Genomic DNA, 57671 nt, shown 5'->3' with positions numbered 1-57671 from the left:
TCTTCTTCACAGTACCGGAGATAAGAATACGCTTGATGAGATTTATAAAAATTTATTTAAAAATTTGTCTTTTAAAATAACCTCTGTTACTGAAAATAAAACCGGAGCAGTCGTTAAAGTTGATATTACAAATGTAAATTTTAAAAAGGTTTTTGATAATTATGAGGATAAATCTTACGATTACATGATATTAAATCTTTATTCAGGTAAGCTCAATAAGAAGAAATTAAATAAAAAATGTTTGGATATATTGGCAAAGGAAATTTCTTCTGCAAGTAAAAGTAAGAAAAAAGTCACTAAGAGCGTAAAAATAAATTTGACTAAAAATGAAAATTACAGCTACGATTTAAATATAGATACTAAGTTAATGGATGCTTTAATGGGTGGACTTATCAGTGGTTATCAATAGACATCTGAACTTTTTAGAGATAAAAAGTTCCAAAAATCTCCGCTCATTCGCCGCGGTGGCTTTTCTCGACTGGATTTCATAAAAAATGCTGCCCGCATTTTTTTGAACAGTCTCGCCCACCCCTGATACTTTATAAAACATAAAAAAGAGTAACATTTGTTACTCTTTTTTTGTGTAAACGTATTTGTTTAAAAGGGATAGGGTAGTGGTCATTTCAAAAATCTCGGGTAGAGCTTTTTAGAAAATGTGACCACGTTAAAGCTCCACGCAGTGGAAGCATTTAACTCAAAGTTTTTTTGCTTTGGAAAAAACTTTGTGGGGTTTTAGGGGGCGATGCCCCTAGGTATCTATTCCTCAATCCCCATTTGTTCAGACTGGTCTTGAACGATTAATGTATCGATAAATTCATCGATATCACCGTCAAGAACGTCATTTAATTTATATAAGGTAAGCCCCACTCTATGGTCTGTGACTCTACCTTGAGGGAAATTATAAGTTCTTATTCTTTCTGATCTGTCACCGCTTCCTATTTGGCTTTTTCTGTTGCTGGCGATAGCTTCCTGTTGTTTTCTTTGCTCGATTTCAAAAAGTCTGGCTTTTAAAATTTTCAATGCTTTATCTTTATTTTTAAGCTGTGATTTTTCGTCCTGACATGCAACTACCAATCCTGAAGGTATATGTGTAATTCTAACAGCAGAGTCTGTAGTGTTTACACTTTGACCTCCGTTACCGCTTGAACGATAAACATCTATCCTTAAATCATTAGGATCTATATTTACTTCAACATCTTCAGCTTCCGGCAGTACCGCTACCGTAATAGCCGAAGTATGAATTCTTCCGCTTGATTCTGTATCCGGAATTCTTTGAACTCTATGTGTTCCGCTTTCGTATTTAAGTCTGGAATATGCCCCTTTACCTTGAATTGAAAATACTGCTTCTTTATATCCTCCGATACCGATTTCGTTTGTAGAAAGCATTTCCACTTTCCATCTGTTTCTTTCCGCATATCGGGTATACATCCTAAGTAAGTCTCCTGCAAATAAAGCAGCTTCATCTCCGCCTACTCCCGCACGTATTTCAACTATAACGTTCTTGTCATCATTAGGATCTTTGGGTATGAGAAGTATTTTGATCTCCTGTTCCAACCCTTCTTTTTGTTCGTTTAAAGATGAAATATCTTCAAGTATCATTTCCTTAAAGTCATCATCATCGCTGTCGTTTAGCATTTCTTTATTTGACTCAAGCTGTTCCATTACATCCGCATATTTTTTATATGCAATTACGATTGGTTCAAGATGAGAATGTTCTTTTATAAGTTCGGTATATAATTCATGATTATTTATAATATCCGGATTAGAGATATCTTCACTAACTTCATTAAATCTTTTTTCAATAGATTTTAATTTATCTAACATTATTGCCCCTCCGTTTTTCTCTTATGGAATTATACACCAAAAATAAAGGATTTAAAAGTATTTTTTTGTTTTTAGAGGTAATTTGAACCATATTTATGTTATTTATTATTAAAGAATTTTATTTATTGGAAAATCTCTATTTTAAGCAGTATAAAAGGTAATATGCTACAAAGCTATAATCATATATTTAATAGGAAAGAAGTAAGTTTAGTTTTAATCGGAGATAAAGAGTATGGATAATTTAGATGTTACTATAAAAAAAGTTAAAATCGTATTAAAGGTTGGAGATAAGATAAGTATATTAGATAAGTTAAAAATCAAATGTAATGAAAAAGTTAAATATAACATAATAGATCCTAAAATAATTTCGGTGGATAACAATTATATAGTTACCGCTTTGAAAAAAGGAAGAACATATATAGAAATGTTTTTTATTGAATAATAAAACGCCAAATTATATTATTAAAATAAATGTATTAAATAATGCTATTGAAACAGATATAGATGATAAAAATCTTAGCGTAGTAAATATATTTAGTAATAAATATACATATGACATACTTAAAAATGATATAAATGAGCTTTGTTGTATATATAATGATATTTTGAACTATGAAATTTTAGGTAAAAGTTATGATAATAGAAATATTTATTTATTTACCCTTGGAAACAAAAATGCGAAGCATACTCTATTTATTCAAGCTTCAATGCATGGAAGGGAACATATGGCTTCAATACTTGTTATGAGACACATTGAATTGTTATGTAAAAATTATTATATATCTGAATATAAGGGTTTAAATATTTCAGATATACTGCAAAATATAAAGATTTGTATAGTGCCAATGTCTAATCCCGACGGTGTGGATATTTCAATTAATGGTGCAGAGGTGATTAGAGAAAAAACCCTTTTTAATAACATCTCAAAAGTCATTGAAGAAAATAAAATACATCATGAAATCTGGAAGTCTAATGCGAGATGTGTTGATTTAAATAGGAATTTTGGTTGTAAATGGGAAGATAGCTATAATTTTAATGTAAAATCATTTATGGAATATAGAGGAGAATACCCTGAAAGCGAAATAGAATCAAGACTTATTGCTAATTGGACAAGAGAAAACAGACCTGATATTTGTATAAGTTATCATGCAACAGGGAGTGAACTTTACTGGGATTACGGACAAAAGGGTTTATTGTTAAATAAAAGTATGGTTATAAGGGACTATTTAAAAGATTTGACATTTTATAAATTAATGGATAGAAGCAGTGCATATAAAACGGGTGTGCTCGGATATTCCGATTGGGTCAGTATGTATTTAGGTATACCCGCATTTACTATAGAAATCGGAAGTCCTTTTGTAACAGCTCCTTTAAGTATGGAAGAATTTAATGATATATGGGAAGAAAATAAGTTTATTCCTATAGAATTATGCAGATATGTTGTAAATAAGAAAAATTAAAATTTAAGATTATTTTCACTATGATTAATAATTTTACTAAGTAAGTTATTATTCCTTTTTGTTATATGATTTCTTATACATTATATGAAATTTAAAAATATTAGAAATACAGAAATATCATAGTTATATTTTTATATATTAAAATATTAAAAAAAGAAACATATTAAGTCCAGATATGACTAATTATAACCATTATAGCTACAAAGAAAAATGAGATGTAGAGGTTATATTTTATTGTTGGTCCATTTAAAAGTATATTTGTTCTTTAAAATACAAATATTAAAATAATGGTTATTAAGGTACATAGATATTGTACTGAAATTATTAAATTTCCGCATTAGATAATAAATCAGTTTTCATATGATATGGAGCAATATAATAGAGAACTTTTAAAATATATAAAAGGCAGTGTTTGGAATTAATAAATTAAACCTTAATTCTTTAAAATATAAAAAAGCAGGTGATTATTAAGTAGCTTGCTTTTTTTATTATCCAAGGTAGATATTAATCATATTTGTTTTATTTTTATTTTCTTTATATCAATTATTTAAAAATTTATTTATACATGTTTAAAACATATTACAGCGGTAATAATAGAAAATACTAAGAAAAGATAAAGATCAAGAACTTAAATTCAGGGGGTAATAAAGTGGATAATAATAAAAAGATTAAAAGGAAGATAGAAATGGGTAAGAAAGAACAAATTATTTCTAAAATTTGTATTGCATGTAGTACACTGTTGATTGTTGGCGTATTATTTGCAAGTGTACTTAATAAAAGCAATGTAAATGTAGCCGACGTAAGTAAGGATAGAATAAGCGATAAATCGGTAATGAGCGAGGAAGTTAAACCTAAGGTTGCGGAAAATAATAAGGATACGAAGACAGAAACCGATACGAAAAATAATGAAGACAAGGATGATATAACGAAAAGTAATAATAAAAATAAAACTAAATCATCATCTTCATCTAAAGCGGTATCAAATGTTACTTCTAAGCCTGATATATCAAACCCGGCAAAACCTGTAAAAAGCGGTGAGATAATAATGGATTATAGTTATAATACTACTCCTGTTTATTCAAAGACATTGAATGAATATTCATCCACTCATACCGGAATTGACTTAAAAGCGGATAGAAATGAAAATGTAAAATGTATTTTAGATGGTGAAGTAAAGAGAGTTTACTTGGATGACAAACTTGGATATAGCATTGTGATTGATCATGGCGGTGATTTTTATAGCATCTACTCTAATCTAAATAAAAAGTTAAATGTTAAAAAAGGGGATAGAGTAAATAAAGGCGATGTAATCGGAAGTGTTGGAAAAAGTGCAGCATTTGAAATAGCCGATGATTATCATTTACACTTTGAAATAAAAAATGGTAAATCCTATGTAAATCCAAATACTTTATATAAATAAAGAAGATAGTCATTGATCATTAAAAAGCGGTTTATTCTAAAGGATAGCCGCTTTTATTATAATTTTATTAAAAGGTTTGACTTATATATGGCATATATTGTAATATAAAAAAGTAATTAATTTGAACATGAGGGATAAATGATTTGAACAGTTTTTTATATACATTACTTATATCGATGGTACCTATAATCGAACTTAGGGGAGGGCTTCCTGTAGGGATAGCAAGTGGACTTAGTTTCCCTGTTGCATATATTGCCGCTGTTATCGGGAATTTAATACCCGTTCCTTTTATAATACTATTTATAAGAAGAATATTTATACTTATTAGAAAATATATGCCTAAATTAAGCAGTATGATAGATAAATTGGAGAATAAGGCTCATTTAAAAGGACAGAAAGTTAGAAAATATCAGAAGTTTGGTCTGTTTATATTTGTAGCAATTCCTCTTCCTGGAACTGGGGCATGGACAGGTGCTTTGGTTGCCGCATTTTTAGATATAAGACTTAAAGATGCAATACTTCCCATAGTTTTGGGCGTACTTACTGCCGGTATACTTATAATGATGCTTACTTATGGCGTAACGACCATTATATAAATAAAAAAGACTCTTTTGAGTCTTTTTTATTTATATTTAAATTGTTTTGTTTTTACGGTCTTGCTTCCGTTTTCATTTTTTATTGTTACTTTAAAATAATACTTTGTTTTTGAAACTTTTTTATTTTTACCGCTTTTACCGTTCCATTTAAATTTATATGTTCCTGTTTTATAAGTTTTATTTTTAGTTATTGTTTTAATTAATTTATTTTTTCGATTATATACTCTTACGGTTACTTTTGCGATGATATTTGTCTTAACTTTTATCGTAGGGTTATTTTTACTTCCTCTTATTTTATAGCTTGATTTGACTTTGCTTACTTTTATACTTGGTTTCTTTTTTACTAAAGTTACATAAGAAGATTTTTGATAAGTATTTCTGCTGTTTGTTGCATATACTACGATTTTATATTTACCTGCTTTATAAACATTTCCTTTGGTGCTTTTTAAATTCCATTTAACGGTATTAGTGCCTTTTTTCATTACAACATTTTTCAATGTTTTTAATTTTTTATTCTTTGTTGTTGTAAGTAATACTTTTACTCTGGCATCTTCATTTAAATAAAATTTTGTGGATGTATAATATCCGCTTGCTCTTATAACCTTTGATTTGTTTTTAAATTTAGAAATACTTACTTTACTTGGGTTAGTAATTTTGATATATTTTGTTGTTTCAAATTTCCCCGCAATATTGTAACCTGATATGATTATTTTATAAGTTCCAGCTACTACCAAATTGCCTTTACTGTCTTTTAAATTCCAGTATTCAGTATTACTTCCTTTTCTGTTTCTCGAAATACTCTTAATAAGCGTATTTGATGAATTGTATATTTTTATTGATGTTACACATTGATTATTGAGAGTATACTTGATACTTGCTTTATTAAAATCATTCCTCTTTATTGATGATGTAACAGACATTTTGGATATGGAAGCTTTTTCTGGTATAGTGATCTTTATATTTTTACTATATTCTTTTGTAATATCTCCCGAAGTTGCTGATACTTTAAATTCATATGTTCCTGATGGTATCAACTTGTTATTATCATCAAGATAGTTCCAACTGAAAGATTTATTTTCTTTTGTTAAACTTGTATTTTTATTATATATAGTCTTAACTAATTTGTTGTCTTTGTCATAAAATCCCGCACTTACAGTACAGTCGGTATTTAAATTTAAATTACCGGTAATACTTGTATTTGCAAGAGGTGTATAAGAGGAGGATAGTCCTGTAATATCAAGTAAATCACATAAATTAAAAGTTTTGCTTTGAATCACTTTATCCTTACTGTTTTTATAAGGCATAGTTGCCTGTATTGAATATTTATCACCTTTGTAATTGCTGTAATCCCAAGATAATTTAGTTTCTCCTGCTGTAAAAGTTTTATCTGCAAGTGTATTTATAAGATTATTATTACTATCATATACTTCGACTTTCATCGGAACTTCGGTATACATGTTTAATGTTATATCTAATTTTTTATTTTCGCCTATAATATCTGAAGTTTTAGATATTGTCATAGAAGATTTTTTCCATATAGCTGTTTTAATCGCTTTTAATGGATTTATTTCTCCGTAACCATAATAATTATTTCTTCCCTTTGAATATGAATATGAGCCTATTTTGTTGGCTGTTGAGTTTATGATATCTACTACTTCTTTTGCTGTTAAATCAGGAACTTTTGACATTATAAGTCCTGCAACACCAGAAACGAAAGGCGCTGCCATACTTGTTCCGGATTCAGTTATTAATTTTGATGTGGATGTATTACTTAATGAGTTAATATTACTGCCCGGTGCTGCTATATCTTTATATTCATTGTAATCAGAATATTTTGCTCTGGTCGGATTGCCGTTACTGTCATATTGCAGTGCAACTACTGAGTATGAATTTGGGAAATCCGAAGGGTAAGAATAATATGGATATCCATTTATATCATCCCCGTTTCCAGCAGCACAAACGGTCAATATGCTATTATTAGATTTATTATATGCATCATCAATTCGACTTTTTAAAAGCAAATCTAAATTTACTTTTCCATCACTATCATACTCATACCCATATCCTCCGAGACTCATATTAATTATTCGACATCCTTGTTCTTCAGCCCAATCAAATGCTCTGATAAGATATGCCGATGAGATATCTCCATTAGAATCGGCTACTTTTGCTATATATAAATCAGAATTATAAGCTACGCCTGCTCCCAGACTCTTATTATTTCCACATGCAGCAGCAATGCCCGCTACATGTGTTCCGTGACCTTCATAATCTACAACTGAAGATTTTGCAGATGAACCTGTAGATGCGTTGTATGTTCCTTTGATATTCGATAAATCAGGATTAGATGTATATGCCCCGGTATCAAATATAGCTATTTTAGTATTTTCACCTGTAGAATAATTCCATGCTGTAGTTCCGCTTCCTGAAATATTTGTCCATGTAAGATGTTTTTGAGCGGATAAAAGAGGGTCATTTGTTGTCGCTAAAGCTTTATATTTAAAATTAGGCTGTGCGTATAGGACTTCATTTTTTTCATTAAGAGTTCTTATTGTTTCTTCAACTGTTGAATCTTTAGGGACTTCAACTAATTCTATATTTTCTTTTTTATCAACGGTTTCTTCTATATTTAAATTTTCATTGGATAATATCTTCGATTTTTTTGAGTTTGAAATATTATCTTTAAAAACCACCAATACACTATTAGGATCGTATCTTTCATCTGCTTTGTTTTGTGCATAAACTGTGTTTGTAAATAATAGTATTAATAAAATTGATAATAATGTATATATGATTTTTTTGTTTTTCATTTGTAATACCTCTATAAATTTCTGTTATTTATATTTTAGCATATATTTACTTGATTTAATTAAATAAAATTATAAATATCAATAAATTAGATTGATTTTTATTTGTATTTTTACGGAAAAAAATATATAATTAGTTAAAATAAATTAGAATGATTATAAATTATTTATAAAATATTAAAACCTATTGACAAATCGGGAAAAATTTATATAATTAAATTATAACCATTCTAATTTAAAAGATGTAGAAAGGAGAAAGTCATGGAAAAGTTAGATGTAAAAGAAATTATAAGATCTCATGGTTTAAAAGCTACACCTAATAGAATTGCTGTTTATGAGTATATGTTAAACAGTAAAGAACATCCCAGTGCAGAGATGATAAAGGATCATCTAAATAGCCTCGGAAATAAATTTTCTCTTGCTACAGTATATAATATAATAGAGGCTTTTCTTGAAAAAGGCGTTATTATAAAAGTCAGGGATGATGAAAATAATATGATGAGATTTGATGCCAATACTGATTTTCATGTTCATATATATAATAGTGAAACAAATGAAATAATTGATTATGAAGATGGTGAACACACAAAATTCCTTGAAAAGAAGTTGAAAGAAATCAAAAAAGAAAATAATTTTGGAGACGAACATAAAATCGTAGCCGAAATGTAACAAAAGTCAATAATAGCAAAATGCTATTAAAATATAAAAAGATAAAATAAATTTTAAATTGAAAAGGAGATAATTATTATGAAAAAATGGGTATGCACAGTATGCGGTTATGTACACGAAGGAGAAAATCCACCGGCAGAATGTCCACAATGTCACGTTCCTGCTGAAAAATTCCAAGAAATGGGCGGAGACAGAACTTGGGCAGCTGAACATGTTGTAGGAGTTGCAAAAGGTGTTAGTGAAGATATTATTGCAGATTTAAGAGCTAACTTTGAAGGAGAATGCTCAGAAGTTGGTATGTATCTTGCAATGTCAAGAGTAGCTCACAGAGAAGGATATCCTGAAATCGGTCTTTACTGGGAAAAAGCTGCTTATGAAGAAGCTGAACATGCTGCAAAATTTGCTGAATTGCTTGGTGAAGTTGTAACAGACAGCACAAAGAAAAACCTTGAAATGAGAGTAGAAGCTGAAAATGGTGCTACTGCAGGTAAATTCGATCTTGCTAAGAGAGCTAAAGAAGCTAACTTAGATGCAATTCATGATACAGTTCATGAAATGGCTAGAGACGAAGCAAGACACGGTAAAGCTTTCGAAGGTTTACTTCAAAGATATTTTGGCTAAAATACATAAAAAACGAAATATAGTAAAAACTAAAAAAGCCTTTATTTAAAGGCTTTTTTAATTGCTTAGATTATGTAGTAATTTGACTTTTTAATCTACTTATAGTATTATGTTTAGATAAATTATTAGAAAATAAGATAATCGTGAGGAAAATGTAAATTATGATTATTGAATCATTTAAAAGTTTTATTAGTATTTTTAAATTCAAATATTAAAAATAGAAAAAAATCCATTTCTATGGCAAAGATGACTTTGAAAAAAAGGTACTCAGGTTCAGCATTAGGTGTTGGTTGGTCGTTAGTAAAACCCATATTGTTTATTTTTGTATATTGGTTTGGTATAGAGATCGGTATTAGAGGTGGTAAACCCATTCAAGGAGAAATACCTTATATTTTTTGGTTAATGACAGGGATAATTGCTTGGTTTTTTATAAATGATGTATTGAATATTGGTATTTCTTCAATAAGGAAAGATAGTCATTTAGTAACCAAAGTTGTATTTCCAGTTGAAACAATTCCTGTTTATAATGTTATGGCATTATTTTTTACCCATTTATTATTACTGGGATTAGTTGTTATAGTTCTTGCAATATTTGGATTTTTACCTAATATATATTATTTGCAATTAATTTACTATATCAGTTTTTTGTTTTTCTTTTGCTGTGTTTTGTGTACGTTTTTATCAACTCTTGCTGTAGTAAGCAGAGATTTTGAACAGTTAGTAAAATCAACAACTATGATATTCTTTTGGTTATCACCTGTTATATGGACAGCAGATAAAATTGGAGAAGGTTCGATACTTATGAGGTTATTAAAGTTAAATCCATTCTATTATTTTATTCAAGGATATAGGGATACGTTTTTATTTAAAATTTGGTTTTTTGAGCGACCGTATTATACCATATATATGATAATATTTATGATTATATTAACATTAGTTACATCATATTTATACAGAAAACTTCATAATGATTTTTCGGATGTATTATAGGAGGTATTGATATGACAAAAAAGTTTACAAGGAATTCAGTAGATGTAAAGGTTGAAATAACTGAAGATATAAAGAAGGCATTAAATGAAGATTGGCCGGATAAGATACCCGAAGAAAATATCGCCGTTAGCGTAAATAATGTAACTAAAATGTATAAGATTTATAAAAAAGCTTGGCATAGAATTATTAATGCTTTTTCATCAAAAATTAATTATGGTGAATTTTATGCACTTAAAGATATTAATATTAAATTTCCCAAAGGTGAAACTATTGGGATTTTAGGTGTGAATGGTTCCGGGAAATCAACCCTTTTAAAAATGATAACGGGGGTTGTAAAGCCTACAAGCGGTACAATAGACGTTAAAGGTAGAATTTCTGCTATGCTTGAACTTACTTCAGGATTTGATAAAGAGTTAACTGGATATGAAAATATACTATTAAAAGCAACAACATTAGGTATACCCTTAGATGAAATGGAACAGCGTGTACCTGCTATAATTGAATTTGCAGATATAGGAGATCATTTATATCAGCCTGTCAGGACTTATTCTTCCGGTATGAAATCAAGATTGGGGTTTGCAATAAGTGCAAACGTAAATCCTGATATTTTAATTGTTGATGAAGTTTTGGCTGTAGGAGATGATACTTTTAAACTAAAGTGTCTTTCTAAGATGGAAGAATTCAGAAAAGAAGGTAAAACGATTCTTTTTGTTAGCCATAGTTTATTTACCATTAAAGGATTTTGTACTAAAGCAATGTGGATAAAAGATGGAGAATTAATTGCAAAAGGCGAAACTGCAATGGTTACAAAACTTTATGAAGATTATCTAAAGGAAATAAGAACAGCTAAACGAATAAAGGCAAGAGAAGAGCAGGGAAATCAAGAAGAGATTTTGGAAAAAAAGGATATATTAGAGTTTATAAAAACACGAATGCTTGATATTAATATAAATAATAGAAATAGAATAAACTTTAATTATGGTTCTACTGTCATTATAGAAATAGAATATGAGGTTAAAAAGCCAATAGAAAATGATTTGATTTGCTGTTTTTCTATTAGAGATATAGAAGAACGTGAAGTATTTGCAACAAATAAGCAAAATAAAGACAACATTGTTGATTCCAGTATTGGTAGACATATATTTAGATTTATTCTTCCGAATTTAAGATTACTCCCCGGAAATTACAAAATAGCCGGAGAATTTTGGAATAATGAAGCTGGATTACATTTTAAATTTGCATCATTAAGAAGGCTAAATATAGTTAGCAATGAATATAAAGGTGGCGGAGTATATGCAATACCTTATAAGACTATGCGAGATGATTATCTCATAGAAGAAAGAGAACAAGAGGGAACTTTAGATTCAATTAAGGATATGTTAGTTTAAATATAATAGGAGTTTGGGTTGGAATTTAGTGAAACATTTAAAACATTGTATTGGTAATATACCAATTGATAAAATTATAATAAAAAATATATTAGCCTTATCATATAAAATATGTTCAATATTTTCTGTAAATAATAAAATTGTATTTGCCTCTAATAGCTTAAGTAAAATTGATAGAAATTTATTATATATATATAATGAAATAAAAAGGCAAAATATTGATATCGATATTATATTAAGGTTTAGTGAGTCTAACAAAAATTTTTTTTCTAATATAAAAAAGATATTTAATCTCATTATAACAGAATATCATTTGGCAACAGCAAGGTTTATAATAATAGATGATTATTATTTCCCTTTATATGTAACGAAGCTTCGTAATGATAGTATAGCTATACAAGTTTGGCATGCAAGCGGTGGATTTAAGAAAATTGGATATAGTGTTATAGATAAATCATTTGGTGTTGATGAAAAAACTACAAAAACCATAAATATTCATTCTAATTATACTTATTGTTTAATGGGAAGTAAGTATAACGCCAAATTCTATTCAGAAGCTTTTAGGACAAGCATAGATAAATTCATTACTGATGTTGGTATTCCAAGAACAGATGTATTTTTTAATGAGGATTTAAAAAATTCTCTGCCTTTAAAAGTAGGCGGATTATATAATTTACCACAAAATAAGAAAATCATATTGTTTGCACCTACATTTAGAGGGAATACAAGATATGAAGCGCATTATCAAGATGATTTAGATTTTAGTATTTTAAAAGAATATATAAGTGATGAATTTATAATTTTACTTAAGTTACATCCATGGGTAACCAAGAAATATGAAATAAAAGAAGATTTAAAAGATTTTTTATTTGATGTAACAGATTATTCCGATATAAATGAGCTTATGATTATAAGTGACGTAATGATTACAGATTATTCCTCTGCGATATTTGAATATTCGCTTCTCGAAAGACCTATGTTATTCTACGCAAGCGATTATTTTGATTATATAGATGAAAGAGGTTTCTATATTGATTTTCACCATGATTTACCTGGGAAAGTGTATACTGACACGATTTCTATGGCTAAGGATATAAAAAATCATAATTTCGATATGGATAAAATAAAAGAATTCAAAAAACAAACTTTTGAAGTGGCAGATGGAAGAGCCAGTGAGAGATTTGTAAATAAGTTGATTAAACCTAATATGAAAAAATAATGATTTTAAGGAGGGGTTTTTTAATGTCAACAGGAATGGTTATTTTGGCAGGAGGTATTGGTAAAAGAATGAATAGACCGGTACCAAAGCAATTTTTATTACTTGGAGGAAAACCTATTATACTTCATGTACTGGAAAAAATTGAGCAGATAGAAGAAATAGAAAAAGTAGTAATATGTTCTCCAAAAGAACACATAGAAGAAATGCAAAAATTAATATTCAATCATAATATACAAAAAAATATATTATGTGTTGAAGGTGGTAAAAGCAGACAAGAATCGACATATATCGGTTGTAAAAATCTGCAAGGTGTTGATAGTATAATCGTACATGAGGCTGTAAGACCTTTTGTTAGTAAAAAAGAGTATCTTGATTTGATAAATGATGAAAGTGAAAATGTTATTTACGGGCTTGATATTCCTTTTACAGTATTAAAACAAGAAGATGGATATATTAAGGAAAATTTAAAAAGAGATGAGTTAATAAATGTACAACTACCTCAAAAGTTCAATGGCGAACTACTTCTAAAAGCTCATGAAGATGCAGCAAAAGAAGGTTTATTTTTTACTGAAGATGCTTCTCTATTCTATCATTATAATCCTGATAAGAAAGTTAGAGTATTAAAAGGTTCTTTATATAATGTTAAGATTACCACTCCGGTAGATTTAGTAACATGTGAAGAAATTTATAAAGAATTTATAGTAGGAAAGGAATAATTGATAAGATGAAAAGTTGTATTATTACCGGAGCGAGTCAAGGAATTGGAAGAGCTACCGCAGTAAAGATGAGCTATGAAGAAGGAATAAAGAATATAGCTTTAATAGCCAGAAACGTTGATAATTTAAATAAGACAAAAGAACTGATGAATCCAGAGTGTAATGTTATTGTTGTACCTCATGATATGATGGATTTAGATGGTATAGAAGGTGTAGTAGATAATATTTATAAAGAGTTCGGCTCAATAGATTTGCTTATAAACGGAGCGGGATTTGTAAATCCAACAGCTCTTTTAGATACCACAAATGATAACTTCGAAAGAACTTTTACAATCAATACTGTATCTATGCTTGTGATGATAAGATCATGTGTAAGATATATGAAGGGAAAAGATGCAAAGATATTAAATATTGCATCTACAGCAGGTTCTACATCAAGACCGGGTTGGGTTGCTTATGCAGCGGCAAAAGCCGGAGTGATATCATTATCGAAGACATTAGCGGATGAACTTAGGGGATATAAAATAAAGGTATATTGCATATCACCGGGAAGATGTGCCACAGAGCTTAGAAGGATATTGGCACCGGAAGAAGATCCTGCTACTATAATGCAGCCTGAGGACGTAGCAGATGTAATCGCGAATTTGCTCAGCAGCGGAGAGAATTGTTTAGATGGGCAGGATATTGTTGTTAGACAGAAATAGGAGATATAACAATGAGTGATTGTTTATTTTGTAAGATCATAAATGGAGAAATTCCTTCTACTAAAGTGTATGAGGATGAAAGAGTATATGCTTTTAAAGATATTGAGCCTATAGCTCCATATCATGTACTTGTAGTTCCTAAAAAACATTATTCCTCTATATTAGACGTTGAAAATAATGATGATATCGTTAGTTATGTTTTCAGTATTTGCGTTAAGCTTGCTAAAGATGAGGGATTTGATGAAAAAGGATTTAGGATAATAAACAACTGCGGAGATGAGGGTGGACAAAGTGTTCATCATTTGCATTTTCATCTGTTGGCAGGTAAGAAATTATCTTGGGAAGCATAAAGTAAAAGAGCATATTATATGCTCTTTTTTATTTATCGCGATTATTACATCTACAATGAGTACAGTTACATCCAGAGAATTGATCACTACAGACCTCATAAGTCCCGCCTTCAATTTTCAAGCTTGTTCCCGTAGTCAAAAATTCAGCTACTTTTCTTCTGGCGCTTGAGTATAGAAGCTGTACCGTAGGTCTTGATACGTTCATTTGAATGGCACATTCTTCTTGTGTTAAATTTTCTTTATCCATTAGTCTTATTACTTCATATTCTTCAACATCCATTATAATCGGCTTTACATTTTCATTTTTATCTTTACCTTCAAAGTATTTAATATCAGGTAATTTACAAACATTTTTACATTTTCTTGGTCTTGGCATTTTAGAACCGTCCTTAACATTTTTATATTATAAATAATAAGCATGAATGACTATTTTGTCAATAAGAGATAAGTAATGATTTATATAGTTATATTATAATAAAATATAAATAAAAATAAAGCCGATTTAGTTAGTAACCGGCTTTATAATTATGATTCCATATAAATATTATATCTTACAACTTTATAGTAATTAATCAACTTTATTGAATAAACTAATTGAATAAAGTCCTGCCAGACCTACAACTGCATAAACAATTCTACTGATAATTGAAGTTTGTCCTCCAAAAATTGCTGCAACCAGGTCAAATTGGAAAAATCCGATTAATCCCCAGTTAATAGCGCCGATTATTACTAATAATAAAACAAATTTATTCAAAATTTTTCACTCCTTTAAATTTATTTATATTATATTTTTACCAAAAAATAAAAAAATAAACATTTTGCATATTTTCTTTAATTTATAAGAATTTAGCTAAATCATTATTCTTATTTATTTAATTAAAAAAAATGGTGATTTTATATTTAAGTTAATTATTATTTGGAAAGCTATATTGATTAAATGAAATATTTTGTTGAAAATATGTTGTTGACATATGATTGTATAGAAGAAATATCGGGATATACATTTTTATATTATCAGCATTAAGATTTGATTTATTTAAATGAATAATTTGATTCCAATAAAAAATAAAAAACTGATATGATTATCAGTTTTTTATTTTGCAACTTCAATTAAATTATCCGGAGTATTATTATATACTCTTGAATTTTTAGGAACACTCGTTGTAAGCCATACGCTGCCGCCTATTATAGAACCTTCTCCTACGGTGGTGGTGCCTCCTAGGATTGTGGCTCCTGAATATATTATAACGTTATCTTCTATGTTCGGATGTCTCTTAACACCTTTTACAGGGTTTCCATCATCATCAAGCTCGAAGCTTTTGGCGCCCAAGGTTACTCCCTGATATAATTTTACATTGTCTCCTATTACACATGTTTCTCCTATAACAACACCTGTAGCATGGTCTATAAAAAAGTATTTTCCGATTTTAGCTCCCGGATGTATATCGATTCCTGTTCTGGCATGTGCATATTCTGTCATTATCCTTGGAATTAAAGGTACTTCCAGTAAGAATAGTTCGTGTGCAAGTCTTTGAATAGTTATTGCTTCCAAGTATGGATAACTAAGAAGAATTTCTTCGATACTCATTGCAGCCGGATCTCCGTTGTATGCTGCAACGATATCTGTAGAAAGAATTTCTCTTACTTTTGGTATACTTTCCATGAACTTTATGGTAGCTTCGTCTGCTTTTTTAGTGCATTTATCACAGTTTTCATCTTTTTTTGATTTATCGCACATATTTATAAATACTTCTCTTATTATGCCGTTGAGTTCCATAGCTGCCATATTGAGTCTTTTTCTTACATAAATATTTATAAACTCTTTATTATCTAAATCTTTTTCATATATAGTTGGAAATAGCCCTGCTTCTAAATTTTTAATTATATCCGTTACTCTTAATTTTGTGCCAAATCCGCTAATTCCTTCGTCTGTCAGCTCTTTTTTATTGATATCCACAACCTGACTTGATATTTCTTTACTTCTTGTTTCAAGCCAGTTTTTCATATTTCCCATATATGTATCTCCCTTTCGTTATTTTAATAAAGGTAAAATAATGGAAAATTCACTGCCTTCATTTTCTTTTGTCCTAACTCTAATCCTGCCTTTATGGTCGAGAACAATAGCTTTTGCAATGCTTAGACCAAGCCCCATACCACCGGTTTCTTTATTTCTTGATTTATCCGTTCGATAAAATCTATCAAATATGTTTCTTAAGTCTTCGTCGGTTATACCCATTCCATTATCTTTAATAGTTAGTATAGCATTATTTTCCTGTTTTTGTAAATTTATTTTTAATGTTATATCATCTTTATTTGAATATTTTATTGCATTGTCCACAAAAATCCTTATAACTTCTATGATCCTGAATTCATCTGCCATTATATATACATTTTCATCTATTTTATGCAGAATGGTTATATCCGGATGAGTAACGCTTAAATCCTTTATTACTATACCTATGGTTTCACTTAGATTTGTTTTTTCAAATTTATAGTTTAAGTTCTTTTTATCATATTTAGCCAGGAACAATAATCTGTTTACGAGGTTTTTCATATTCTCGGCTTCAAATATAATTGAGTCTACGCTTTCGTTAAGTATTTCTTCATCTTCTTTTCCCCATCGCTTAAGCATATTTCCATAACCTGAAATAACAGATATAGGTGTTCTTAATTCATGTGAAACATCGGATACAAATCTTTCCTGCTTTTCATATGCTTCCTGAAAAGAATCTATCATTTCATTTGTAGTTTTTGCAAGTTCCTTCAGTTCGTACTCAGCACCTGTAACATCCAGTCTTAAATCTAAATTTTCGGTAGTTATTTTCCTTGCGGTCCTATTCATTTCATTTATTGGCGCCAGTATTTTTCCCAGCTTCATTCTGCCCAGTATAAGCATCATAAAAGCACCTAAAAATAAAACTATACTTATGGGAGGAAGTACTGCTGCAAGTTTGTTTATAAAAGGCATTGCCGGATAGAAAATTAAAAGTTTATACACTTCGTTATTTGCTTCAATATCTCTGCTGCTGACTAAATAGCCTTTATCAAGAAGCGAAGCCCTCGGTATTAATTCAAACCAAAAGTTTTCTTTTAAACCTTTTATATAATTATCTATTTTTTCATTTTTATCGAGTAAGTAATAATTCCCGTTTGAATTAATTAAAGCTATCACAGAATCGGAGTGTTTTTTTTCTATTTTAGATAGGTTTTGCTTAATATACTCCGTATCGTTAAAATCTCCGCTTTTAAGAGTATTTGTAATACTTTTATCTATCTTGCTGTTTTCTTTGTATACTTCTTTATATGTGCTTCTGAGTAGGGTAATACTCAATATTATAACCGAGATTATTGCAATTAAAAGATAAAGGTAAGTATACCAAAGAGCAGTCTTTTGTTTTATGCTCTTTGCTTTCTTTACCTTTTTATCCGTTTGTATATTATTGTCTTTGGTTTTTTTATTCTTCTTCGTCATCTTTAAACTGATAGCCTATTCCTCTTACGGTTCTAATGTAATGTGTATCGTATTTTTGATCTATTTTGCTTCTTAAATATCTTATATATACATCAGTTACGTTTGTTTCGGATTCATAATCATATCCCCAAACATTACTGACGATTTGTTCTCTTGTAAGTACTATATTTTTATTTATCATCAGATACTCTAAAAGTTCGAATTCTTTTTTGGTAAGTGAGATTTCTTCATCTTCAAAGTGAGCTGTGTAAGTATTTTTATCAAGAGTGATTTTTCCTGCTTTTATAACGGCTTCTCTTTCCTTGGTTTCACTTATTACTACCTGTCTTGATAAAATCTTTCTTATTCTTGCTAAAAGCTCTTCTATGGCGAATGGCTTTGTCATATAATCATCTGCACCTATATCAAGTCCCATAACTTTATCAGAAACATCGGATTTTGCAGTAAGCATAATGATCGGAGTTGTGATTTTATTTGCTCTGAGTCTTCTGCATATCTCGATCCCACTTAGATTAGGAAGCATTAAATCAAGTATTATAAGATCATATTTATCATCCATTGCTTTAAGTAATCCGTCTCTGCCTTCGGTAGCAACAGTTAGATTATATCCTTCATGAGTGAGTTCAAGCTGTAAAAATCTTGCTATTTTGAGTTCGTCTTCTACCAATAGTATTTCTTTCATATCATTCTCCTATACTTATTTAATGTCTATTATACTATAGCCTTCATTATCTTTAATGATTTTGGCATGATTTACAATAGGTGTATTTTTTTTATTATATTTATTTGTTTTTTTCTTAAGTCTTTCTTTCCTTTTGAGAGGTATGGGAACATCTTCACTGTTTATAACATCCAGTGTTATTGAAGAATTTGTTATCATGATCAGTATCATAAGAAGTCCGATAAAAACAGAAGGGACGGGGAGTATTATGCAAATAGCTATAGGGATCAATAATGGTATATCTATGATATTTTCATCCATGCTGTTTATTTTAAAACGATAACTTTTTTCTCCGAAAGTTATTGAAACAACGTGTTTATAAAGCCTGATAAAATATCTGTCATCGTAATTATCAATATATATAAGTGCTTTATCGTAATCATTTCTGCATTTTAAGAGTGCTTTCTGACAAAATCCGTAATCTCTGCCTGTTTCTTCTCTAAGCATTTCAATTTTATCTTGATCTAGTTTCATAGTATTCCTCTTGTTTTCTAAGATACAATTTAATATTAACATAATAATCTAATTATATTAAAGAATTATTTATAAATTATTAAAAACAAATTATATTAACTTGTTTAAAAGCATAAAAAATTGTATAATTAAAATGCTACAATAAAGAAAAAAGAGGTATTTTTTATGGCATTTAATAAAAAGAATGTAACCTTAGAATATATAGCCAATGCAGGCGTTTTACTTGAAAATAAGGGAAGAAAAGTATTGATAGATGCTGTTCACACTAAACACGTTCCTCCTTATTATAATACTGATGAGAAAGTTTTAAAATGTATGATAGAGGGTAGGGAACCTTATGATAAAATCGATGTAATGATATTTACTCATCATCATAGTGAACATTTTGATGCTTCGGCTGTTTGTGAGATACTTAAAAATAATAGGCTCACGCAGCTGATTTGCACATATACAATAAGGGATATGTTAAAAGAAGCACCGAATTTTGATCCTATAATAGTTTCTCAGGTCCATGAGCTTGATATTCCTTATTCAAAATCTATAGTAATAAGATTAAAAGATATTCCTTTCGAAGCTATATCAATGCAGCATGATGGAAAAAATTATGAAGATGTAGATAACTTTGCTTATTATTTTGAGTTTGGCGGAAAGACTTTCATGCATTTAGGTGACAGCGCACCTGATATAGAAAATTTTGAACAAGCGGGTATGTTTGAAAAAGAAATAGATGTTTTATTTGCTCCTTTTCCTTATATAGGTCTTAAAGCCGGGAGAGAGCTTATAAACAGATTAAACCCCAGAAGAGTTATAGTTGTTCATCTTCCGAATAAAGAAATGGATAAGGGGAACTGGCTGTATAATACTTTCAGAGTGTTTAAAAAATATGAAAGAGAACTTCCTCCTACGGACTTCTTCACAAAACCGGGGGAAGAGATGACCATAAAATAAAAAAGAAGCTTAGACTTCTTTTTTTATTTAAAATTACTGATATAAGATATAAATAAGTGTATATATAAAATATAAAATTATATATATAATAAAAAAGACCATATTAAATGGTCTTTTAATTTACTTTACCGAATTTACTGAACGGTAGAAGTCTGTAAACTATTTTAGCTTTAAACTGGTCTCTTGATATTAATCCTATTCTATCAGACCTACTGTCTTCGGAATTAGGTCTGTTGTCTCCCATAACAAAATATTTCCCTTCCGGTACCTTTATTAAAGGGTTATCATCATATACAATGTCATCCGAGATATATGGTTCATCTATCTGTTCTCCGTTTACGTATACCTTTGAGTTTCTGATTTCAACAGTATCTCCCGGCAGTCCTATTACTCTTTTTACATAGTCATTATTTTCATCTATTTTTACAACTGCGATATCCTGAAATTTAGGTTCTCCCGCAAGATATGATATTTTACTCGCCAGTACTTTATCCGAATCGTTTAGGGTAGGGTACATGCTGGTCTGTTTTACCATTACAGGTTCGCATATATATGTTCTTATAAGTAATGCCAATATTATAGCTATGGCAATAGTTATTATCCAACTTAATATTTCTTTTATGTCGCTTTTCATATTTATCTCCTAAAAATAAGTCTTTATATAATATACTGCCATATTTATAAATTGTAAAGTGTTTTTTTGATTATTCTAAAGAAAAATCAATTGGAGTTTGTCCGGTTTGTTCTAAAAAAGTATTTGCTTTTGAGAAAGGTTTACTACCGAAAAATCCTCTGTTTGCAGATAGCGGACTTGGATGAGGGCTTGTTAATATTAGGTGGTTTGGGTTTGTTATAAGTTCTTTTTTCGAAATAGCAAAATTTCCCCATAGTATGAATACCAATGGTTTTTCTCTCTCGTTTAAAAGTTCTATTATCCTGTCCGTAAATTCTTCCCATCCGAGGCTCCTATGGCTTGCAGCACTGTTTGCTCTTACTGAAAGTACTGCATTTAATAGAAGTACACCTTGTTTCGCCCAGGGAATGAGACAACCGGTCTTAGGAGGCTTTATTCCCAAATCATCTTCCATTTCTTTGTATATATTAAGAAGGGAGGGTGGGGGCTGAACGCCTTCTCTGACCGAGAATGAAAGTCCGTGAGCCTGTCCTTCACCATGATATGGATCCTGACCTATGATACATATTTTAGTATCCTCGTAAGAAGTATAATGAAGTGCATTAAATAGATCATACATATCCGGATATATTTTATAATGCTTATATTCGTATACCAGTTTTTTTCTAAGTTCCTTATAATAATCCTTTTGAAATTCGTCTTTTAAAATTTCCTGCCAATCATTTTTAAATTCAACTGCCATAATCTTTCTCCTTAAGTTTCTATTAAATCGTTTATTACTTTATAAGCCATATTAATACCGCATACACCGGGTGCAAATATCATACTGGAAGGCTCTTTATAACGCTTATTTACTTCATTTTGTGAATAGCAGACCGTTAAATGTTTGATATCCCTTTTCCTTAGTTCTTTTCTGATTATTTTTGCCATAGGGCAGTACTTGGTTTTATATATATCATCTATTATTATGTTTTCGGGGGATAATCTGTTTCCCATCCCCATAGAAGATATGATTTTTATATTATTGTTATAGCAATATTCTATCAAGTCGATTTTACTTGTCATTGAATCTATTGCATCAATTACATAGTCAAAATCTTTTGTTACTATATCTTTTACATTTTCGTTATTAATAAATTCTTTTATTTTTATTACGCTGCAACTCGGATTTATATCTTTAATTCTATCGTATAATACATCTACTTTATTTTTACCTATATTTGACGATAAAGAAATTATTTGTCTGTTTAAATTAGTAATATCTATAATATCATTATCTACTATTGTAATATTAAAAATCCCGCTTCTTGCAATCGCTTCTGCAGCAAATCCTCCGACTCCTCCGCAGCCGATTATCAATACTTTTTTATTTTTCAGTCTTTCTACATTGGCTTTTCCTATAAGAAGTTCGTTCTTATAAAATCTCATATTATGCTCCTTATAAAAATAACCACGGACCAGCCGTGGTTATACTTTTTATTGATTATCTTTTTTCCAGAACTTGATTTCCACATCTCCGATTTTCATTTCCACTTTTTCATATGGATTTGGAACTTCTCTTCCGCTTTCATCCAAAACAGGTTCTCTTGTTGTTCTTAAAACTTGTTCTTTAGGATAGTTGTAACTGTCTCTGTTTGTACTTATCGTTCTTCCGGTAGATGAATCATTGACTATGGTCATACTAGGTTCTCTTTGGGACGGAGTATTTATAACTGACTGAGAATACATATCTCTTCTTGATGTTTCTTTTTGAGGCTCTTCTCTTCTTGTGAAAGTCGCCTGAGGTTCCGGTCTGAATTGTTCAAATTCCTGTTTGTCTTCTACTATTTCTTCTTTTGCTTTATCTATAAAGCTTGGTGTAGATGTTAGGTTAGGTATATTTGATTTTCTTACCGGAGTTTTCCTTGGAGTATCTTTCGGTATTTGAGGCTCTACTTTGTCTCCTTTGACTTTTGCAAGCCCTCCACCGCTCATAACATAAATCCCGTTATCATCTATTTGAGGAGATGATAATGCTTCTTCTCTTCTTGATGATGTACCTTTTTTAAATTTGTAATAAGGGTTTTCAACAATTCTTCCATCAGCAATAATGAAAGGACTGTCTACATCTACATCAGGCATAGGATTTACGGGATCAGATGCTTTTACTTTCGGTGTTCCGACTCTTCTAAGCATTTCTTTTGCATCTTTTATGTTTTCGCTTGATGAGATACTAGGCTCGTTATCTAATAAATCTTCATCTTCTTTTGTAATTATATTAGAAGTATCTTCTTCTTTATACGCTTCTATTTTGTCATAGTCTTCGGCTTGTACTGTTTCTACTTCACTTATATTTTCTTCTTCGTCTTTAAAGAAATCATAATCAATACCGCTGTCTTCATTATCATCTTCATCTAATGTCAATTCCTCTGTGTTATCAGTATCCATTATACTCTTAACATCATCATCTTCATTAGATAAGTTTCTAAGTTCATTTAGAAGTTCGTTGATGTCTTCGTCATCTTCATCATCTCCGAGAGCTTCATTCAATAATTCTTCAAGGTCAGGTTCTTTTTCATTATTTTTATTATCTGCCATAGCAAGTCCTGCAGCCGCAAGTCCCGCTGCTCCGGCTATTGGAGCAATATCACCGAATAAATTATCATCGCTGTCAGCAATATCTTCCATAGGTTCTGCTTCTTCAGTCTGTGGTATTTCTTCCGCTTCTTCTCCAAATGCGTCGTCTAATAAAGAATCAAATGACTCGTCTTCATCTTCGCTTTCGAATTCATCTTCTGAGAATGCATCATCCATTAATTCATCCAATGACTCATCTTCATTAAATAGCTCTTCTTCGTTTTCATTAAACTCATCTTCAAGTTCTTTTAATAAGTCTTCATCTTCCAGCTTAGAACCCTCTTCTTCAAGTTCTGAAAGCTCTTCTTCGTTTATAGCTTCTTCCGCTTCTTCGTTCATATCCTGCTCGTTTAAATCATCGAGTTCAAAATCCGCAAAGAAGTCATCACCGAGATCTTCGTTAGTGTTTTGAAGTGCATCATCTTTTAAATCGTCAAATGTATGGTCATCATTGCTAGGTTCGAGCAGCTCTTTTGTCTCGTCACTTATGTTTGCGGTGTAGTCAAGGTCATCATCTGAAATATCATCTTTGCCTTTAGCTTCTTTTTTTGCTTCCAAAGCATCGTCAAGAAGAGGGATATCTTTTTTATCTTCGCTGCTTAACTCACTCATGTATCTTTCATATTCGTCTTCATCCATATATTGAGTGGTCATAATACTTTGTATAAAACCAAATGAAGCAATACCCATAACTATGGTTCCAGGTGTCAATACTTCTCCTAGAATAGAAGGTAAAGGAAGAGGGATTATCGCTCCCAAATATTTCCATAAGAATATAGTTGAGTCTGTCGCAACAGCCATGGTTGAACCGAATTTGGTCATATAAGCTCCGACGGCGTTTCCTAGTCCCGCTGTGGCGAGTGCCGTTTCGCTTACCGGCATTAATCCTCCGTTTAAAACGATTATAACGAAGTTCATTAAAGCTCCGATAAGTAGACCGTAGGCCCATATCCCTTCCAAATTTAAGAATAGTCCTACAAATAGTAGTATGTATGCTGCTATAGTTATCCAGAAAGCATAATCATTTAATGCTGTGACACCTGCCAAAGCCAATACTTTCTGGGACATAAAAAGCACTATGGCTACAAGGAAAATGTACCAGCCTCTCAGTCCTCCGATAAAAAAGTTTTTTATACTTCCTTTTCGTATTAGTCCAACTATTATGGATATAATTGCGATTTCAAGTAAAAACATAATCAATTCCTTTCCTATACCGTAAAAAAGCTAAAGTATTATTAATCTATTCGTTCTAATAAAAATAAATATTTTATACAATTTTCTACCAAATATTGTTGTAGTGCCTATAGCTAAAACCATAGACACTACATTTTAACATTTTTCTGAATAAAAATTCAATACTTTTTAAGAATTTAGTCTAAAATTCTGGCTCAATTAAGCCATATTGACCATCTTTTCTCTTATATATTACATTTACTGCTTCATCATCCGCATTTAAGAATACAAAGAACATATGTCCAAGGAGTTCCATTTGTAATGCAGCTTCTTCCGCAGACATTGGTTTGATTGCAAATTTTTTGCTTTTAACGATTTTTAAATCTTCTTGTTCTACATCTTCTTCGCTTTCATCATATCTGATAGAGTCTGTAAGTTTTCTTTTTAGTTTTTCTTTGTTTTTCTTGATTTGAGCTTCCAATTTTTCTATTGCTTTGTCCGCTGCATTCCTTACATCCCTATCTGATACTTCTACTCTAAGAAATGTAGAGTCAACCGTAACAGTGATTTCAGTTGTAACAAGGCCTCTTATTTCGCTTATCATAATGTTTGCTTTAGGATCTTTTGGAAAATATTTATCTAATTTAGAAAGTTTCTTTTCCAATTCTTTTTCAAGTAAAGCATAGTCACCATTATAATTTTTAAATTTAATGTCAGTTCTCATGTTATTTACCTCGTTTCTTTAATAAATGGTTTTGTACTAAAATATGAATTTAACCTTTTCAATATTCTAGTAATATCTCTTAACAAACTTATCTTTATAAAACAAACATCATCAACTTTTTTATTAATATTATTTCTCTTGACGGTTTGAATAACTTAAAGGTAAATTTGTTTCGGTCATATTTTATTTGTTTTCGAACTAATTATATTTTAATTTATTTTTAAGTGTATTATGTGTTTATATTTATCTTAATCTACTATATATAGATGTATATTCAGTTTATAATATAAATAAATAATTATTAATTTATTTATATTATAACACGTTTTCATAAATTTTCTACTTTTATAGTCTTTTAATTGATATTTTTTTTGGAAGTTATGGTTAAAAAGTATATTTTATTTGCATTATGCTCCAAAAGTACTTTGCTTATCTCGTTTATCGTTGCACTTGTTGTTAAAACATCATCAACAATCAATATTGTTTTGTCTTTTATAACATTACTATTCTTGACGTTGAATGCACCTTTTAAATTCGCTTTTCTTTCCTTTTCGCTAAGACCGATTTGATCTTTTGTCGCTATTTCTTTTAGTACGATATCCTCTCTTAAAGGTAAATCCCTTTTATCACAAAAGCCTTTAGCTATTAAATATGCTTGATTATATCCTCTTTTTATAAATCTTATTTTGTCTGAAGGGGTAGGGATAACGATATCGATTTCGTTTAGAAAATCCAGATTTAAAGTGTTTTTATATAAGACTTCACCTAAATTTATTGCTAGCCTTTCATATCCTCCGTACTTGATTTTCTTTATTATTCTTTTGGAATATTTATCGTAACTCCATAAACTATAACCTTCCGAAAAATAATTTTCGTCCTTTTCACAGTTCTCACAAATGTTTGAATATCCGTTGCTGTTCATGGCTCTTCCGCAAATATCACATCTTCTGCTATGTATCCATTCAAGCTTTTCATCGCATTTACTGCAGTAAATATCATCTTTGTGGATTAAGATTCTGTTGCATACGCTGCATTTCGGATTTCTTGGAAACAATATTCTGTTTATTACTTGTATTACTATATTATTTTCGTTCATGTGTCGTTTCCTTTATAAAAAGTCGTGAAGTCTTTCAGCCAGTGTGGTTTTTCTTTTATTTTTTTGCACACTTTTAATCATTGACTTAAGTCCGTTGACTTCTCCGATCAATATGACCATTTCTTTGGCTCTGGTAACGGCAGTATATAATAAATTTCTGTTTAAAAAACCGGAGTATCCGCTGAATATTGGTATTATAATTGCTTTAAATTCACTTCCCTGACTTTTGTGTACCGTAATGGCATAAGAAAGGTTAAGTTCTTCCATTTGCTCTTTAGGGTATATGACTCTCTTTTCATCATCGAATATTATTTCAAGAGTTTGTTTTTCTTTATCGATCTTTTTTATTATTCCCATATCCCCGTTGAAAACACCTTCTCCTTTTTTAAGAGTGTTGATATCCGTCCATTTTATTTGATAATTATTTTTTATCTGCATTACTTTATCATTTTCTCTAAAGGTAGTTGAACCGTGCTGTATTTCATTTTTAGTATTATGGGCAGGATTTAATATATCCTGAACTGATTTATTAAGCTCGCTTACGCCCGCAAGTCCTTTTTTAAGCGGAGATATGATTTGAAAATCTTTTAATAGGTCATATCTTTTCAAAGGTGTATTCTTGTAATTGTAGACTATATTTAATATATTTCTTTTGATTTTTTCTTGAGTTATGGTGTTTATAAAATAAAAATCATCAGCTTCTTTTTTTAGTATCGGCATTTTGCCTTTGTTGATTCTATGAGCGTTTGTTATTATCAAGCTTTCTTTATCCTGACGATATATGGTATCGAGTTTTGTAACGGGAAATATTTCGCTTGATATTAAATCGGAGAGTACATTTCCTGCACCTACCGAAGGAAGTTGGTCTATATCTCCTACGAATAATAATGAGGTTTTATTTTTTACAGCCTTTAAGAATGCATCAAAAAGAGAGATATCGACCATACTCATTTCATCTATTATTATATAATCACTGTCTATTGTGTTATCTTCATTCTTTCCAAATGATAAAAAATGATCGTCTTCCAAAGTGTATTCATATTCAAGCAGCCTGTGAATAGTCTTTGCTTCACTTTTGGTCGATTCACTCATTCTTTTTGCGGCCCTTCCCGTAGGAGCCGTTAATGTATATTTTTCTCCTATACTTCCGAGTATATAAATAATAGCATTTATAATTGTGGTTTTACCTGTTCCGGGTCCTCCTGTAATTATAGATACTTTTGATTTTATTGCACTTATAACTGCTTCCTTCTGAGTTTTATCAAGGTTTATTTCGTTTATTTCTTCATATTTTTTAATGAGTTTATCAAAGTCGATTTCTTCACTGTCCTTTTCATTATAAGAAATCAGCCCCATAAGGTTTTTGGCGCTTTCAATTTCACACTCGTATAATTCTTTTAAGAAACATCTTTCTTCATCTTCCGTAACCTCGAGTATAACGCTGTCGTCCAGAAATAAATTAGCTAAATTATGAGATATTATATCCTTGTTTACTCCCAGTATCTTAGCGACCTTTTCTTCGAGTTCGTCTTTTAGTATATAAGTATTACCGTCTCTGTAACAGCTGCTAAGAGTATATTTTATGCCGCTGATGATCCTGTAAGGGCTTTCCATTTCTATTCCTACGCTCATGGCAATTTGGTCCGCTCTTTTAAATCCTATTCCATATACGTCGTCAATCAGTGCATAAGGATTTGTTTGGATTATATTTAAAGTATCGCCTTTATATTCATCGTATAATTTTTTTGCGTAGTTAGGTTTGATATTGTATTTCGAAAGTTTTAAGACTATATCTCTCATATTGCCTTGATTTTTGTATTCAAGTCCTACGAGAAGAGCTGTCTTTTTTCCGATCCCCTTTACCTCGGAAAGTCTCATTGGATCTTTCTCTAAAATTTCCAGAGTTTTATCTCCAAAATGATCCACTATTTCTTTTGCTTTTTTAGGTCCGATACCTCCGACCATTCCGCTTTTTAAATAGTTATAAATTGAATCCGTGTCGGTAGGGATGACTATCTCTAGTTTCTCTACTTTAAATTGTTCTCCGTATTTTATATGATTAATATATTCACCATCAGCTTCTATTTCTATTCCCGGTTTTAAATTTTCAAAATAACCGACAATGGTTATGAGTATATCGTTAACATCTACATCTGCAATCGTGTATAAGTTATCTGAATTGTGGTATATTATCCTATCTATCGTTCCTTTTATCGTTTCAACCATTTTTTTACCTCATTAATAAAAAAATTATATCATAATTAGTAAAAAAGTTATATAATCTATAGTTAAAATTTAAAAACTGTGATAGTATAGGTAAAACGAGAGTTTTGAGAGGGAATTATGAAAAGGTTTTTAAGTTGCATGCTTCTTATAATGTTGTCATGTGTGTTTTTCTATTCTTGTTCTTCCGCTAACAAGTCGGAACCGATAGGGGAGTACAGTGATGTCCTGAAATCTTCTCAAAAGATGGAAGTAATAGATAGGACAAATGGTAATGTTATAAAGGTAATAAAAGATAAAAAAAGAATAACTGCATTTGTGGATAATTTACACATAGATAAATGGAAAGCAAGTGATAAGTCGGATTATAATCATAACAAAAAAGAATCATTCGATAAAAAATATTGTTATGAATACATATTGAGCAATAAAAAAGATTCCAGCAGTTTTGCTGTATATAAGGATAAGTCTGTCGTAAGATTTAAATCGATAGGTGCCAGATATGATTTTGCCGTACCTGATGATGTCGCAAGTTATATGAGAAATGCAGATGAAATTTAAAACCTCACATGATATTTTAATGTGAGGTTTATTTTTTATTTTATGATTTATTTATTTTTTAACTCTAAATGCAAAATAGGGAAGTCATTTCCTTGGTCGTCACATTCATCTCTTTTAAAAACTTCAAACCCGAGATATTCATAAAATCCCAGAGCTTTTGGATTTTGTTCGTTTACATCAACGTATTTTATATTTAAGTTATTTATAGCATATTCAATTAATTTTTTTCCGTAACCATTTCCTCTGCTGTCTACTTCTATAAATAACATTTCTATCTTATCATTTTCTATCCCCATAAAACCTTTAATGATGTCATCATCTTTTATAATAAATAGATGTTGTATTTGTTTTAATGCCTCTTTTCCTATAGGCTTTAATTTTAAGATATCATTTTCATTTAAAAAAGTATGTGTGACTCTTACGTTTTCTTCCCATAAATTTAATAAAAAGTTTAATTCCTTTTCTTCTAATTTATTTATTTTAATTATTTCCATTTTTTTCTCCTTAGCTTAAACAAAAATATTCATGACCTAATCTTACTTTATCTTGTTTTTTGTTTTTAAATAATATCAATGTTTCTTTCTTTTCTTTTGTAATAGGGTTTATAGTGAATTTATATAGACTTATTTTTTTATAAACTTCTTTATTTGAAAGTTCGTTGTATTCATTTAAGTATAATTCTCTGAAATCTTCGGTTTTCAGCATTTCAAAAACTTCTTCTTTGTTTAAAACTTCTATTTTTTCTATGAACTCTTTTTTAGGTTTTCTGATTTTAACATAACTTAAATAATCAAAACTTAATAGATTATAAGCAGTTTTTTCATCGTATGCTTTAAAAAAATCATATAAGATTTCATATAAATCATCTTTACTTATGCTTCTTTTAAATAATTCATTTTTTATAAAATAATCCTTTAGCATTTCATAAAATTCAAAAGGTGAATCTGCTATTCTATTTACAAAAAATTCCAGTGTATTGTAAAAATTATTTGAGTTAAAATATCTGTCTATGAGGAATTCTATATTTTTCAAATTAGATATATCTTCATAACTTAACCATTTATTTGATAATATTTCATATGGTGTAAAATCATTATATTTTAAATCATAATCTTTCTTTTTCTTTTCTATCATAGTTCCGTGAAGGATTTTTAAAAATCCCAGCTGAAGCATATGTGGTTTTAAATTATAAGCAAAATTAAAGCTTTCTTTAAATGAATTTAAATCTTCATAGGGAAGACCTGAAATAAGATCCAAGTGTATATGAACATTATCGTTTTTTAACAGTTTTAAAACATTGATACCTATTTTTTCCGTATCAGTAGTTCTGTTTATTTCCTTAATGGTATGTTCATTGATAGACTGCAGTCCTATTTCCAGCTGAAACATATCGTTTGGAGCACTTCCCAGTAGCTCGATTATTTCGTCATCAAGCAGATTTGCACATACTTCAAAATGAAATTTTGTGTGTTTGCTGTTTCTAAGTATAAACCTGATTATTTCCTTTGCTCTTTTATTGTCTGCATTAAAAGTCCTATCGATAAATTTGACCAAAGGGATATTGTTATCAATAAAGAACATTATTTCTTCTTTTACTTTATTTAAATCTCTGAACCTCAGACTTTTATCAAGTTCCGATAAGCAGTAGCTGCAGTTGTATGGACATCCTCTTTGACTTTCATAATATATGATTTTATTTTGAAAGTCTTCCATATTTACATTTTTATAAGGGAATATAACTTTATTGAAGTCAATATGCTTCTTTATATAATTGTAGTCTTTGGAATTTTTGTCAAATACGTTTACTATACTTATTTTTTTATTATTATTGATCCCGTTGAGCAAATCATAAGTTATCTCTTCGCCTTCTCCTGCAAGTATATAATCAATGAAGTCGTATCTATCAAAGTAATTCTTTGCATTGAAACTGACTTCACTTCCTCCCAAAACTATTTTTGCATTTGTCGTCTTTTTTAATGATGAAGCTACTTTAAGCACGTACTCTATATTCCAAATATAAGATGAGAATATGTAAACATCGCTTTTCTCGTAAAATAAGTCCTCGATTACATTTTCTTCCAGCATATTTATGTTGTACTGTTTTACTCCTGCGTCAACTCCTTTTGGTATGGAATTATTTAAAAGATAATATACAGCTAAGTTTGTATGTGAATAGGCTGAGTTTATTCCTACTAAAGTTACTTTCATGTTTTTCTCCCTAAGTAAAAGTTATATTTAGAAGTATATCTTTTTAAATAAATAATTTAAAGGCTTTTATCAATTTTTATTGATTTTGAAAATAAATTAATGAGGTTATATGCTATATGTATTCGATTTTAAGGCTCGTATGGTATAATATCTTATAAAGAAGGATTATAAATTTACATATTTTTAAAGGAGAATTTAATATGAAGAAGAAATTATATTATTTATCGTTGATGATACTGCCGGTTTATCTTATATTTTTTATTCCCTACTTTAAAACAAAACTGGATTATTATTATGGTAGGTTTTTAATGACGATGCAAGTTAGATATTTTATGGATGTAATTGTAGGAATTACAGCTTCTGTTTTTATATTTATACTTATTAAGAATTATAATGAGTTTAAACAGGAAAAGATAAATAAGATTATTTTGATATCAGCTTTTATTTTATTATCTATTCTTTGGTGTTTAAGTATATTTAGAGTCGTTTATTATTTTTTCAATCCGTACACTTTATTTTTTATGATTGGCTTATATTCATTTATGCTAATAAATGAAATATATTAAATATATATAAATACTAAAATACAATTTAAAATTATAAATTTTCTAATTATGGTAAATAATATTATATAATAAATTATATTAATCTGTGTTAAGGAGAGATTTATGAAAGAGATTTTTACGCCTATCGTTGATATAAGAAGAAAAGTATTTAAAGAAGTTGCATTGCTTGCTTATGAAAACAAGGAACCGGAGCTTGAAAAATTAGCAGCTGAAATCGTTGAGGAACAAGATAACAAGATAACTAATAAAAAGAGAGAAAAAGCTTTGATTTTGGAGAGGATAAGGCTTGCTCTCGGTCTGGACGTAAGCAGTAATGAAACTCCATTTGATGAGGATAAGGACAAAGAAAATATTTTAGGAGAGAAAAATGTATTAAATCTGCCTCTTGTCAATGTAGTTTCGAAGGCTTGTATGCAGTGTGAAGAGAATACTGTCTTTGTTACAAACAACTGCAGAGGCTGTTATGCTCATCCTTGCAGTGAAGTTTGTCCCGTTGATGCAGTTTACTTCGAGAACGGAAAAAGCGTAATAAACAAGGATAAATGCGTTAGATGCGGAAGATGTGTAGAGGCTTGTCCGTATAATGCAATAGTTAAATTTGACAGACCTTGTAAAGCAAGCTGCGGGGTTAACGCATATACCGAGGACGAAGAGGGGAATGCAAAGATAGATTATGAAAAATGCGTTTCCTGCGGACAGTGTATAGTTGCTTGTCCTTTCGGTGTGGTAAGTGATAAATCAGAAATTTATCAAACTATAAAGGCTATTCAAAATAATAATGAAGTGATTGCGGAAATCGCACCTGCCTTTGTAGGTCAGTTCGGAAAAGGTGCCAGTCCGGAAAAGATAAAAGAAGCATTATTAAAACTTGGGTTCAGCGATGTTATCGAAGTTGCCCTCGGAGCCGATATGGGTGCTGTTTTCGAAGCAAAGCATTTTATCGAAAAGGTAAAGACAGGTGAAGAACCTTTCCTTGCTACTTCCTGCTGTCCTTCATGGGCTGTTATGGCAAAGAGAGATTATCCCGATATCGCACCATATGTTTCTCCCGCACTTACACCTATGGTCGCTACTGCGAGAGTAATAAAAGAAAACCATCCAAATGCAAAAATAGTATTTATAGGGCCTTGTTCCGCTAAGAAGCTTGAAGCGAACAGGAGAAGCGTAAAAAGCGATGTGGATTACGTCCTTACTTTTGAAGAGGTTGCGGGAATGTTTGAAGCAAAAGGAATAGATGTGGATAGTTTTGAAGGAGAAAAACTTGATGACGCAACTGCTGCAGGAAGAGGCTACGGATATTCGGGAGGGGTTACAAAAGCCATTGTTGGAGCAATAAATAAACTCGATCCCGAACTTGAAGTCATGACAGACAGAGCCGACGGGCTAAAAGGCTGCAAGAAAATACTTACTCTTGCAAAATCAGGTAAAAGAAACGGGTATCTTTTGGAAGGCATGGGCTGTCCCGGAGGCTGTGTAGGAGGAATGGGCACACTTATTTCTCAGGCTAAAGGCGAAAAAGAAATAAAAGGATTTGAAAACAAAGCAGAAAACAAAGAAGCATATGAAAACAAATATATAAAAGAAATCGATGAGGCAGGTATAGATGATGGAAAGATGTAAAATCGTTATGGGCGATATAACAAAGGAAGAGACAGACGCCATAGTCAATGCCGCAAACACCTCTCTGCTTGGAGGTGGAGGCGTTGACGGCGCCATACATAGAGCTGCAGGGAAGAAACTTCTCGAAGAATGCAGGACCCTGCACGGGTGCAGGACGGGGGAGGCAAAGATAACAAAAGGATATGATTTAAAAGCCAAATATGTTATCCATACCGTCGGACCGATATACAGAGGCGGTAAAGATAATGAAGCTGTGCTTCTTAAAAGTGCTTATAAAAATTCACTTAAACTTGCTAAAGAGAACGGTGTTAAGACGATCGCTTTTCCTTCTATAAGTACAGGTGTGTATTCTTATCCTTTGAATGAAGCAAGTGAGATAGCTGTAAATGCAATACTGGATTTTTTAAGTGAAGATGATACGATAAAAGAAGTAAAAATAGTTTGTTTTGATAAAAGGACTTATGATTATTATGTAAAATCATTAGAGAAATTAATTGGGAGATAAATGATGATAAATATATTGTTTGTGGGTTTAGGCGGTTTTATAGGGGCTTCTCTTAGGTATCTGGCAGGGAATATTTTTTCATTTTCTTCCGACTTTCCCTTTGTGACATTGATGATAAACCTGCTCGGTTCATTCTTAATTGGATTTATTTCTTCAGTGGCAGGGAACAGCGGATACATAAGTAAAGATTTGCAGCTGTTTTTACAAACCGGGATTTGCGGAGGATTTACGACTTTTTCTACATTTTCTTTGGAAACTGTAAACCTCATCGAATGCGGAAGAGTTGTATTTGCGGGATTATATGTATTATCCAGTGTAATCCTTTGTATAGTAGGTGTCTTAGCCGGAAAATACGTTGCGGGTTTGATTGTAAATTAAAAGCAGACTATGATAGTCTGCTTTTTTGTTTTTATTCTTCGTCTTTTTGATATTCCAAAATATCTCCGGGCTGACAATCAAGTACTTCGCATATTGAATTAAGTGTTGAAAATCTGATTGCACTTATTTTTCCTCTTTTTATATTTGATAGATTTACGTTTGATATACCTACTTTATCCGCAAGTTCTCCAAGGGATATTTTCCTGTCCGCCATTACTCTGTCCAATCTTAATATAATTGCCATATTTTACTCCTATAATGTTTCGTCAGCGTCTTTTTGGAGTTTTGCTCCGTATGCAAATATTTCGGATAAGCAGTAGAATACTATTACCACCAAAATCATAGAAAAGTTGAAATTTATCGTTGCTGTCGTTTGAAATATTGTTGCTATTGAAATGGATAGTACAGGAGGAACTATTACCAATATCTTCATTATGTTCGCTATTTTCTTTATGATATTGATATTTTTAATGTCAAAAGGTGTATGACTGTTTTCTATGCTTTCAAAAAGATTCAATGTACTGTCGGTTAAAAGGTATAAAATAACTCCTGATATCAATGCATTTGTAAATTCCAAGACTGCATAGAAAACATTCAATGACCCGTTTATAATGTAGTCTTCCGATAAAATATTTGATACGGAAGTCCAAATCCCTTCTGTTTGTCCCAATGACAATAATGTAACACCTATAGCCATCGCTATCAGTATCATTGCTATTATGATACATACTTTTGTGATTTTGCAAAATATACAAATTACCTTGCTTAAACTGTTTATCTTTTCTTTCTGTTCGTTCATTTTATTTCTCCTTAAGTTTTCTTAATTTAAAGATAGCACGTTTAAACTTGTTTGTCAATAAAAATTTAATGATAAACGATAAATAATTTATATTTTACATAAAATATAATAGATGCAGTTAAGTTTATTTTATTGGATTTATGTGTTAATATGACTGAGAGATAATAAAATGAAATGAATTCCCAGTATAATTACCGTATTAAGAATGATTTTTTAAATAAAATGATTTATTTGTCTTTTGGTATATATAACTTTAAAAATTATAATATGATTAAAAAAGTTTTAATTTTACCAAAAAGGTGTTATTATACAATATATTTAAAATTTTTATTTATTTTATAAGGAGTAATATATGAAAAAAGTAATTGGTTTGATTATGTCATTGATGATTTTAACCGTTCCTCTGTCAAATGTTTTAGCAATAAACGCTGGACAGGAAATGGTAGCTATAGGTTCGAACTTGACCGACGAACAAAGAAAAACAGTATATGATTATTTTGAAAAAGAAGAAAACAGTGTCAATGAAGTGGATATTACAATAGACGATGAAAAGAAATATCTTGAAAATGTGGATCCGTCAAGGATAGGAAGTAAAAGCTTATCTTCTATTTATATATTGACCAGAGATAAAGGCGAAGGACTTGATATTACGCTTCATAATATTGACTGGCTTACAAAAGATATCTATGAAAATGCTTTGACCACGGTAGGTATAACCGATGCTAAAATAGTAATAGCTTCTCCTATAAATGTTTCGGGCACGGCGGCTCTTACGGGCGTATATAAAGCTTATGAACAGATGAGCGGCGAAAAAGTCCCTGAAGAAACAAAACAGGCGGCTACGGAAGAACTCGTTACAACAGGAGAATTGTCCGATGATATAGGAAGCGATGACGCGGCAAACCTTGTTAATGAATTAAAATTATCAATGGACGATATAAAGGATGCTGACGACAGCACGGTCAAAGAAAAGATAAAAGAAATAGCGGATGAAAAGAACATCACATTGACGGATGATCAAGTTGAGCAACTATTAAAACTTGCAAGAAATCTTGAAAATGTAGATTTAAGCAGTGTTTCGGAACAATTACAAAATATATCCGATAAGTTCAATGATTCGGGACTATGGGATAAGATAGTTAATTTCGTCAAAGGTTTGTTTTAAGTGAAATATTAATAAAAAATAAACTCTCATACATTTTAATGTATGGGAGTTTTTATATATTTTATTTTTTGATTAGCAAATGTTTTTTGTAGAGATAAATGATTTAGAGTCATTTTAAATTATATTTTGTATAGATATATCCAATGATACTTAAAAATCATTTTTACATAGAGTAAGTCTTATACTCAATTTTCATTATGTTTTATTAAAGTATTAATATAAAAAAGACACCTTTAGGTGTCTTTTTACTTAATGTTCCGTTTTATAACATATTTTATTTTTAATAAGTATCTTTGCTATAGGTACGCCTATAACTATCGCTACCATATCGGAAATGAATTCTCCAGGCATTGAAGCCATCGGTGCTATCCAGTTTCCGTAAATCAATGCTTCCGCCAGATAATATCCTCCCATACCTATTATGGTATATATGACCATAGCAAGGATAACTCCCGAAATTCCTTTTTTAAGAAGAAGCTTTGATACTACGATACCTTGCACAAGTCTGATCACAAATGTAAAAGGTGCCCATACCGCATAAGGGGAGAGCATATCAAACAGTCCCATACCTATTGCTCCGGCTAACCCTGCTTCCACAGGCATAAGTAAGAATGTTGCTATTACTAAAACCGATCCTCCGAGGTGGATAAGTCCTCCGTCCGTAAATGAAATCGGTAATCTTATATTAATGTATGTTGCAATAAATATAAGTGCCGCCATTACTCCCGTCAATACTACATTTAAAGTCTTTTTGTTTGCCATAATTTCCTCCTGTCAAATTGCTTTTTGTTATTATAGACTTAATCTTTTTATATTGCAAGGTCAAATTCAGTATATATGTGTATTTTTATGCAAAAGTTGACATATTTTTTACTTTGTATTTTTTATAGTTATATTGTAATAATTAGGAGGTAAATGAAATGAAACTGATTAAGATGGAACGAATAGGAACTATACTCATTGTGTTATTTACTTTAATACTCTCAAACTTATATTTATCTACGGATATGGGACTGTTCAGAGTGGTGGGAGCAAATAATGCCAGCGTTATGGAACAGATGAAAGTGATTTATTTTTCTTTGATATTCTTTATAATCATAGAAATGTTATTCAAGGTCCAGTATAATGATAATTTCTTTTATGCAAAAGCGATAAGTTCTTACATATTGGTATTCAGCGTACCTATGCTTTTTTATACATTTAAAAATATGTTCGGAGTTATGAATATGTTTATGTATATATTACTTATATTTTTAGCTGCTTTATTATGTCAAAGCTTCAGCTGCAAGATACTTCTCGATGAACAAATCGGTACTCTGAAAGGGAAACTCATAAGTATTTTGAGCATACTTCTGCTTGGTATCATCCTTGTTTATTTTTCTTATAATCCCCTTTCTACGCCTATATTTATGGCAGGTTAAATTTTTATTAATGTATCTAATATAATTGCAATAACTGAAAATAATGTTATAATTGTATTATTAATGATGAGTATAGAATTTTACTATTCGGAGGTAAATTTATGAGTAAGAATATAGAAGAAAATATCGGTATCAAAGAGACTTTGGAAAAAGGCGATGAACTAAATATAAGCGAAAACGTCATTACTTCCATCGTTGGGCTTGTAACTGCCGAAATAGACGGTATAAGCGGATTTTACGGCGGTCTTGATATAGGTGAACTGTTTGGTAAAAAGAACGTGGGAAAAGGTGTGAAGACTATTATAAGTGGAAAGAAACTTATAATCGATGTCTCTCTCATAATCAAGTACGGAGCGATTATCCCCGAGCTTACAAGTGAAGTAAAGAAAAAGGTAAAACAAGCGATAGAATCCATGACGGGATATAGTGTAATACAAGTAAATGTTTATGTTGAAGGGCTTGAATGCTAATAGCATTTAAAGGAGGATACTTTGAAACGAGACGTAGCAAGAGATTTAGTATATAAGATAATTTTTCAAATAAATTTTCACGACGATTTTGCTGAAAGATATGAACAAATGATTTTAGACAGCGGTATAAAAGGTACTCAGGGTGAGTATGCCAAGAAAACGGTAAAAGGTATTTTGGATAACCTTGAAGAAATAGATGATACCATAAAGGATAATTTAAAGGGGTGGAAATTCGAAAGACTATCTACTCATGTCATTGCGGTACTGAGACTTGGGGTGTTTGAAATAATGTATAACGAAGATATCCCTCCGTTAGTGGGACTGAATGAGGCTGTAAGCCTTGCTCACACATATTCTGATGAAAAAGAAGCGACCTTTGTAAACGGGCTTCTTAACAGTGTTTATAAAAAAGTTATTTAATAAATGTATTGACAATACCGTTAGTAAGTGATAACATAGTATTCAATACTAGATGATATGGTTTTAAATATAGGTGTTTAAATGATAGATAATGTAATTTTAACCGTCAGAGATGTTAACAAATATATAAAAACACTGCTTGATTACGATGAACTTTTATCAAATTTGAGAGTGGAAGGAGAAGTGTCTAATTATAAAAGGCACTCTTCGGGACATTTATACTTTTCGATAAAAGATAACAGCGGAAAAATCAACTGTGTCATGTTCAAATCGGACACATATTCTCTCGCCTTCGAACCAATGGATGGTATGAAGGTAATTATAGAGGGGTATGTGTCTGTTTTTGAAAGAAACGGTAATTATCAGCTTTATGTCAAAAGCATGAAGAAAAAGGGGATAGGAAGGCTATATGAAGAATATAACAGACTTCTTGAAGAGCTTAAGGCTCAGGGGTATTTCGACCAAGATAAAAAGAAGTCAATTCCTTCTTTTGTAGATACCGTTGCAGTTGTAACATCACCTACCGGGGCGGCGGTAAGAGATATAATAAGTGTAATAAAAAGAAGAAATAAGAATATAAAGATAATAGTATGTCCCGTAACGGTTCAGGGAGAGGGAAGCGGTGAAGAAGTCGCGCAGATGATATATGATATAAACAGGCTCAAGCTTGCTGATGTGATAATCACCGGCAGAGGCGGCGGAAGTATCGAAGAACTCTGGGCTTTTAACGAGAGAGTCGTTGCTCAGGCGGTTTTTGACAGTGCTATTCCCGTAGTTTCCGCGGTAGGACATGAAACCGACTTTACCATATGCGATTTTGTTGCGGATTTCAGAGCTCCGACACCTTCCGTTGCAGGGGAAGTCGTAAGCGAACCTTTGGATAATATAGTATATACCGTAGATGTTTATGAAAAGAAGATAAATAATTCTCTTAAAGGTCTTATCGACAAATATACTGAAAAATTAAATAATATAATAAACAAGCCAGTAATGAAAAGACCAAATGCTTATATAGAAAATATGGAACAGTATATCGATACTTTAAAGGATAATATTGATTTAAGTTTATATAATAAGATTAATCTTTTGAAGCATAAAGTAGATTCCAGCGAAAAGCTGATTCATTCTCTGTCGGCGGTAAGCGTTTTGGAAAGAGGTTTTGCTATTGTAGAAAGTAATAATAAAGTAATAACTTCGGTCAATGATGTAAATGTAAAAGATGAAATAAGTATAAGAATGAAAGACGGTAAGCTGAATTCTGTTATCAGTGAGATAGAAGGAGAGTAAAATGGGTGATAAAAAAACTTTTGAAGAGAAACTTCAAAGACTTGAAGAAATAAGTACATTGATGGAAGAATCAAAGATAACCTTGGATAAATCTGTAAAGCTTTATGATGAAGCCGATGTACTTATAAAAGAGCTTAAAGAAGAACTTACAAAGGCAAGCGAAAAAGTAAAAGTACTGGTAGATAAAAAAGACGATGAACCTATAGTCGAAGATTTTGAAGAGGAATAAAAATGGATATTAAAAAAGAATTAAAAGATAAACAATCATTCGTAGAAGATGTATTAAAAAAATATACCATAAAAGAAGGTAAACCCAAAAGTATTTTCGAAAGCTTCAATTATTCTCTCTTTGTGGGAGGAAAAAGGATAAGACCTATACTCTTGATGGAAAGCTGCAAATGTGTAGGAGGAGATACTAACGAAGCCCTTCCTTTAATGGCGGCTATGGAAATGATACATACTTATTCTCTAATTCACGATGACCTTCCTTGTATGGACGATGATGAGCTGAGAAGAGGAAAACCCACCAATCATACGGTTTACGGCGAAGCTACCGCTTTACTTGCGGGAGACAGTCTTTTAAATCTTGCTTATGAAACAATGTTGAAAGGTGCTAAGTCGTCAAAGGATATAAACAGATATGTAGAGGCTATGAATGTAATTGCCGACAGTGCGGGAGTAAAGGGAATGATAGCGGGGCAGGTAATGGATATGGAGAGCGAAGGGAAAGAGCCCGACGGTGAAACTCTTGACTTTATACATGACAATAAAACCGGAGCTATCTTGAGAGCAAGCGTTATAAGCGGTGCTGTCGTAGGCGGTGCCACAGATGATGAATTAAAAAACTTAAGTGAGTATGCAAGAGCTATCGGACTTATGTTCCAAGTCGTGGATGATATACTCGATGTGGTATCCGACGAGGAAACTTTGGGTAAAAAAGTAGGTATGGACAGCGAAAGAAATAAGATGACATATCCTTATGTTTACGGGCTTGAAAGATCTTACGAAAAGGTAGATGAACTATTGAATATATCTTTAAACAGTTTATCCGATTTTGGCAGTGAAGCCGATTTCCTAAGAGAGCTGGCTCTATATTTGGCAAAACGAAAAAATTAACTTAGAAAGAGGCGTTTATTATGAGTAGTGACGAAAAAGATTTGACAAAGAGATATACTCTTGGTGAAGAAATTTTTAACTCCGTTTCTCACGGAGTAGGTGTGTTTTTTGCTGTGGCAGGCTGTGCGGTGCTTATTGTACTCAGTGCGATATATGCTGACCACTGGGCAGTCATAAGCAGTGTTATTTACGGTATAAGTATGTTCTGCCTTTATTTGGCTTCTACTTTATATCATTCATTTCAAAATAAAAAGATAAAAGAGATACTTAGAGTCTTTGACCACTGTACCATATTCCTTCTCATTGCAGGAACATATACTCCTTTTACTCTTTTTACTTTGAGAGCAAGCGTAGGCTGGTTCCTTTTCGCGGTGATATGGATAAGTGCCATAGTAGGTATTATTTTGAATGCGATCAATCTTAAAAAATATGAAAAGATATCTTTATTGCTGTATTTGGTAATGGGATGGGCGGTAGTTTTTGCCGTAAAACCTTTGATTGCAGTAGTATCCATTTTAACATTGGTACTTTTAATTGCAGGAGGATTGATGTATACTTTTGGTGTGATATTTTACTGTATGACCAAATATAAATATATGCATTCTATTTGGCATTTATTTGTTCTTGCAGGCACGATTTTACATTATTTTGCAATTTTATTTAATATTATAGGTATGTAGGTAGAAACATGGGTGCAAACAAAAATAAAGAAGATAAAAAAATAATAGCAAAGAATAAAAAGGCTGCATTTGAATACCATATCATCGAAACTTATGAGGCAGGTCTCGAACTTAAGGGGACCGAAGTCAAGTCTATCAGAAACGGTAAGGTAAACCTTAAAGACAGCTATGCCAATATAAGTAAAAATAATGAGGTTTTCATAATCGGTATGCACGTAAGTCCTTATGAATTTGGGAATATAAACAATGTAGACCCTTTAAGAGAAAGAAAGCTTTTATTGAATAAAAGAGAAATCAGGAATATTAAGGATTATCTTACAAAAGATGGTTATACTTTAATTCCTTTAGATTTGCACTTTTCCAAAAGCTATGTTAAAATGAGTATCGCCGTATGTAAAGGTAAAAAACTTTATGATAAAAGAGAAGCCTTGAAAGAAAAAGCGGCAAAGAGAGACATTGACCGAAACTTCAAAGTAAGTTTCAGATAAAATGGGGGTGCAATGGTTTCGACAGGGTCAGTGCGGTCAGATAAGCGAGTAGATGAGCTTAGCATCTTTAAAATAAGCAAACTTAAAATTAAACGATAACAATAGATTATCTTTCGCTGCCTAGTTGCGGCGCGGTTGTGTATCTCTGACCTGCAAGAGATATAACGATTGTCAAATTTTAGCAGGGACCTATACTATGGGTGTCTTGACAGAGTATAGTATCAATTGAGACTCGCGGGTTATGATTTTGTTTATTTTATAATAGCTCGTTAAATTTTAAAACAAACTGCACTCGGAGAAAGTCTGGTTTATCTGGTTTTGGACGGGGGTTCGATTCCCCCCACTTCCACCATAATATGATATTCAAGTTATTTTGAACTTTCTGTAAGTTTAAAGTAACTTTTTTATTTATATAAGAATTTAATTTTTTCTATAGTATTTTATTGTTTTATGTTTTTAGCTGGGATATTTATTTATGAATAATTTTTTTTATAAACTCATAGGCGATTATATTTTATCGTGTTAAATAAAGCAAATATTATTAATACCATATAAATGTATTTGATTTTTGATATCTTCATAATAAAAGTAAAATCGTAATATATACTAAGATATTTAAGTAATGAATGTTTTATAATTTTTAGATATTATAGAAAATCAAATTAAATTGTAATGTGTTTTATGATATAGTAAAGTATGATAGTTGGTAAAATCAAGTTTGGGAGGTAAATAGAATGAGAGAAGTCAATCCTATGGATACAAATAGAGCAGTAAGCTGGGAACTGTATATAGATGCGCCAATGCCCATGGTTACTATATTCAAGACTCTTGATATATCAAATCTGATAAAGCTTAAATCCAAGGGATATAAATTAAATATGCTTATGTGTTATTGTATTGCTCATGCGGCAAACGATACAGATGAATTTCGCTTGCTTCCGGTTGATAAAAAAATGATTGAATATGATAAAATCAGTGTGAATGTGATTGTTTCCAATAAAAACGGAGGCATAAATTCCTGCGATATCCCATTCAAGTCGGATTTAAAAGATTTTAACTGCTCTTACTTAACATCCACCGAGCAGGTTTATCAAACTTGCAAAGATTTTGAAATCAAGGATAGTATGATAGTGGGAACATCCTCTCTTGTTAAATATGATATTGATGGTGCCATAAATATGTACAGCGGTATTTTTAATAATCCTTTTATCATTTGGGGTAAATACAAACAAGATGATGATATAACAAAACTTCAAATATCATTTCAGTTTCATCATGTGCAAATGGATGGAATGGAAGCCTGTGAATTTCTTGAAAAAATACAAAGGTGTATTTTTGAACTAAGAGATATATAAAACAAAGTTTTGATTTACATGTTTATGATATCACACTTTTTTATATTTAATCAATGTATATAAAAATGTGTAATATCAAAAATACGTTTATATGTATCGAATTTTCATTTTATCTTTAAAACACATATTCAGTTGATTTGCCATAAGTTTTTTAATATATAAATAATATTCAAACTCCCATTAGATTTAATCTTTTCGGGAGTTTTTATTTCTGAATTACGTCTTTATTCTCTTTTATATTTGAATTATTTTTTCTATATGCTATAGTCATATATATATATGTTTTGATTTTTTATATTATTTAAAGGATTTATTTTTATTTCAAAATATTATTTTGTTTAGTAGAAACAGGGGCTTGAATATGAAACTTATTAATTATTTATATAATAAATTTAATAAATGGTTTATATACAGTACTATTTTGGTTATATCTTTGTTGATACTTTTTTCCGGATACTTTTTGTATAAAAAAAGTGTGGAGCATGCTGTATATAACACTACAGTTTCATTTATGGAGCAGATAACGGAACATGATATCAAGAATATGGAAAATCAAATGTCCGCAAAGTATGAATATATCCAATCATTGGCAAGCAGGATCAGGAATACGAGAAAAGAAAATTTAACAGATTTATCATATATGCTGAGTGTGGAATCTCAAAGTACCGACTTTCATAAACTGTATGTCGTAACAAAAAGCGGAAAAGTATATGATAATGCACATTTGGTCACTTCCATCGATAAAGTAAAGTGGAAAAATATATATAATAAGTCTGACGGACAATTTTCACAAAAATTTCAATACAATACAAAAGAATCCTGGCAGGATAGTATAATATTCGGTATCCATTTGGATAATGAAATCAAATATAAAAATGAGGTTATTGAAGGCATAGTAGGAATGGTCCCAGTGGAAGATCTAAGCGACCATATGGAACTGGAAAGCTTTGACGGGAAAGGTATAGTGCTTCTCATTGACGAATCCGGCAATATTGTAACGTCCAGTAAATATTATGACAGTGAAGTAAATCAAAATTATTTTAATGAGCTGAGTTCTTCAAAATTTTTAAATAAAACTAATTTACAAACTTGTAAAAATGATGTTGAATCTGGAAAAGATATTTTTATCGAATACGCTTATAACGGACAAAGCTATTATTCTATGATGAAAAGTATAAAAGACAGTGATTGGTACATCGTTGTAAAGGTCTCCAGTTCGGTAACTGCCGAGCAAACACGTATATTGCTTTTAAGATCTTTATTTTTCTTTTTGCTGCTTGGCATAGTTATCATATTGGTATCCATGTTTATTTATCACACCATGATGAATGCAAAAATTGCACGTGAGGCCGAACAGGCAAAATCTTCTTTTTTGGCGAATATGAGTCATGAAATACGTACACCTCTTAACGGTATAGTAGGTCTTCATTATTTGATGCGAAAAAATATCGGTGATAAAGATAAAATGCTCGAATATCTTAAAAAAGCTGATGTTTCGGCTGAGTATCTGAAAAGTGTCATATCCGATGTTCTTAATATGTCTAAGATAGAAAGCGGTCAGATTGAAATATATAAAAATGATATGGACTTAAATAAGTTTATAAATGATATAGATATTCTCATAGGAACTCAAGCGAAAGATAAAAGACTTCATTTTGAAATAGACAGCAATAATATTATTGGCTATCATATCATCGGAGATGAAACAAGGCTTAAGCAGATAATAGTCAATCTTCTGGGAAATGCATTGAAATTCACACCTGAGGAAGGCAGTATATTTTTAAAGATAGAGCAGGCAGAAAGTAATAATATTTTAAATACTAAATTCACGATTTCCGATACCGGCTGCGGTATGAGCCCCGAATTTTTGGAGAAGATATGGATACCTTTCGAGCAGGAAAGACGTTATAATTCTCAAAACGGTACAGGTCTCGGGACTACTTTAAGTAAGATATTCGTAGAAAAAATGGGAGGTAACATTGAGGTACAAAGTAAAGTGAACGAGGGTACTACTTTTATAATAAACATCCCATTTGAACGCTCAAGTCAAAAGTCCGAAGTGACAGTTACCGAAGATTTAAATCCTAATATATCTCTTAAAGGCATTAATATTTTACTCGCCGAAGATAATGATATAAACAGAGAAATAGTTACAGAAATACTTGAAGCTCAGGGGTGTAATATATTTGCCGTAGTTAACGGAGAAGAAGCCGTACGAGCCTTTACCGATAGTCAGATAAATTATTTTGACGTTATATTAATGGATATTCAAATGCCGGTCATGAATGGTTATGAAGCATGCAGAAAAATCAGGCAGTCGGACAGAACGGATAACGATGTTATCATATTTGCTTTTAGCGCAAATGCCTTTAGAGAAGATGCAGACAGGGCTATTGAAAGCGGTATGAATGACGTTATAACCAAACCGCTCAATATAGATTCATTTATTAATAAGTTAAAATTATTTGGGGGGGGGGAAGACAGAGTAAAATGAAAAAGAAATTAATATGTTTACTTATCGTAATGATTTTATGTCAATCGTTATGGGGGTGCGGTAAAGAAGTTAAAAAAGTTACTGTCAATGTAAAATGTCCTCCGGTAACAATGGTGTATGATAAAGATCATCCCAATGCTGAAATTTTTGATTTGTTCAGTGAGGCGGCAGAAAAGTTTAAAAATACATATAAAGAATATGATGTGGAATTTAATATAACAAAATATAAATATACTGATGAGAAAGAACAGCTGGAAACCAAATTTGGGACCGATGAAGCGGCAGATGTGATTTATCCGGGTTCTTTTGATATGCCTACATACATCCGAAAAGGCAGAATGGCGCCTATAGACGATATAATAAGTGATGAGATGAGAAAAAATATAGACGATAAAATATGGGAACAATGCAATGTAGACGGAAAAACATATATGCTTCCATTTAATCAGCTTCAAAATACCATGGTCGTGAATACTAAAATGATGAAAAATGCAGGATTGGAAGAATACATCCCTAAAAAAGGACAAATAGCTCAGTGGTCAACTGAAGAATTCAATATAATTTTAAATACTTTAAAACATTCTTTAAAAGATAACAACAAGAGTACTCTATCCATGTTTGCTTCCGATAATCAGGGGGACACTCATATCATGACTCTTTTAAGAGCCTACGGAAGTGATATATTCGATAAAAACGGATATTTTAATTTGAGTACGCCTGAAGGGATAAAGGCGTTGGAATGGATATCCGAATTGAATAAAAATCAAATAACTCCGATCGGTTCCGAGAATATGGATTTCTTATCCAATTATGAGTTGTTTTATAATCAACAGCTTGCAATAACTTACGGGAACAGCGTAATAATAAATAATGCAAAAGAAGATTATGGATTTGATGTTTTTTTAGCCAATTTCCCGAGTCTTGACGGTAACGGATATGCCACCAATTATTTAAACGGATTTTATGTGTTTAATAATAACGATCCCGATAAACTTAAGGTTTCTAAAGATTTTATTAAATTTATTTATGATAATGAAGAGTTTTGGAAATATTCTTTAGCCAGCACTCCGGTAATGAAATCTTATGTTGAAAAAAATAAAGATAAAGTTGCTTATATGGAAGCATATAGTAAAAATTCAAAAAATATCGTTGATGCAAGACATAATAATCCTAATTGGGAAGGTGTAAGAGATGTTTTTCATGTTTGTATGCAGGATTTATTACGTGGCAGCAAATCAGCCGAAGATGTTGCAAAAGATATAGATAAAAAATGCAATGATCAGATCAGAAAAGGTATAGAAGACTCAAAAAAATAATACTTAACAGTATATAATTATAAAAAGACAGGATAATTTGTATATCCTGTCTTTTTATTTTGAGTAAAAAATAAATTTTTAATAATATACATGAAAATTATTCCATACGTAACTGGTAGGTAACTGAGTAAATATATAATAATATAAAATAGGTTACTATGTAAAATAAATGTTATTTTGTTATCTATAAATAATAGAGTATACGGAGGATTTGTTATGAAAAAAAGATTATTTGCTATTTGTTTATCATTTATGCTTATTGTTTCTGCTATGCCTGCATCAGTATTTGCTTCACAGGCGGGACAGGAGCAAAATACTGATACTACACAAAAGATAAACAGTGATTTTGGTTCAGGCGGGAATGGGAGCAGTGAAGATACTCTTAAAAACAGAGTTAAAGACAGGACTGATTTATCTGCGAACAGTAAAAAGAGTTCCAAAACAGTCATTGATCAGACAAAACAAGTAAGTGATAATAAAAATATTGACAAAACTCCCGTAAACTATGATCTTTCCGAAAAAGGAAGGATTACATCAGTAAACATGTATACTTACAATGATGAAAAAGACAGCTGGGATCTATATGACAATAAGACACCTTTTCCAAATGATACTTCTGTTAAACTTGATATATCATATAAAGCATTAAAAGATGAATATGTTTACTCAGGTGACAGTTTCAGCTATAAACTTCCTTCTGTTTGCAAATTGGCATCGGAGCAAACATTTGAAGTCAAGGAAGGAACGACTGTAGTGGGAAGTGCCCAAATAGATAAAAGCGGAAATGTTACCATAACTTTAAATGATAAGTTTTCTGATGAAAACGGTCGTTTAAATTATAAAGGAACTTTTTCATGCTGGGCAAAATTAAGTCTTGAACAAAAGGAAAAGGAATATACCGTTACCATACCTTTTACGGAAGAATATAAATACGATGTTGTGGTAAAACCAAAACCTGTCATAACTAATAAAAGCGTAACCATTGCCAAGAGCATACCTGCGTATAAATATGAAAATGGTAACGCTGATGGTGCTATAACTCATATGAAATACAGACTTTTGGTTATCGCAAATGCGAAGAATACCGAAGATTTGACGGGTCTTGTTATTTCTGATAATTTTACTTTGGGAGCCAAATATATAAATTATTTAAATAACGGTACATATCCCGTTACTGCCATGATTAATGGGCAAAGTGTAAATTTAAGTGAATGGCTGGATGTCGATATGTCTTCATCTCCCGTTAAATTTAAATTAAAGACCGGGAAAAAACTTACGGCGGGACAGAAATTAACTATTGATTATTGGGTAAAAGTAGATCCAAGAGTTTACAGTACGGGAAGTAATTCAGTTGAGCAAAATATCAGAAATCATGCTTCGGTGACGGATAATAACGGGGTCAACGCTTCGACCGATTACAGTAAAATAATAACCAAAAACTGGATCAAAAAGACAGGGCGTATGGATATCACCGACGGCAAGATAACCTATAGTGTAAGTGTAAATGAAACACCTGTTCAAAATATCACCGGCTGGACATTGAAAGATATTTTAGGAAAAGGTCAAATTTATGACGGAAAAATTACGGTTTCTAAATATTCAAAGGGACCTGTCGGGGCAAATTCCGCTACACTTATAGAAACAAAAACTTTTGATCCTCAGAGTAAGACTTCATTTGAATATGTAGCAGACGGTGCTTATTATTACTTATTCACATACGATGTAAAAGTAGATTCTTCCGTTGCTAACATGGAAAAACTTTCAAATAAATTTGAAATGACTCCACCCGGAGGTTCGGGCGGCGGAAGCGGAAGTGTAAGCGGTACTTCAACCGGAGCAGAAGTTACTTATAGTTACTATAACTTAGACAAAATAGCAGGGACTCTGAACTTGAATGATCAAACCATATCATGGACAACTACATTGAATGCAATCAAAAATGACAGCAGATCAATTGGAGAGATACCAAAGGGAGCGGTATATTATGATGTTCCTCACCTTGCTTTGACAAGCGGAAGTTTGACTTCTGCAGATATGAAAACCACATCTCATAAAGTTTTGATTGACAGTATAGTCTTAACAGACGGAGATGGAAATGTACTGAGGGAAAATCAAGATTATAAAGTTACCGCTTTTGCTAACGGAGAATATTATGTGGTACAAGGCGAGGTCAGATTTAACGAAGGTTATAAAATAGATTTTCTTAAAGATATAAAATCAGCCGTTACGATTAAATACAATACCAAAGCAGATATCAACAGCAGTATCAAAAAAGAATTCAGATATTCCAATAAAGCAGAACTTAAAACTGGAGATCAGACATATCAGTCTAATGCTTATGTTCAGTATAACAATAATTCATTACTAAATAAAACTGCCGCTGATTCCGTAGATTTGGAAAATAAAAAGGTCTTTTGGAATATAACATTTAATCAAAATAGTTTAAAAATGGATTACGATGATGTTTATATCCTTGAACATTTACCTGACGGCTTGAGGTTTGATTCTGTTACTTCAGATAAAAAGAATGTTGATATCAAAACCGAAGAAGTAAAAGGAACAAATGATGTTAAATTGATTTTATCGGGAAATTTGTCTCAAAAAGTTACATTAAAACTTTGGACAAAAATTACCGATGATACCGCATTCAGTACAGTAAACGGAAAGTCTTTTATAAATAAAGCAGATTTGTTTATAAATAACAAAAAATTAAGAGAAACACAAGCAAGCAAGACGATAAAGGTAAATCTTCTTACGAAAACAGGTTTATATAGCGATGCGACCGCACCTAATGTCCAGTATACTTTAAAACTAAATGAAGCCGGTGCCGTGCTAGGTAACGGTAAGACACTTACTCTTAAAGATGATATGACTTCCAATATGTCTATAGTTCCGGGTTCCATGAAAGTTTATGAAATGATAAATAATGTCAGACACGAATTATCTTCTGATAAATGGACATTATCTCAAAACAGTGACGGTCATGGATTTAACTTAACGATACCTGACGGAATGAAACTGGAAATATATTATGAAGCATATGTTCAAGGTCACATAGGTTCATCTCAGAATATTAAAAATACTGCTTCATTATTAGGCGAAAAAGAAGAAATAGTAAAAGTAGAAGATAGTAAAAAAGTTGTAGTAAAAGAGGGTTCTGCAACAGCTACGGGGGATCCTATACTTTATATTTATAAAGTAGACGCAGCAAACAGTACTCCTCTAAGCGGTGCTAAATTTGATATATATTCAGTTAATGATTTAGATGATCCTTCGGATGATGTAAAACTTAATGAGAAACCTCTTGTTTCGGGAGATAAGGGGCAGATAATATTATCTTCTCTAAAATTCGATACTTACTATTATTTGGTAGAAACCGAAGCTCCAAAGGGATATTCCCTTGATGTTACGAAACATAATTTTATAATACTGGGACGTACCAGTACAATTGATACAAATAAAATACTTGATGATTTTTGGAAACTTCAAAGCGGTACGCCTCTTAATTTAACAAATGATTCTATTATAGATATAGATGTTAATAAAGTATGGGATGATAATGATAATTCCGCACTTCTTCGTCCAAAGACTGTAGAAGTAAATCTATATGCTAACGGAATCGACACAGAAAAGAATGTTACACTAAATAAGGATAATAATTGGCAAGGCTCATTCATTGGATTTAAAGAGTATAAAAACGGTAAGAAAATCGATTATACCGTAAAAGAAACTCCGATAGATTATTATGTCCCTACTGTTGAAGGTAATAGTGAAAAAGGTTTTACGATTACCAATACATTTGAAAATTCGTCATATTACTATGAAGGCGAAATAAATATAACAAAAAAAGTTCTATTCTACGAAGAACCGTTTAAAGTATATGATGTATTCTATGCAGGTGTGTTTGCAGATGAAGCCTGTACTGATTTGGTACAGGATGTAGACGGAAATGATTTGATACTTCCTATAGTACTAAATGGCGAGAGTGAGGGAAGTGTAACCGCATTCGTACCTTTGGGTGAAGAGGGCTCCGATGTTACTTATTATGTAAGAGAAGTCGATGCTAACGGAAAAGTAATCAATAATGACAGTGGATTTGATTATAACGTTAATGTATCTCCAAGCAGCGTAACTGTTAATAAAGATACAAAAGGTAATGTTACCATAACGAATTCATTCGGCGATATAGGATATTACTATGATGGTCAGTTGACTATCAATAAAAAAGTCCTTGGTGCAAACGGCAAAGCCAAAAAGGTGCAAGATGTGTTCTATGCGGGAGTTTATACGGATAAAGGATGTAAAAAGCCGCTTAAAGACGAAGACGGAAATGATTTGATCGTACCTCTCGTATTAGCAGATGAAAGCTCAACTTCAACAACCGTTACGGTACCTCTCGGAGAAAAGGGCAAAAGTGTAACTTACTATGTAAAAGAAGTTGATGAAAACGGAAAAGATGTAAAAAACTCCAAGACTTTTGAATATAAAGTAAGTATAGATAAAACATCTGTAAGCGTAAGTGCACAGGGCGGAAGTACAACTATAACAAATAAAGTAGACTCAAGCAAAGTTACTATAAAAGACAATAAAACGCCTACTTCTTCCGGTGTTGATACTTCTGATAATACAAATTCAGTTTTATTTACTGTGATATTCATTTTATCTCTTGCAGGGATATTGTTAATAATTAAGAAAATGAAAATTAAACAGTAAACATTTAAATGCAATGAGATATATATCCGATGCAATTTACTCATAAACGAAAAGATCTCTTACGAGGTCTTTTCAAATGGTAAAAATATTATATATATTATTAGAATATTACTAAAAACAGTAACCGTTTCCTAATTTTTATGATATAATAAATTTAAATATTAGAAATAATAAAGGTGATTAAAATGAAGAGTGAAAGAACCACCCATAAAAAGATAATAGTAATAAGCATAATAGTATTATCATTGATAATCAGCTTTTTTATCATTCAATATAAAACTCCCGATGTTTTCATTGACACTTCTGATGTGGCTACGGAGCATATCATTGACGCCAATAAAGTTCCGTTGAGCAGCAAACCTAAAGTTAAAACTGTTGTTAAGAAAAAGGTTAAAGTTCAGAAAATGAAGAAACCTGCAAAAAAAACAACAAAGAAGGTTACAAGCAAAACTAAAAAATATGCTACTAAATCTATCAGTTATAATAAACAAACAAAGAAAAATACAACGGTAAAAACTACTGTGAAAACACAAACCAAGAAAAAATCAAAGAAAAAGACCATAACCACTACTACAAAGACTACTGTTGTAACGACTGTAACCACTCTTACAAGTTATACCGGAAATATAAATACATCAGTGCCTAAGGCAAGCAGCAGACTTAGAAGTATGTTTAAGTCAAAAGGATATAAAATATGATTCCAAGGTTTCATATGCGGGTAAATTCGATCCCGGCAGGAAAGAAATAGTTCTTAAGAGAGACAGTACTGTAGCTTATCATGAATTTGGTCATTTTGTAGCCTTTATGGGCGGTCGTGCTGATGTAAGCGGTGAATTTAAGGATATATATAATTCAGAAAAGAGTAAATATAATTATTCAAATAAAGCTTATGCGACACAGTCTTCAAGTGAATATTTTGCAGAGTCTTATAAGAATTATGTACTTGAAGGCTCAAAACTAAAAAAAGAAAGACCTCAGACTTATAGTTATATGAGTAAAGTATTAGGCAGAATATAATCATAAGAGCAATACTTTTATATTGCTCTTATTTATTTTTAATAAGCGATGAAAAATTAGTAAGAATTTATCTAAAAATATAATTCTTGCTGTTTTATTATATATGATACAATAAATTTAGATAAAGTTAAATTAGATTTGACTTTATCCACATGTTCTAATTTACGTCAAGGGGAAAACTATGAAACACGGAAAATATAGCAAAGTATTCAATATAATCGTTCCCATCCTTTTATTTTTATCGTTTACTTGTATTAGTATAATATCTCTTAATTCCATTAATAATATGCAGGGTAATGCCCGTGTAATAAATTATTCGGGGATAGTAAGAGGCGCTACACAGCGTCTCGTTAAACAGGAAATGTGTCACAATAAAAACGATGAATTGATCGGAAAAATAGATAAAATTTTAAAGGGACTTTCAAAAGGCAGTGAAGAATTTGATTTAATAGTTCTAAGCGATGAAACTTTTCAAAAAGATATTTCAAATATGCAGAAAAAGTGGGAAGTTATAAAGGAAGAGATATATCTTGTACGAAGCGGTAAAGATATCAATAAACTTTATAGTTTGAGTGAAGAATATTTTGACCTTGCCGATGAGGCTGTATATGCAGCGGAAGTTTACTCTGAAAATAAAGTGCATAATACCGTTATCGAATTATCTCTTCTAAGCTTACTATTTATAATATTTGTCATAATATTTTTGTTCTTTCAAAAGAAACAAAGAAAACTGTCTATCGAACTTCAGGTGGCTGAGACTGCCAGCCAAGAAAAAAGCAACTTTTTATCAAGAATGTCACATGAAATAAGGACTCCTATGAATGGAATAATCGGTATGACCGATATTGCATGTATGAATTATGATAATCCGGAAAAATCTTTGGACTGTTTGAATAAAATCAAACTATCTTCTGAGTACTTGCTTTCACTTATAAATGATATATTGGATATGTCCAGAATAGAAAACGGGAAAATAGAACTTTATAAGCAGACTTTTGATTTATGCGGTTTCTGTGAAAGGTTATATATAATGTTTTCTCAGCGTGCACATGATGCGTCCCTTGATTTTAATATTACATCAAATATAACAAGACCTTATTTGATCGGCGATGAACTTAGACTAAATCAAGTAGTGGTAAATATATTATCAAATGCATTAAAATTTACTCGGACAAATGGTAGGATAGATGTTGATGTAAATCAAAAAATCATAGATGATGAAATATGTTTACTTACAATAACCGTAGAAGACAGCGGGATAGGTATGAGCAAAGAATTTTTAGCTAAGATATTTGAACCGTTTGAACAGGAAGTAAACACGACTTCTCATCAATTTGCAGGTACGGGACTTGGACTTGCCATAAGCCATAATCTTATAAAACTTATGAATGGTAAGATAAATGTTTCAAGTGAACAGGGAAAAGGCTCAAAATTTGAGATTAGTGTTGAACTTCCCATAACAGATAAAGCTGATTATATGAACGATCAGGATAGTGTTCATTCTATGGATAACAATAAAAATCTAGCAGGATTTAATGTATTATTGGCCGAGGATAATGAAATAAATGCGGAAATAGCTATGTCATTGCTTGAAATGAAAGGGGCAAGTATCAAACATGTCTGGAACGGTAAGGAAGCCGTTGATGAGTTTTTGCACTCAAATTCAAATGATTACGATGTTATTTTAATGGATGTTAAAATGCCTGAAATGGACGGACTTGAAGCCTGTAAACATATAAGGAACTCTAAGCATAAAAACGCAGATACTATTCCTATAATAGGTTTGTCTGCTAATGCCTTTGTACAGGATATAGATATAGCCAAAAGCATAGGAATGAATGATTACGTATCAAAACCTTTTAATGTTGATGAGCTTATATTTACAATCTTAAAATTAACTGATAAAAATTAAAAACAAAAGCATCTTATTTTATAAGATGCTTTATTTATTATACTTATTTCTTTGTTTTTTGTATTTTTTATAAAGTTTTTAAATTGCATTACTAATTTTATTTCTTTAGGATCCATATAAAATTTGTTTTCCATCTCTGCTTTTTCGAAGTTTTTAAATCTTATATTGCTTGCCTGTTTTGATAATCCGCATATTTCAGCCAATTCCTTTGCCGAATCAAGTTTTATTTCGTGAAGAACACATAAAGGTGATAAAATCCTTATTGCAAACATGTTTGCTTCTGTCTCCATGATTTTATATTCCTTATCGCTATTATTTATATTATGTCCAAGCATTATATGTCCAAGCTCATGTGCAATGGTAAATCTGTTTCTATATTTATTTTTTATAGCTTTATTATAGAAGATTACTTTATCGCCGTTTTTTAATATTATAGAAAATCCATTCTTATAATTTTTTGCAAAGTTATGATCGTTATCATAACTTCGAACTTTAACATCTAATTTAGCACATACTTCTACTATATTAACGGGAAGTTTTTTCACCTTCGTTTCTCTTAAAATATACCATGCTAAATCTCTGATATTCTTATATTCTTCTTTAGTCATTAATCTTGTCCTGTAAATCGAATTTTGTTATAGTAAATTAATATCAGATGTAACTAAAGAAGTGTTTTCATTAAATCGTCCTAATTCTTCTCCCATATCAAATTTGTTCAGTCCGTCTTCTCGGGCTATCATTTTAGGTTCGATTTTATAGTTATCTTCTCTTATTCCAAAGGTTATCAATATATCTTCTACGTTGTAAATATCGCATAAAGTAAGAAATATATCCGGATAAGGTAATCGTTTACCGCTTTCCCATCCATATATCGTTTTGACAGCTACATTTATATCTCTTTCTGCAAGTAGCTCTTTTACTTCTTCTATGGTTAATTTATTATTTCGACGAAGCTCTTTTAGTTTTAAAGATATTTGTTTTTTATTCATTTCCTCAGCTCCTTATACCTAAATGATAGTAAAAAGTCACTTTTTTGTCAACAATTTATTATATATCCAATATATTCTTCAAAACGAAGAATATATATTGACAATATTTGCCATGAATATTATAATCATATTAGTAATATTCTTCAAATTGAGGAAAAGGTCTAAATAATGTTCAATAAAAAATATAAAAAAGATTGTGATGTTGATGTTGGTGTAAAGTTCGGTGATATAGCAACTAATAAATTATCTAAGTATGTAATAGATAATAAAGTTGATTTAAATGATATTTGCAAAGAGACCGGTATTGAATATAATTGTTTGAATAAAAGTATCAATTTAGGTAATAGAAATTTAGAAACAGATGAGTTTTTAGAAATTTGTAATTACTTGAATAAAGATCCGAAAAATTTTAAATAGTTGGGGTGAGGGTATTATTATGGGATGGTCAAAAGACGAGGTATATATATTATATAAAATAATTTATGCTTTAGATGAAGATTTAAAGTTAATTAATAGTATTTATGATTTGGAACATATAATATATTACAAAAATAATTTTCATAATAATATTCTTTGTTAAGTGTTCTTTCATAAATATAAAACTAAGGTATACAAATACAAAAGTTCATAAATAATCGCACATAGTAAACTATCCCACTAATACCTTAGTTTTATATTTTTTATTCCTGCAAATCTGCTAGTTCATCTTGTTGTTTATTCGGAACTTCCATTTGATATAAGTCCTGATAAGATTCCAATTCTGCTTCGTCTCTTGGTATGTTTTGCATCAATCCCGTACATTCTGTCTGAGAGGCCGTATGATTATTTTCCATAAAATCTGTTTCCGGCGGATTTAAATCGCTTTTTTTTATTTTCATAATATCCTCCTTTTAAATTATTTTTTTCTTTTTAATATTAATTATTCAAAATATAGTTTATTATTTTATTTTCATTTTTCTTTAATAAATCATTATATTTAAAATGTCTAACCATAATAAAATATTAAAAATAAGGTGTTTCTTATTTATAACAATATTAAATATAAAAAATTAAATGATATGTTTTAAGATAAAAAGAAATGGAGACAAACATTGTTATTTTAATTTTAAATAAGCTTTTTTTAAAATAAAAAATTATTATTCTAATTTTTTAACTTCTTATTATACTTAATATTAATATTAAAAAAATAAATTTTGTAAAAGTAAAATATGAAATATACAAAAAAAGAACCCAAAAACAAGGTTCTTTTTTAGTTTGATAAAATAGTAAGAAAATATAAATATTCAAATTAATAGAAGGGTTTGTAAAAAATATAACTATATATTTATATTAAAGTTTAATAAAGA

General features: G+C 30.8%; 58 protein-coding genes and 1 other RNA gene (1 of these 59 running past the window's edge). 36 read left to right on the top strand and 23 right to left on the bottom strand.

Annotated elements, in window-relative coordinates:
* Positions 1–409 carry the 3' portion of a hypothetical protein gene (locus tag ANASTE_RS04080; protein WP_039944994.1) on the top strand. The gene continues 164 nt to the left of window position 1, outside the view, so only the last 409 of its 573 coding nucleotides appear in the window; the start codon falls outside the window, past its left edge; it ends in the stop codon at positions 407–409.
* A 347-nt stretch (positions 410–756) separates the two neighbouring features.
* On the opposite strand, the gene prfA is transcribed toward ANASTE_RS04080, so the two are convergent.
* On the bottom strand, positions 757–1827 hold the full coding sequence (gene prfA, locus ANASTE_RS04075) for a peptide chain release factor 1 (RefSeq protein WP_187361986.1): 1071 nt from the start codon (positions 1825–1827) through the stop codon (positions 757–759).
* A 229-nt stretch (positions 1828–2056) separates the two neighbouring features.
* On the opposite strand from prfA, the gene ANASTE_RS04070 reads away from it, so the two are divergent.
* The 4 genes from ANASTE_RS04070 (at position 2057) to ANASTE_RS04055 (ending at position 5300) form a co-directional block, all read left to right on the top strand.
* Positions 2057–2266: an Ig-like domain-containing protein gene (locus ANASTE_RS04070; RefSeq protein WP_007049685.1), complete on the top strand. Its 210-nt coding sequence runs from the start codon at positions 2057–2059 to the stop codon at positions 2264–2266.
* The gene (locus tag ANASTE_RS04065; RefSeq protein WP_007049684.1) at positions 2259–3284 is read left to right on the top strand and encodes a M14 family zinc carboxypeptidase; all 1026 of its coding nucleotides are present in this window, start codon (positions 2259–2261) and stop codon (positions 3282–3284) included. The genes ANASTE_RS04070 and ANASTE_RS04065 overlap by 8 nt, the downstream gene beginning before the upstream one ends.
* 649 nt (positions 3285–3933) lie before the next feature.
* On the top strand, positions 3934–4704 hold the full coding sequence (locus ANASTE_RS11305; RefSeq protein WP_007049683.1) for a M23 family metallopeptidase: 771 nt from the start codon (positions 3934–3936) through the stop codon (positions 4702–4704).
* A gap of 143 nt (positions 4705–4847) precedes the next feature.
* Entirely contained in the window at positions 4848–5300 is a 453-nt protein-coding gene (locus tag ANASTE_RS04055) for a COG2426 family protein (RefSeq protein ID WP_039944989.1), read from the top strand.
* 26 nt (positions 5301–5326) lie between these two features.
* Here ANASTE_RS04055 and ANASTE_RS11300 read toward each other — a convergent pair whose 3' ends face one another.
* Positions 5327–8110 (bottom strand): S8 family serine peptidase, encoded by a 2784-nt coding sequence (locus ANASTE_RS11300; protein ID WP_007049681.1) that lies wholly within the window; start codon positions 8108–8110, stop codon positions 5327–5329.
* A gap of 258 nt (positions 8111–8368) precedes the next feature.
* Here ANASTE_RS11300 and ANASTE_RS04045 point away from each other — a divergent pair, with 258 nt between their 5' ends.
* From ANASTE_RS04045 to ANASTE_RS04010, 8 genes are all read left to right on the top strand, one after another.
* A complete protein-coding gene (locus tag ANASTE_RS04045) occupies positions 8369–8776 on the top strand; it encodes a Fur family transcriptional regulator (protein WP_007049680.1) in 408 nt (135 codons plus the stop codon).
* Positions 8777–8854: 78 nt separating this feature from the next.
* A complete protein-coding gene (locus ANASTE_RS04040) occupies positions 8855–9397 on the top strand; it encodes an NADH peroxidase (RefSeq protein ID WP_007049679.1) in 543 nt (180 codons plus the stop codon).
* A gap of 237 nt (positions 9398–9634) precedes the next feature.
* Positions 9635–10387: an ABC transporter permease gene (locus ANASTE_RS04035; protein ID WP_007049678.1), complete on the top strand. Its 753-nt coding sequence runs from the start codon at positions 9635–9637 to the stop codon at positions 10385–10387.
* An 11-nt stretch (positions 10388–10398) separates the two neighbouring features.
* Positions 10399–11775, top strand: a complete 1377-nt coding sequence (locus ANASTE_RS04030) for an ABC transporter ATP-binding protein (RefSeq protein ID WP_007049677.1) — start codon at positions 10399–10401, stop codon at positions 11773–11775.
* 28 nt (positions 11776–11803) lie between these two features.
* On the top strand, positions 11804–12994 hold the full coding sequence (locus ANASTE_RS04025) for a CDP-glycerol glycerophosphotransferase family protein (protein ID WP_007049676.1): 1191 nt from the start codon (positions 11804–11806) through the stop codon (positions 12992–12994).
* A 23-nt stretch (positions 12995–13017) separates the two neighbouring features.
* A complete protein-coding gene (locus ANASTE_RS04020; protein WP_198004100.1) occupies positions 13018–13710 on the top strand; it encodes an IspD/TarI family cytidylyltransferase in 693 nt (230 codons plus the stop codon).
* Positions 13711–13718: 8 nt separating this feature from the next.
* Positions 13719–14414 carry an SDR family oxidoreductase gene (locus ANASTE_RS04015; protein WP_007049674.1) on the top strand — a complete coding sequence of 232 codons (696 nt, stop codon included), beginning with the start codon at positions 13719–13721 and terminating at the stop codon, positions 14412–14414.
* An 11-nt stretch (positions 14415–14425) separates the two neighbouring features.
* Positions 14426–14764, top strand: coding sequence for a histidine triad nucleotide-binding protein (locus ANASTE_RS04010; protein ID WP_007049673.1), 339 nt, complete (start codon positions 14426–14428; stop codon positions 14762–14764).
* Positions 14765–14792: 28 nt separating this feature from the next.
* Here the strand turns inward: ANASTE_RS04010 and ANASTE_RS04005 are convergent, their stop codons facing one another.
* The 6 genes from ANASTE_RS04005 to ANASTE_RS03980 all read right to left on the bottom strand — a co-directional run bounded on the left by ANASTE_RS04005 (position 14793) and on the right by ANASTE_RS03980 (position 19431).
* Positions 14793–15140, bottom strand: coding sequence for a DUF134 domain-containing protein (locus ANASTE_RS04005; protein WP_007049672.1), 348 nt, complete (start codon positions 15138–15140; stop codon positions 14793–14795).
* A gap of 192 nt (positions 15141–15332) precedes the next feature.
* Complete coding sequence (locus ANASTE_RS04000) at positions 15333–15518, bottom strand: DUF378 domain-containing protein (protein ID WP_007049671.1); 186 nt, start codon at positions 15516–15518, stop codon at positions 15333–15335.
* A gap of 339 nt (positions 15519–15857) precedes the next feature.
* A complete protein-coding gene (locus tag ANASTE_RS03995; RefSeq protein ID WP_007049670.1) occupies positions 15858–16778 on the bottom strand; it encodes a serine O-acetyltransferase in 921 nt (306 codons plus the stop codon).
* Positions 16779–16796: 18 nt separating this feature from the next.
* Entirely contained in the window at positions 16797–18236 is a 1440-nt protein-coding gene (locus ANASTE_RS03990) for a sensor histidine kinase (protein WP_007049669.1), read from the bottom strand.
* A complete protein-coding gene (locus ANASTE_RS03985) occupies positions 18220–18918 on the bottom strand; it encodes a response regulator transcription factor (protein WP_007049668.1) in 699 nt (232 codons plus the stop codon). The genes ANASTE_RS03990 and ANASTE_RS03985 overlap by 17 nt, the downstream gene beginning before the upstream one ends.
* Before the next feature lie 15 nt (positions 18919–18933).
* Positions 18934–19431 carry a hypothetical protein gene (locus tag ANASTE_RS03980; RefSeq protein ID WP_007049667.1) on the bottom strand — a complete coding sequence of 166 codons (498 nt, stop codon included), beginning with the start codon at positions 19429–19431 and terminating at the stop codon, positions 18934–18936.
* A gap of 165 nt (positions 19432–19596) precedes the next feature.
* Between ANASTE_RS03980 and ANASTE_RS03975 the strand changes: the two genes are divergently transcribed.
* Entirely contained in the window at positions 19597–20379 is a 783-nt protein-coding gene (locus ANASTE_RS03975; protein WP_007049666.1) for an MBL fold metallo-hydrolase, read from the top strand.
* A gap of 115 nt (positions 20380–20494) precedes the next feature.
* Here the strand turns inward: ANASTE_RS03975 and lepB are convergent, their stop codons facing one another.
* From lepB to recD2, 7 genes are all read right to left on the bottom strand, one after another.
* A complete protein-coding gene (lepB, locus tag ANASTE_RS03970) occupies positions 20495–21013 on the bottom strand; it encodes a signal peptidase I (protein ID WP_007049665.1) in 519 nt (172 codons plus the stop codon).
* Positions 21014–21083: 70 nt separating this feature from the next.
* Positions 21084–21755 carry a uracil-DNA glycosylase gene (locus ANASTE_RS03965; RefSeq protein ID WP_007049664.1) on the bottom strand — a complete coding sequence of 224 codons (672 nt, stop codon included), beginning with the start codon at positions 21753–21755 and terminating at the stop codon, positions 21084–21086.
* An 11-nt stretch (positions 21756–21766) separates the two neighbouring features.
* Positions 21767–22441, bottom strand: coding sequence for a tRNA threonylcarbamoyladenosine dehydratase (locus tag ANASTE_RS03960; RefSeq protein ID WP_007049663.1), 675 nt, complete (start codon positions 22439–22441; stop codon positions 21767–21769).
* A 48-nt stretch (positions 22442–22489) separates the two neighbouring features.
* Positions 22490–24823, bottom strand: a complete 2334-nt coding sequence (locus tag ANASTE_RS11295; protein WP_007049662.1) for a DUF5317 domain-containing protein — start codon at positions 24821–24823, stop codon at positions 22490–22492.
* A gap of 181 nt (positions 24824–25004) precedes the next feature.
* Positions 25005–25526: a ribosome hibernation promotion factor gene (locus ANASTE_RS03950; protein ID WP_007049661.1), complete on the bottom strand. Its 522-nt coding sequence runs from the start codon at positions 25524–25526 to the stop codon at positions 25005–25007.
* 355 nt (positions 25527–25881) lie between these two features.
* The gene (locus tag ANASTE_RS03945; RefSeq protein WP_039944980.1) at positions 25882–26622 is read right to left on the bottom strand and encodes a ComF family protein; all 741 of its coding nucleotides are present in this window, start codon (positions 26620–26622) and stop codon (positions 25882–25884) included.
* A 12-nt stretch (positions 26623–26634) separates the two neighbouring features.
* The gene (recD2, locus tag ANASTE_RS03940) at positions 26635–28848 is read right to left on the bottom strand and encodes an SF1B family DNA helicase RecD2 (RefSeq protein ID WP_007049659.1); all 2214 of its coding nucleotides are present in this window, start codon (positions 28846–28848) and stop codon (positions 26635–26637) included.
* 117 nt (positions 28849–28965) lie between these two features.
* On the opposite strand from recD2, the gene ANASTE_RS03935 reads away from it, so the two are divergent.
* Positions 28966–29406: a hypothetical protein gene (locus ANASTE_RS03935; RefSeq protein ID WP_039944977.1), complete on the top strand. Its 441-nt coding sequence runs from the start codon at positions 28966–28968 to the stop codon at positions 29404–29406.
* A gap of 47 nt (positions 29407–29453) precedes the next feature.
* On the opposite strand, the gene ANASTE_RS03930 is transcribed toward ANASTE_RS03935, so the two are convergent.
* Both ANASTE_RS03930 and ANASTE_RS03925 read right to left on the bottom strand, forming a co-directional pair.
* The gene (locus ANASTE_RS03930; RefSeq protein ID WP_007049657.1) at positions 29454–29900 is read right to left on the bottom strand and encodes a GNAT family N-acetyltransferase; all 447 of its coding nucleotides are present in this window, start codon (positions 29898–29900) and stop codon (positions 29454–29456) included.
* A 10-nt stretch (positions 29901–29910) separates the two neighbouring features.
* The gene (locus ANASTE_RS03925) at positions 29911–31614 is read right to left on the bottom strand and encodes a B12-binding domain-containing radical SAM protein (protein ID WP_007049656.1); all 1704 of its coding nucleotides are present in this window, start codon (positions 31612–31614) and stop codon (positions 29911–29913) included.
* A gap of 668 nt (positions 31615–32282) precedes the next feature.
* Between ANASTE_RS03925 and ANASTE_RS03915 the strand changes: the two genes are divergently transcribed.
* The 3 genes from ANASTE_RS03915 to crcB are packed head-to-tail and all read left to right on the top strand — an operon-like array spanning position 32283 to position 34683.
* A complete protein-coding gene (locus ANASTE_RS03915) occupies positions 32283–33800 on the top strand; it encodes a 4Fe-4S dicluster domain-containing protein (RefSeq protein ID WP_007049654.1) in 1518 nt (505 codons plus the stop codon).
* Complete coding sequence (locus ANASTE_RS03910) at positions 33787–34305, top strand: O-acetyl-ADP-ribose deacetylase (RefSeq protein WP_039945065.1); 519 nt, start codon at positions 33787–33789, stop codon at positions 34303–34305. Before ANASTE_RS03915 ends, ANASTE_RS03910 begins: the two co-directional genes overlap by 14 nt.
* A gap of 3 nt (positions 34306–34308) precedes the next feature.
* On the top strand, positions 34309–34683 hold the full coding sequence (gene crcB, locus ANASTE_RS03905; protein WP_039944972.1) for a fluoride efflux transporter CrcB: 375 nt from the start codon (positions 34309–34311) through the stop codon (positions 34681–34683).
* 31 nt (positions 34684–34714) lie between these two features.
* On the opposite strand, the gene ANASTE_RS03900 is transcribed toward crcB, so the two are convergent.
* Complete coding sequence (locus ANASTE_RS03900) at positions 34715–34927, bottom strand: helix-turn-helix domain-containing protein (protein WP_007049651.1); 213 nt, start codon at positions 34925–34927, stop codon at positions 34715–34717.
* A 9-nt stretch (positions 34928–34936) separates the two neighbouring features.
* Complete coding sequence (locus tag ANASTE_RS03895; RefSeq protein WP_007049650.1) at positions 34937–35482, bottom strand: hypothetical protein; 546 nt, start codon at positions 35480–35482, stop codon at positions 34937–34939.
* Between the two features lie 352 nt (positions 35483–35834).
* Here ANASTE_RS03895 and ANASTE_RS03890 point away from each other — a divergent pair, with 352 nt between their 5' ends.
* A complete protein-coding gene (locus tag ANASTE_RS03890) occupies positions 35835–36647 on the top strand; it encodes a DUF1002 domain-containing protein (RefSeq protein WP_007049648.1) in 813 nt (270 codons plus the stop codon).
* Positions 36648–36896: 249 nt separating this feature from the next.
* Here the strand turns inward: ANASTE_RS03890 and ANASTE_RS03885 are convergent, their stop codons facing one another.
* On the bottom strand, positions 36897–37409 hold the full coding sequence (locus ANASTE_RS03885; protein WP_007049647.1) for an ECF transporter S component: 513 nt from the start codon (positions 37407–37409) through the stop codon (positions 36897–36899).
* Between the two features lie 158 nt (positions 37410–37567).
* Here ANASTE_RS03885 and ANASTE_RS03880 point away from each other — a divergent pair, with 158 nt between their 5' ends.
* The 16 genes from ANASTE_RS03880 (at position 37568) to ANASTE_RS03815 (ending at position 55336) form a co-directional block, all read left to right on the top strand.
* On the top strand, positions 37568–38068 hold the full coding sequence (locus ANASTE_RS03880; RefSeq protein WP_007049646.1) for a DUF6512 family protein: 501 nt from the start codon (positions 37568–37570) through the stop codon (positions 38066–38068).
* 101 nt (positions 38069–38169) lie between these two features.
* Positions 38170–38538, top strand: coding sequence for an Asp23/Gls24 family envelope stress response protein (locus tag ANASTE_RS03875; RefSeq protein WP_007049645.1), 369 nt, complete (start codon positions 38170–38172; stop codon positions 38536–38538).
* A 21-nt stretch (positions 38539–38559) separates the two neighbouring features.
* Positions 38560–38958: a transcription antitermination factor NusB gene (nusB, locus tag ANASTE_RS03870; protein WP_007049644.1), complete on the top strand. Its 399-nt coding sequence runs from the start codon at positions 38560–38562 to the stop codon at positions 38956–38958.
* Positions 38959–39039: 81 nt separating this feature from the next.
* Positions 39040–40245, top strand: a complete 1206-nt coding sequence (xseA, locus tag ANASTE_RS03865) for an exodeoxyribonuclease VII large subunit (protein ID WP_007049643.1) — start codon at positions 39040–39042, stop codon at positions 40243–40245.
* Position 40246: 1 nt separating this feature from the next.
* Positions 40247–40474: an exodeoxyribonuclease VII small subunit gene (xseB, locus tag ANASTE_RS03860; RefSeq protein WP_007049642.1), complete on the top strand. Its 228-nt coding sequence runs from the start codon at positions 40247–40249 to the stop codon at positions 40472–40474.
* Positions 40475–40476: 2 nt separating this feature from the next.
* Positions 40477–41361, top strand: coding sequence for a polyprenyl synthetase family protein (locus tag ANASTE_RS03855; RefSeq protein ID WP_007049641.1), 885 nt, complete (start codon positions 40477–40479; stop codon positions 41359–41361).
* 20 nt (positions 41362–41381) lie between these two features.
* Entirely contained in the window at positions 41382–42041 is a 660-nt protein-coding gene (gene trhA, locus ANASTE_RS03850) for a PAQR family membrane homeostasis protein TrhA (protein WP_007049640.1), read from the top strand.
* Positions 42042–42049: 8 nt separating this feature from the next.
* A complete protein-coding gene (gene smpB / locus ANASTE_RS03845; protein ID WP_007049639.1) occupies positions 42050–42529 on the top strand; it encodes an SsrA-binding protein SmpB in 480 nt (159 codons plus the stop codon).
* 3 nt (positions 42530–42532) lie between these two features.
* Positions 42533–42881: a transfer-messenger RNA gene (ssrA, locus tag ANASTE_RS11695) on the top strand.
* Between the two features lie 382 nt (positions 42882–43263).
* The gene (locus ANASTE_RS03840) at positions 43264–43884 is read left to right on the top strand and encodes a CatA-like O-acetyltransferase, family 2 (protein ID WP_007049638.1); all 621 of its coding nucleotides are present in this window, start codon (positions 43264–43266) and stop codon (positions 43882–43884) included.
* Positions 43885–44245: 361 nt separating this feature from the next.
* Positions 44246–46378, top strand: coding sequence for a hybrid sensor histidine kinase/response regulator (locus ANASTE_RS03835; RefSeq protein ID WP_007049637.1), 2133 nt, complete (start codon positions 44246–44248; stop codon positions 46376–46378).
* The gene (locus ANASTE_RS03830; protein WP_007049636.1) at positions 46375–47694 is read left to right on the top strand and encodes an ABC transporter substrate-binding protein; all 1320 of its coding nucleotides are present in this window, start codon (positions 46375–46377) and stop codon (positions 47692–47694) included. Before ANASTE_RS03835 ends, ANASTE_RS03830 begins: the two co-directional genes overlap by 4 nt.
* Before the next feature lie 216 nt (positions 47695–47910).
* Entirely contained in the window at positions 47911–52407 is a 4497-nt protein-coding gene (locus tag ANASTE_RS03825) for a Cna B-type domain-containing protein (protein ID WP_007049635.1), read from the top strand.
* Positions 52408–52592: 185 nt separating this feature from the next.
* The gene (locus ANASTE_RS11290) at positions 52593–53105 is read left to right on the top strand and encodes a hypothetical protein (protein ID WP_007049634.1); all 513 of its coding nucleotides are present in this window, start codon (positions 52593–52595) and stop codon (positions 53103–53105) included.
* A complete protein-coding gene (locus ANASTE_RS12335) occupies positions 53038–53424 on the top strand; it encodes an anthrax toxin lethal factor-related metalloendopeptidase (protein ID WP_341271226.1) in 387 nt (128 codons plus the stop codon). Before ANASTE_RS11290 ends, ANASTE_RS12335 begins: the two co-directional genes overlap by 68 nt.
* A 181-nt stretch (positions 53425–53605) precedes the next feature.
* Positions 53606–55336, top strand: coding sequence for a hybrid sensor histidine kinase/response regulator (locus tag ANASTE_RS03815; protein ID WP_039944965.1), 1731 nt, complete (start codon positions 53606–53608; stop codon positions 55334–55336).
* Here the strand turns inward: ANASTE_RS03815 and ANASTE_RS03810 are convergent.
* Together ANASTE_RS03810 and ANASTE_RS03805 are read right to left on the bottom strand one after the other, a co-directional pair.
* Positions 55333–55944 (bottom strand): ImmA/IrrE family metallo-endopeptidase, encoded by a 612-nt coding sequence (locus ANASTE_RS03810; RefSeq protein ID WP_007049631.1) that lies wholly within the window; start codon positions 55942–55944, stop codon positions 55333–55335. The two genes, ANASTE_RS03815 and ANASTE_RS03810, sit on opposite strands and share 4 nt — an antisense overlap.
* A 27-nt stretch (positions 55945–55971) precedes the next feature.
* On the bottom strand, positions 55972–56325 hold the full coding sequence (locus ANASTE_RS03805) for a helix-turn-helix domain-containing protein (protein ID WP_007049630.1): 354 nt from the start codon (positions 56323–56325) through the stop codon (positions 55972–55974).
* 168 nt (positions 56326–56493) lie between these two features.
* On the opposite strand from ANASTE_RS03805, the gene ANASTE_RS03800 reads away from it, so the two are divergent.
* Positions 56494–56742, top strand: a complete 249-nt coding sequence (locus ANASTE_RS03800) for a helix-turn-helix domain-containing protein (protein WP_007049629.1) — start codon at positions 56494–56496, stop codon at positions 56740–56742.
* A gap of 263 nt (positions 56743–57005) precedes the next feature.
* Here ANASTE_RS03800 and ANASTE_RS03795 read toward each other — a convergent pair whose 3' ends face one another.
* The gene (locus tag ANASTE_RS03795; RefSeq protein ID WP_007049627.1) at positions 57006–57203 is read right to left on the bottom strand and encodes a hypothetical protein; all 198 of its coding nucleotides are present in this window, start codon (positions 57201–57203) and stop codon (positions 57006–57008) included.
* Positions 57204–57671 lie beyond the last annotated feature (468 nt).

It is taken from the genome of Anaerofustis stercorihominis DSM 17244 (assembly GCF_000154825.1).
In the GTDB taxonomy this organism is placed as follows: Bacteria; Bacillota; Clostridia; order Eubacteriales; family Anaerofustaceae; genus Anaerofustis; species Anaerofustis stercorihominis.
This window is presented reverse-complemented; position numbering and strand designations above follow the sequence as displayed.

Excerpts from the sequence above, each read along its gene's own strand:
- ANASTE_RS04070 (WP_007049685.1), top strand. The coding sequence starts at position 2,057 with ATGGATAATTTAGATGTTACTATAAAAAAAGTTAAAATCGTATTAAAG.
- ANASTE_RS11300 (WP_007049681.1), bottom strand. The coding sequence starts at position 8,110 with ATGAAAAACAAAAAAATCATATATACATTATTATCAATTTTATTAATA.
- ANASTE_RS04045 (WP_007049680.1), top strand. The coding sequence starts at position 8,369 with ATGGAAAAGTTAGATGTAAAAGAAATTATAAGATCTCATGGTTTAAAA.
- ANASTE_RS04040 (WP_007049679.1), top strand. The coding sequence starts at position 8,855 with ATGAAAAAATGGGTATGCACAGTATGCGGTTATGTACACGAAGGAGAA.
- ANASTE_RS04035 (WP_007049678.1), top strand. The coding sequence starts at position 9,635 with ATGGCAAAGATGACTTTGAAAAAAAGGTACTCAGGTTCAGCATTAGGT.
- ANASTE_RS04030 (WP_007049677.1), top strand. The coding sequence starts at position 10,399 with ATGACAAAAAAGTTTACAAGGAATTCAGTAGATGTAAAGGTTGAAATA.
- ANASTE_RS04020 (WP_198004100.1), top strand. The coding sequence starts at position 13,018 with ATGTCAACAGGAATGGTTATTTTGGCAGGAGGTATTGGTAAAAGAATG.
- ANASTE_RS04015 (WP_007049674.1), top strand. The coding sequence starts at position 13,719 with ATGAAAAGTTGTATTATTACCGGAGCGAGTCAAGGAATTGGAAGAGCT.
- ANASTE_RS04010 (WP_007049673.1), top strand. The coding sequence starts at position 14,426 with ATGAGTGATTGTTTATTTTGTAAGATCATAAATGGAGAAATTCCTTCT.
- ANASTE_RS04005 (WP_007049672.1), bottom strand. The coding sequence starts at position 15,140 with ATGCCAAGACCAAGAAAATGTAAAAATGTTTGTAAATTACCTGATATT.
- ANASTE_RS03995 (WP_007049670.1), bottom strand. The coding sequence starts at position 16,778 with ATGGGAAATATGAAAAACTGGCTTGAAACAAGAAGTAAAGAAATATCA.
- ANASTE_RS03990 (WP_007049669.1), bottom strand. The coding sequence starts at position 18,236 with ATGACGAAGAAGAATAAAAAAACCAAAGACAATAATATACAAACGGAT.
- ANASTE_RS03985 (WP_007049668.1), bottom strand. The coding sequence starts at position 18,918 with ATGAAAGAAATACTATTGGTAGAAGACGAACTCAAAATAGCAAGATTT.
- ANASTE_RS03980 (WP_007049667.1), bottom strand. The coding sequence starts at position 19,431 with ATGAAACTAGATCAAGATAAAATTGAAATGCTTAGAGAAGAAACAGGC.
- ANASTE_RS03975 (WP_007049666.1), top strand. The coding sequence starts at position 19,597 with ATGGCATTTAATAAAAAGAATGTAACCTTAGAATATATAGCCAATGCA.
- lepB (WP_007049665.1), bottom strand. The coding sequence starts at position 21,013 with ATGAAAAGCGACATAAAAGAAATATTAAGTTGGATAATAACTATTGCC.
- ANASTE_RS03965 (WP_007049664.1), bottom strand. The coding sequence starts at position 21,755 with ATGGCAGTTGAATTTAAAAATGATTGGCAGGAAATTTTAAAAGACGAA.
- ANASTE_RS03960 (WP_007049663.1), bottom strand. The coding sequence starts at position 22,441 with ATGAGATTTTATAAGAACGAACTTCTTATAGGAAAAGCCAATGTAGAA.
- ANASTE_RS11295 (WP_007049662.1), bottom strand. The coding sequence starts at position 24,823 with ATGTTTTTACTTGAAATCGCAATTATATCCATAATAGTTGGACTAATA.
- ANASTE_RS03950 (WP_007049661.1), bottom strand. The coding sequence starts at position 25,526 with ATGAGAACTGACATTAAATTTAAAAATTATAATGGTGACTATGCTTTA.
- ANASTE_RS03945 (WP_039944980.1), bottom strand. The coding sequence starts at position 26,622 with ATGAACGAAAATAATATAGTAATACAAGTAATAAACAGAATATTGTTT.
- recD2 (WP_007049659.1), bottom strand. The coding sequence starts at position 28,848 with ATGGTTGAAACGATAAAAGGAACGATAGATAGGATAATATACCACAAT.
- ANASTE_RS03935 (WP_039944977.1), top strand. The coding sequence starts at position 28,966 with ATGAAAAGGTTTTTAAGTTGCATGCTTCTTATAATGTTGTCATGTGTG.
- ANASTE_RS03930 (WP_007049657.1), bottom strand. The coding sequence starts at position 29,900 with ATGGAAATAATTAAAATAAATAAATTAGAAGAAAAGGAATTAAACTTT.
- ANASTE_RS03925 (WP_007049656.1), bottom strand. The coding sequence starts at position 31,614 with ATGAAAGTAACTTTAGTAGGAATAAACTCAGCCTATTCACATACAAAC.
- ANASTE_RS03915 (WP_007049654.1), top strand. The coding sequence starts at position 32,283 with ATGAAAGAGATTTTTACGCCTATCGTTGATATAAGAAGAAAAGTATTT.
- ANASTE_RS03910 (WP_039945065.1), top strand. The coding sequence starts at position 33,787 with ATGGAAAGATGTAAAATCGTTATGGGCGATATAACAAAGGAAGAGACA.
- crcB (WP_039944972.1), top strand. The coding sequence starts at position 34,309 with ATGATAAATATATTGTTTGTGGGTTTAGGCGGTTTTATAGGGGCTTCT.
- ANASTE_RS03900 (WP_007049651.1), bottom strand. The coding sequence starts at position 34,927 with ATGGCAATTATATTAAGATTGGACAGAGTAATGGCGGACAGGAAAATA.
- ANASTE_RS03895 (WP_007049650.1), bottom strand. The coding sequence starts at position 35,482 with ATGAACGAACAGAAAGAAAAGATAAACAGTTTAAGCAAGGTAATTTGT.
- ANASTE_RS03890 (WP_007049648.1), top strand. The coding sequence starts at position 35,835 with ATGAAAAAAGTAATTGGTTTGATTATGTCATTGATGATTTTAACCGTT.
- ANASTE_RS03885 (WP_007049647.1), bottom strand. The coding sequence starts at position 37,409 with ATGGCAAACAAAAAGACTTTAAATGTAGTATTGACGGGAGTAATGGCG.
- ANASTE_RS03880 (WP_007049646.1), top strand. The coding sequence starts at position 37,568 with ATGAAACTGATTAAGATGGAACGAATAGGAACTATACTCATTGTGTTA.
- ANASTE_RS03875 (WP_007049645.1), top strand. The coding sequence starts at position 38,170 with ATGAGTAAGAATATAGAAGAAAATATCGGTATCAAAGAGACTTTGGAA.
- xseA (WP_007049643.1), top strand. The coding sequence starts at position 39,040 with ATGATAGATAATGTAATTTTAACCGTCAGAGATGTTAACAAATATATA.
- xseB (WP_007049642.1), top strand. The coding sequence starts at position 40,247 with ATGGGTGATAAAAAAACTTTTGAAGAGAAACTTCAAAGACTTGAAGAA.
- ANASTE_RS03855 (WP_007049641.1), top strand. The coding sequence starts at position 40,477 with ATGGATATTAAAAAAGAATTAAAAGATAAACAATCATTCGTAGAAGAT.
- trhA (WP_007049640.1), top strand. The coding sequence starts at position 41,382 with ATGAGTAGTGACGAAAAAGATTTGACAAAGAGATATACTCTTGGTGAA.
- smpB (WP_007049639.1), top strand. The coding sequence starts at position 42,050 with ATGGGTGCAAACAAAAATAAAGAAGATAAAAAAATAATAGCAAAGAAT.
- ANASTE_RS03840 (WP_007049638.1), top strand. The coding sequence starts at position 43,264 with ATGAGAGAAGTCAATCCTATGGATACAAATAGAGCAGTAAGCTGGGAA.
- ANASTE_RS03835 (WP_007049637.1), top strand. The coding sequence starts at position 44,246 with ATGAAACTTATTAATTATTTATATAATAAATTTAATAAATGGTTTATA.
- ANASTE_RS03830 (WP_007049636.1), top strand. The coding sequence starts at position 46,375 with ATGAAAAAGAAATTAATATGTTTACTTATCGTAATGATTTTATGTCAA.
- ANASTE_RS03825 (WP_007049635.1), top strand. The coding sequence starts at position 47,911 with ATGAAAAAAAGATTATTTGCTATTTGTTTATCATTTATGCTTATTGTT.
- ANASTE_RS11290 (WP_007049634.1), top strand. The coding sequence starts at position 52,593 with ATGAAGAGTGAAAGAACCACCCATAAAAAGATAATAGTAATAAGCATA.
- ANASTE_RS03815 (WP_039944965.1), top strand. The coding sequence starts at position 53,606 with ATGAAACACGGAAAATATAGCAAAGTATTCAATATAATCGTTCCCATC.
- ANASTE_RS03810 (WP_007049631.1), bottom strand. The coding sequence starts at position 55,944 with ATGACTAAAGAAGAATATAAGAATATCAGAGATTTAGCATGGTATATT.
- ANASTE_RS03805 (WP_007049630.1), bottom strand. The coding sequence starts at position 56,325 with ATGAATAAAAAACAAATATCTTTAAAACTAAAAGAGCTTCGTCGAAAT.
- ANASTE_RS03800 (WP_007049629.1), top strand. The coding sequence starts at position 56,494 with ATGTTCAATAAAAAATATAAAAAAGATTGTGATGTTGATGTTGGTGTA.
- ANASTE_RS03795 (WP_007049627.1), bottom strand. The coding sequence starts at position 57,203 with ATGAAAATAAAAAAAAGCGATTTAAATCCGCCGGAAACAGATTTTATG.